We start from the raw sequence: 41,318 nt of genomic DNA on the forward strand, positions 1-41,318 counted from the left end.
CCGTCAGTGAAAGAACGTAAAAAATCAAAATACGCCAGAATACCGTATCAATTGCACGTGACAACGCTTTTTTCGGATCTTTAACTTCTCCAGCAGTTATCCCAAGCATTTCAACTCCCAAATAAGCGAACATAACCATTTGAAAGGACATCAATAAGCCGCTAAATCCATTCGGGAAGAAACCGCCATGTTCAAATAAGTTGCCAAAACCAGTGGCCACTCCGCCATTTCCAATTCCAAAAAGAATGATTCCTAGTCCTAAAATAATCATAAATATAATGGTAACGACTTTTATCAACGCAAACCAAAACTCTAATTCACCATAGGCTTTAACTGCTAAGAAATTCACGGACGCCATAATGATTAATGCCCCCAAGGCCCAAGCCCATTGCGGTGTACCAGGGAACCAGAACTGCATATAGATTCCGGCAGCTGTGATTTCCGCCATACACGTAACAATCCATAAGAACCAATAATTCCACCCAGTAATAAATCCAGCAAGCGGTCCTATGTAATCTCTAGCATAGCGGCTAAATGAGCCAGCCACCGGATTTTTAATCGCCATTTCCCCGAGCGCTCGCATAATAATATAAATGACTAGACCGCCTAAAGCATAAGCTAGTAGAATACTGGGACCTGCAAGCTTAATGGCATCGGCAGATCCAAGAAAAAGACCTACACCAATTGCTGCACCCAGTGACATTAAGGTAATATGTCTTTGTTCTAACCCTCTATGTAATTGTGACTCTTCTACACTGTTTTTCATACCGTTCTCCTTTGCTTTAGTAGTCAATGCCTAATCTGCATGTTGCAAGCACATCAGAAAGCGTTTGCACTAATCTATTATACTAAAAAAAGGATTTTCACAAATAGTTTTTTTACTATTTGTAATATAAATAATATTAGTTAAGCTTTTCATTAGTAAAGTGCCTATAGATCGTTAGACAATTATCGAAGTTCCATGTAAAAGAAGCAGGAAATTTTAAAGATTTCCTGCTTCTTTTTTATATCAAAATGAATTGCACTACATACTGAACATTTCCTATATAGCAATAGATATGGTGTTGGCTATAACATCAATAAAATTTCCATGTCTACCTAAAGAACCTTACTTAAGAACGCTTTAGTGCGTTCATGTTGTGGGTTACCGAATAATTGATTCGGTTCATTCTCTTCAACAATATATCCCCCATCCATAAAAATAACACGATCACCAACCTCTCGAGCGAAGCCCATTTCATGGGTAACGACGACCATCGTCATCCCTTCTTTAGCAAGCTGCTTCATTACTTCTAAAACATCCCCAACCATTTCAGGGTCTAGAGCCGATGTCGGCTCATCAAATAGCATAATTTTAGGATTCATTGCCAGTGCTCTTGCTATGGCAACCCGCTGCTTTTGGCCTCCAGATAGTTCTCCGGGATAGCTATTAGCTTTTGATTGTAGTCCTACTTTATCAAGTAGTTCTAACGCTAACCTTTCCGCTTCTGCTTTCCCAGTAGCGTGAATCTTGATGGGTCCTAAAGTGATGTTTTCTAAAACCGTTTTATGAGGGAATAGATTAAATTGTTGAAAAACCATTCCAACTTCTTGCCTCACTTTATTTATATCAACTTTTGGGGCAGTTATATCGTGTCCATTAACGATGACCTTACCACCTGAAATTTCCTCTAGTCGATTTAAGCAACGCAGGAAAGTGCTTTTTCCTGAACCAGAGGGTCCAATTACACAGACTACCTCTTTTTCCTGCACTTCTGCATTAATGTCTTTTAAAACTTCTACATTCCCAAATGATTTTTTTAAGTTTTTTACAGTTATGATGCTCATCTGAGTTGGAACCTCCTTTCGACAAAGTTAGCAAGAATAGTTAATAAATAAATAATAATAAAGTATATAACACCGACAATTAACCAAATTTTAAAGGCTTCGAAAGTTGCAGAGGCTTGAATTTGCCCTTGCTGTGTTAGATCTGCTATCCCAATAACGGATAAAAGCGATGTATCTTTTAAGCTTATAATCGATTGGTTCGTAATCGTCGGAAGCATTCTTCTAAACGCCTGTGGTAGCACTACAAAACGCATGGATTGAACACTAGTCAATCCGATTGATCTTGCCGCTTCTGTTTGTCCTTTATCAATAGATTGAATCCCAGCTCTTATAATCTCAGAAAAATAAGCTCCAGCATTGATAGCAACAGTAATAATACCCGCAGTTGTATTATTAAGAGAAATTATTTGCAAAGAATTGATCCCGAAGTAAATAAAGAATAATTGCACAATAAAAGGCGTTCCTCGAATAGCATCAACATAAATCTTGGCAATCCAGTTCAAAATCTTGAGTGGTGCCAATCTTAGTAAGGCCACCGCTAGACCGATAATAAAACCTAGTATAATCGCTATTATAAATATATATAGCGTTACTTTTAATCCTTCAAGTAATATAGGAAAAGCTGAAGTAATTACATCCACCCTGTTCATCCCCCTTTAAGTAAAACTCACCGATTGCCCAGGCTCAGTCATCTAAAAGCACAGCTTTCGATACAATATTTATACTAAGAGATCCCGCTTGTGTAATGATAACTAACGCTCGGCTTACTCGCCTGTTGTATTCGATTGAAAAGGTTGTATTTCCTTATTCCCAAAGAGAAAGCGCGCTTTATGCGCGCTTTCCATCATGAAGCACTTACTCAGCAAGATAAGTTTTTAGTATTTTATCATATGTTCCATCTTCTTTAAGCTCAGCAAGACCCTTATTGATTTTTTCTAATAAATCCTGATTTTTCCCTTTTAATACAGCGATTCCATATTGATCTCCATTCAAACGATCACCTACGATTTTCAAACCAAGGTCTTTCTGAGCAATTGCATAAGAAATAACAGGATAATCTTCTAATAGCGCGTCTGCATTGCCGTTAGCTACTTCCTGGAACATGGCAGGACTGTCGTTAAATTGAACGATTTTAAAACCGTATTTATCAACATTATCTTGTGCATATTTAGCGCCTGTTGTTCCTTTCTTAACTGCAACCGTTTTCCCTTTCAAATCATCAACGGATTTAATAGTTGTATTATCCTTTCCTACAACCACTGTTACTCCTGCATCAAAGTATGGTTCTGAGAAATCTACGATTTTTTTTCTGTCATCGGTAATGCTCATACCTGCAATAGCTACATCAAGCTGATTAGCTTGCATCGCTGGAATAATCCCACCAAAGTCCATTGGCGAAAGTTCAATCTTAAAGCCTTGATTTTCCGCAATAGCATTAATTAAGTCAATATCGATACCCTTATACTCATTTCCTTCTTTAAATTCAAATGGAGGGTAAGTTGTATCTACACCAACTTTATATACCTTTTCACTTTTTTCTGCCTCACCTTTCTCTTTATCACTTGCCGTATCATTGGATCCACAAGCAGCGACAAAGAGAGAAAGGACCAAGAACAAACATAATAAACCAAACTTCTTCATTCAAAACACCCCTATTTTAGTTTTTAAAACTACCAAAACAATTTATTACAATATTACCATAAATATGGTATATTGTTAAAATATTAAATTACTTTAATAGAAAACCAAATAGAAATTCTAATTATATTTTCGTCACAATAACATTAAGGTAATCGTTTTTTGTTCCCTCCTCTATATCAGAGTGACTGTTCTCTATTGCTTTTCATACAACTCACCTTTTCTTTAATAGTTAGCTACATAAAGTCCAGGTTAGCAATCGCCCGATTAAAAAGCGCTTACAAAATAAATTATACTTAAAAACATTTTTTGAAATACTCTTAATAAAATAATATTGGTTAATTATTACCAATTTAGCAATAGCATTATTATTTGTTTATAAAAAATCTGTAACCATTTTCTCTCTAGAAAATTTTTTATTCAGCCAAAACTATTTATCCACCAATAATTAAGTCATCGTTGCGCTAAATCCATTTTTTGTTAAGAAATATTTTTAAAAAAACTAACCCCATTATGAGCAATTATTCACAAAGCAACAGCACCGTAAAATAGTGAATATACAAAAAGGGTCTTAATATTAGAGCAAAGAAGGATGCTTACTCATCCTGACCTAGGCTCTCCAATAGTTCTTTCAAATTGAAAAAAACTATTGAGAAAAGGTTTGACAATGAGCTAAGCATCCTTTTATTTGCATCATAGAGACATTATTAATCTTATTAAATCATCGGTCATTTCGTTTATAATTTTTACTTTCAACCCTTTCACACCATACTCAATATAAGAAAAGAAAAAATATACACAAATCACTCTCGGTAAGGTTTTTAATTTATCTGAAAGGAATTATCCACAAATGATTATATCACTGTGACACAAGTTCCAGCTTCGCGACACATTCCACACGTGCAGAGTGTATGTGGCAACATATGACGTGCTGGTCATTTTTTTGACCTATACAACAAAGTAATTACTAATTATCTATTAGATCTAAACATACAAAAAAGCTTATGGGTTAATTCAGCACATTGTTTCTATCATTTGCTCCTAAACAGTCATTTTCCAGTTTGTTAAAGCCAACCAGTTTTCTTTTTCCTTATAGTCAGGCATTATTTTTCCAACAAGACGCCAGAAGGAGCGGTCGTGATTCAGATGGACCATGTGACACATTTCATGAACGACTACATAGTCAATTACCTCACGCGGCGCCATTGCCAGCCTCCAATTAAATGTTAGTTGTCGCTTTGAATCACAGGTTCCCCACGTACTTTTACTATCCGAAATACGTATAGAACGCGGTTTTGTTTTGAAGTTACTTTGATAAGAAGAGATACTCTTCTCCACTAATACCTTACACTGCTGGTAATAAAATCGTTTTAATGCTTGTTTATTCTTTTCATCATCAAGCTGCTTCACATATACATACAGCTTTTCTCCTTCAAACACGACATGGTCTTGCAGTATATGTATATCTTGGATGATCTTTATGGGATAAGTGTCTCCTAAATAAAGAAAGCTCTCATCATTCTCATAGACCTTTTCCTGTGGTCCATTCATCCTATCTTTCATTTCTTTTAATTTTTGCTGAATGAGATTCCATTTATCCTCTAATGCCTGAATCACTCTCTCATCAGGTGTCCTTTTCGGAGCCTGCACTTCAATTTTCCCATAGCTATCTATCGAAATTCCTATGGAAGTTCGATTTTTGTACTTTATCTCAAATTGTATTGTCTTACCTGAGTAGGTATGTATCATGTCATCACCTGTATCAACCTTTAATACCATTATCCCCTGTATTTAATAGCTAGTTCTTTTAAGAAGTTTCTGGCGAATTTATCTCCGCACTCCTTATAATTCTGATGTCCTTCTTTTCGTAATAAGGCTCTAAGTTCTTCTTTTGTTAATGTTATTCCCTATTTCCAAATATATCTATTATGTCCTTAGCAGTTAATACCTTTGCTATTTTTACCCTCTTTAAAAGCAGATTAATGAATCTAACATACTGTTATTACATTTTATCTAATTGTCATTCTCATCTTCATAAATTAGGTGCCTGTCACTTCAAGCAACAGGCACCTAATTCAGTCTATCTCAATTCAATCTTCGCAACTGCCTCCACATGCGTCGTCATTGGGAACATATCTACTGGTTGTAAATCCGTTGTTTTATAACCGCCATCTTCAAGGATTCTTAAGTCTCTTGCCAGCGTTCCTGGATTACATGAAACATAAACGACTTTCTTCGGTTTCATGTCTATAATTGTGTTTAATAAAGATTCGTCACAGCCTTTACGCGGTGGATCGACGACTAACACATCGGCCGCATTTCCTTCTTTATACCAATCGGTAATCACCGTTTCCGCTGCACCGACAGCAAATTCTGCGTTTGTGATTTCATTCAATTGCGCATTACGGCGTGCATCTTCAATTGCTTCTGGAACAATTTCAACACCGAACACCTTTTTCGCTTTTTGAGCTAAAAACAGTGAAATCGTGCCGATTCCGCAATATGCATCAATAACCGTCTCTTCACCTGTCAGCCCTGCGTATTCTAATGCTTTTTCATAAAGCACCTTCGTTTGGTCTGGGTTCACTTGATAAAATGATTTAGCGGAGATTGCAAACTTTACATCGCCAATAAAGTCATAAATCACTTCACTTCCCCAGAGAATATTCATTTTTTCTCCTAAAATAACATTCGTTTTCTTCGAATTTACATTATGAACAATAGACTTCACATGCGGCAGACGTGCAATTATTTCCTTCACTACTGTTTCTACAAATGGGATACTGTCTGTTCTTGTAACAAGAACAACCATTAATTCACCTGTTTGTTTTCCATAGCGAGCCATAATATGTCGAAGTACACCTTTATGTGTTTTTTCATTATAGGCAGGAATATGGAGATCGCTAAAGATTTCCTTCACTGCTTGTACGGACTCATTAATCACCTGATGCTGAATAATACTTTCTTTTGTTTCCACAATATCGTGACTGCGCGGCTTAAAGAAACCGGCGATCAGCTTTCCATCCTTTTCACCGACAGGCACTTGAGCTTTGTTACGATAGTGGGTAGGTTCTTCCATCCCGATAATCGGGTGAATCGTCACATCTTCTAATTTACCGATTCTAGTCATTACTTCACGTACTTGCTTCTCTTTGAATGTAAGTTGCCCTTTATAGCTTAAATGCTGAATTTGACATCCACCATATCGATTCTGATCTTCCATTGATAGATCGACGCGCTCTGGACTTTTCTCAAGAAGTTCGGTTAGGCGACCAAACGCGTAGCCATTATTTGTTTTTGTTACTTTAATTACCGCTCGCTCCCCTGGCAAAGCATTAGCAACAAAAATCGGATAGCCTTCAACTTTAGCTACCCCCGCTCCATCATGGGTTAAATCTTCAAATGTTACTTCTATGTATTCATTTTTCTTTACCGGAATAGTTTTCTTCATGATTTACCTTCTCTTTTCCTTTTAACTAGCAGTATTTTATCACATCTAGCACTATTCACCAAACAGTTCCTTTTTTCATAAAATAATATAGAAAGAAAAACTCTCGTACATGATGCATAAAAAAATCGCTTCTTAAGAAAAATAAGGTAAAAAGAGGTGAGTATAATGGGATTGTTTAGTGGAATTTCAGCATGGAACGCAAATCGAATTGAAAAACATCGCGCTAAAATGGAGGAGAAAGGGTTTTGCCCAGATTGTTACGGACGCGGTTACAGCTCCTTTGTGCCGACGGAGTATCATTTTTCTGATATTCATGACTGTCCCGGCTGCAACGGTAGCGGCACTTATGCAGATTGGGCAGCAATGAATGGACAAAATGAACAGCAATTGTAGATAGTCCATTCTACTGTCTATCATTTATCTATCGATTACTATAAATAAAAACAATAAAAAAATACGGTTTCAAACCGTATTTTTTTATTGCAATGTTTTTACCCGATATTGATATTGATGATGATGGATTGTAATCCGATCAGCAATCTTATAACCTATTTTTGTATAGAGCTGTTGTGCTTTTTTATTATCTTCTTCAACAGCTAAAGAAATACGCTTGTACCCTTTTGCTTTGGCGTATTGTTCCGCAACCTGAAGGAGTTTCGTTCCGATTCCCTTTCCACGGAAAGCAGAATCCACACATAATGTGTCAATATAGAAATCCCCTTCTTTTGCTTCCTTCTCTAGCTTAAAGGTTGGGTTGTTTTTCAGCACTCGTAAGCGAGCAGCTAATGGTTCATCCAATTTCTCTGCATCTCCGCCATCATAGCCTAACATTACCCCAGCAACTGAACCATCTATTTCACATACGGTACAATTCTCATAACTAAGTCTATTTCCTTTTTGTGTAAAGAAATCAGCTAGTACAGCCAAAACTCTTTCTTCCTCTTTTTCGCCTGTTAATGCTTCCGCAATATCTTTAATCGCATCACGAAATAACCTGACAGCCTTTTTAGCATCCGCTTGAACAGCTTGTCTAATTAACATAGCGCATCCCCTTTATTGATTTTCTGGATCATCTGCTAACGTATTGCGAGGAATAAATACTTCAAAATGGCGATATTGATTAACAAATTCTGCCGGAGTCACTCCGCCAAATTCACCGTCTAGATTCAACATCATTTTTTCTTTTGTTGTTACTTTAATTCGATTAGCCTTAACATAAATTACATTTTTATCATGAACATGCTCACCGCGTATCGCCAGCGTAACGATTCGAACAAAATCAGCAAGATTAGCTTTTTTCAAAATGAGCAGTGTAAACATGCCATCATTCAAAGAAGCATCAGGTGCTAACTTTTCAAAACCGCCAACTGAGTTTGTATTCGCTACCAAAAATAGCATAATTTCGCCTTCAAAAAGCTTTCCATCATATTCAATCGTTACTTCACTCGCTTTAAATGAAGGCAGCATTTCAATTCCTTTTATATAATAAGCAAGTTGTCCAAGCATCGTTTTAAGCTTGCTTGGTACTTCATATGTTAGCTCAGTTAGACGACCTCCGCCAGCAATATTAATGAAGTATTTATCATTCATTTTACCAATATCAATTGGCATCGTATGTCCATCTGCAATGATATCAGCTGCACCTTCAATCGACTTCGGTAAATGCAAGGCCCGTGCAAAGTCATTCGTTGTGCCGGTCGGAATAATACCAAGTTTCGGACGTTTCTCCGCTCGAGCTAATCCATTGACAACCTCATAAATCGTTCCGTCACCACCCGCTGCAATTACCACATCATAACCCCGCTCAATCGCAATTTCAGCCGCTCGTGTTGCGTCACCTTCACCTGTCGTCATATGACAGGAAGCTTCATATCCAGCTGCCTCAAGTCTCGCTAGCACTTCAGGTAAACTTTTCTTCATCGCTTCCCGTCCTGATGTCGGGTTATAGATTAATCTTGCTCTTTTCATTTCCCATCATCCTTCAAATAGATTCCACAAATTACATGTTAACGTTCCTTTTTGAAAAAAGCAACGTAGCTTTTTTTCGAAAAAACAAGGACTATTATACCGATTCTCTAGTAATCAACTTCAAGAAGAAATTATATAGCAATTTATTCTAAAACTCTAGTTTTAATAACAGAGTAGACATGATTATCCCAAATATCTCCCATAAAAAGCAAAATATCTTCGACTTTTCCATTTAATCAATCGAACTATCTCATTTATCTTCGAGTTTCTTACTTTAACTAAACAAAAAGAGGATGTTCATAAGCGTTTAACTCATAGGACATCCCCTTTTATACATCAATTAACTATTCTACTATTCTGCTGGATTCAACTAGCAGACTCTTTTTCCTCTAATGTCAGAACACCATCTGTCATCTTATACACTTTATCAAAATAACCAATTAAGCGCGTATCATGAGTGACAACAATGGTTGTTGTATTCTTATTCTTTGTTTCATTCTTTAAAAGCTCCATCACTTCGTACGCGCGATCTGAGTCAAGCGATGCTGTTGGTTCATCTGCCAAAATAATTGATGGGTTACTATACAGCGCTTTCGCTATCGCTACCCGCTGACGTTGGCCTCCAGATAAATCCGCTGGGTATTTATTACGAAGACCTTCAATGCCTAGGTCATGATAAAGCTGCTCTAATTCAGTTTTTGTCATGTTTCCCTTTTTTACTTTATCCAGCAACTTCATCTGTTTATCTACCGTCAGAAAAGGAATTAAATTAGAAGCTTGCAAAATAAAGCCAATCTCTTGCAGTCGAATCTTTGAGCGCTTCTTCTCATTTAATGACGTAAGCTTTTGGTTATTAATAATAACATCACCTGTAGAAGGAGTGAGTAATCCACCCACAATCGTTAAAAAGGTACTTTTGCCTGAACCGGATGGACCGATAATCGCGATAAGCTCTCCTCTGTCAGCCTGAAAGTTTGTTTCCTTCAGTGCATTAACTTTTGTATGCCCTGTACCGAAAGACTTCGTTACATGACTCAATTCTAAAGCCGTCATTCCTTACCCTCCTATCGCTTTTAAAGGATCAATTTTTACAATGGTACGTACGGAAAATAAAGCGCCTAATACAGCAACAACAATTAATAGTATGCCATATACAATCATGGTTACTATATCAAAAGACACTGGCACTGCACTTGGCAAAAAGGCACCGGAAATAAGAGTTAATAGAAAACCTACACATACACCAATAGCTGCTAAAATGAAAGTTTGAGCCACAACTGATCGAGATAAATAGCCATTAGAAATCCCTTGTGCTTTCATGACACCAAACATACTAATCTTTTGAACCGTTAACACGTATAAGAAAATAGCGACAATAACTGCGGAAATAATACATAAAAAGTAAATCATAAAGTTTAACGTTAAATTTTGTTCCGTATAACCCGGTAAATTTTCGATAAACGTCTCAATTTCAATCGCTTCTAATTCATCATCTTTCGTGAGAGTAGATATATCATCTGCGCGTACAACAATCCCATTTATTTGATCTTTATTCATCTCTGCCGCTTCGCCATATTTCACTTTATGGAGCGTCGATAAATCTCCATAGAGAACAGGAGCTGCATTAAATCGTCCTTCATCTGTAAAACCAACAATTGTGACCGTTTCCTCCGTAGAAGATAAATCTAATTCATCTCCTATTTGAAAACCTTCTTCTTTTAATGCATCACTAGCAATCACTTCATTACTTTTTGAAAAAGCTTTCCCTTCCGTCACATTAGGCATAATAAATTCATCTTCACGGATACCAAAGATCGCTACATTTTTCTTTGTATCACCGTTGCTAGCAATCGCATTCATCTGACTGATTACTGCTGTTTCTTCAGCTTCAACATTCTCCGCATCATCGAGAGTCAGCGATGATTGAAGCAAACTTTTATCAGATTCTTCTGTTAAGACAATACCCGTTGCATCCCATTTGTCTACTGATTCTCTATTCAGGTTAGCAAGCCCCGTTGCCAAACCAGATAAAAAGAAAACCAAATAAGAAATAAGCATTAACACACCCATAATTAAAGTAAATCTCAATTTATTCTTCTTGATTTCATTCCAGGCTAAAAACATTCCTTCACATCCTTTTAACAAAATAATACAACACGGTAAAATGTTTGTATATAGTCTATTCACAAACTTTATACAAAGTGTTAATTTTTTATGAATTTTAGAGAGGGATGTATCTAAAACCCATTAACTTAAAAGTTCATATTCCCTCTTTCCCTAATAAAAAACCTCACATCCACATTTAATTCCAATGTCAAAGTATTGTATAATGTTATATCATTAACATTGTACATTGAGGAAATATTCGTTATACCTTAAGTTAGATAATAAAATCTTAGGATTCGAGTAACTTGTTGAAAGGATGAGAAACATGAGTGAACCTGATATCAGCGGGATGTACTATATACAACAAGTCGCGGATCTTACAGGACTATCTAAGCAAGTGATCCGCAAATGGGAAGAGAGATATGAACTTGTTCAACCGAAGAGATTAGAGAATGGATATAGAATATATAGCAAACAAGATGTAAACATCATTTTAGAAGTTAAAGCACTATCAGAGCAAGGATGTCCTATTAAACAAGCTGTTGCCCTGGCAAAAGAGAAAAGTGGGTCGAGAGATGATATCTTTCTTAAACAGGAAACTATCCAACATCATAAAGGGTTGAACAACTATGTCTTTCAACTGCTCGAAAAAGGGAACCATTGTAATGACTTAGAACTAAATCTTATATTACAACAAGCCTACCATCGTGTTGGATTGGATATGTTTTTAACATCCATCGTTATCCCTTTTTTAAAAGAAGTCGGGAGGAAATGGGAGAAAGGAGAATGGAGTGAATATCAAGAGGCCATCTCAAGTCTTGCTGTACGAGACTTCTTAGTACAAATTCGTCGAAGCTACCAATGTAAAGATGACGCTCCTTTAATTATAGGTGCATGTCTCCCATATGAACAGCACGAAGTACCTTTGCATATTCTATTGCTTCAATTTATGGTAAGAGGTTGGAAAACGATATTAATAGGGGCCTCACCCGCTCCCGGCTCAATTGAATCATTAGTGAGCAAACTAAAGCCTGCTAAAGTTCTGCTCTCTGCTACAACGACGCTTCCTTTCAAACAAAATCCTTCTCTGCTGCAAACTCTTGATCAATTCGCTGCAGAAAATAGAAAGATTGATTTTTATCTTGGAGGCAACGGCTCAATCGAGTATACAGCCGCAGATGACATCACGCTACGTGCAATTCATCTTACAAACTCCATTGAAGAAATTATGAATGATAACGATTTAAGTTAATTTCACTGAATCACATGAAAAAAACAGGAAGTCGTTACCTCCCTGTTTTTTCATGTATAACGTCTTCAAACACTACTTCATTTCTACTTCCCAACGATTTAATCAAACGTTTGATTAAATCGTTCCCTCCTACTCATGACGGGATTTTCGAGCAAGTATAATCATACAAACCGTAATCATCAAGAAAGCGACAAAAGCTAGAAAAGGAATCGTAATAAACCCTAACCAATTAATATATTCCCCCGAACAAGGAACACCGCTTGTACATATTTCAAATTGTTGTAGAGACGGCACTTTTTGCAGACTATAGTGATAGCCTGACACGAGTAGACCTAAAATCGATAGAGGAAGAATATAGCGATATACCTTCTGATCTTGATCGTAGAAAGCCCTGCCTAACAAAATCACTAACGGATACATCAAAATTCTCTGATACCAACAAAGCGTGCACGGTACATAATGAAGAACTTCACTAAAGTACAAACTTCCCGTTGTCGCAATAATGGCGATAATCCAAGAAAACAGCAGTGATTTATTCATTGCTTACTTCTCCTTTGCGGCTTCATCTACCATCTTTTCTAAGTCCTCAAGCGTATTTCCTTCAAACTTTTTACCATCTACAAATATCGCCGGAGTTCCTGTTACTCCTAATTCACTTGCAGCGTCCATATCCACCTGCCATGCTTCTTCAGCCGATTTCGCCTTAAAAGTCTTCACTACTTTAGCAGCATCACTTTTGCTCACAATTTCTTTCAATGTATCTTCTAAAAATTTATCAGTATAGACGTCCACTTTTTCATATTTAAGGTCATCAGGCTGTTTAGTAAATAATAGCTCATGGAATTTCCAGAACGTCTCGTTCCCTAACTCCTGATAAACCGCCTCAGCAAATTTAGCCGAACGTTCTGAATCAACGTTAATAAACGAGTAATTCATAAAATAAAATTGAGCCTTTCCGCTATCAATCAATGCTTCTTTCATTAGAGGAAAAAATCCCTTTTCAAAAGCCTTACAAGCTGGGCATTTATAGTCACCAAACTCAACAATTTGAACAGGAGCGGACTCTTCCCCTAAATAAGGCTGTCCTTGATAATCCATTTCAAAAGTGGACTCTTGATCTTTTCCTTGTGCTAAAAATATAAAGCCGATAATAATAACTGCAACTAAGCCAATAATCCAAAAAGTAAATGTTGAAGATTGATTCTTTTTATTTTTCTTATTCGCCATTATGTACCTCCATCCTTTATTTTGCTAATCGTCCTCCATATCATACTATTAATAGTGCAATTACTTAAATAGAAAGTACTACACATTTTAAATGTGTAGTCAATCAGATTTTCTCACCTATAAAAAACCGCATCACTTGTAAAAAGTGATACGGTTTTTGCATTATAGTTTATTTAACTCTTGTACTAATAATTTATTTACAAGCTGTGGATTCGCTTGTCCTTGTGTTGCTTTCATCACTTGACCAACAAGGAAGCCCACTGCTTTTTTCTTACCAGCTTTAAAGTCTTCAACAGATTGAGGACTATTAGCAATCGCCTCTTCAATCGCTTTAAGAAGAGCACCTTCATCCGAAATTTGAACAAGACCTTTTTCTTTAACGATTGTTTCAGCATCTCCGCCATTTTCAACAAGCTCTTTGAAAACCGTTTTGGCGATTTTAGAAGAAATCGTCCCGTTTTCAATAAGCTTAATCATTCCAGCTAATGCCTCAGCTGTTAATGCTGTATCATGTAACTCTTTGTTTTCTGTCTTTAAGTAAGCAGAAAGTTCACCCATAATCCAGTTCGAAGCTTGTTTTGCTTCTGCACCTGCTAATACCGAAGCTTCAAAGAAGTCCGCTGTTTCTTTCGTCACCGTTAAAACGGCAGCATCGTAAGCTGGTAACCCTAGCTCTTCCACATAACGTTTTTGACGTGCATCTGGAAGCTCTGGAATTTCCGCCGCAATGCGTGCTTTCCATTCTTCATCGATATGAATCGTTAACATATCTGGCTCTGGGAAATAACGATAGTCATCAGAACCTTCTTTAACACGCATAAGAAGAGTTTTTCCTGTCGCTTCATCAAAACGACGTGTTTCTTGCTCAATAACGCCGCCTTCGCTCAATACTTCTGCTTGACGAATTTCTTCGTACTCTAAGCCTTTACGAACGAAGTTAAAGGAGTTCAAGTTTTTCAATTCTGCTTTCGTACCGAATTCCTTTTGACCAACTGGACGTAATGAAATGTTCGCATCGCAGCGAAGAGAACCTTCTTCCATTTTACAATCCGAAACACCTGTATATTGGATGATTGATTTTAATTTTTCCAAATATGCATATGCTTCTTCTGGAGATGAAATATCCGGTTCAGAAACGATTTCAACAAGCGGTGTTCCTTGACGGTTGTAATCACAAAGAGAAACACCATAGTTTGTATGTGTTAGTTTACCCGCATCTTCTTCCATATGAATACGCGTAATACCAATTCGTTTCGTTTTTCCATTTACTTCAATATCAATCCAGCCATGTTCACCAATCGGTTGGTCGAATTGAGAGATTTGATACGCTTTCGGATTATCCGGATAAAAGTAGTTTTTACGATCGAATTTTGTAATCGGCGCAATTTGACAGTTTAACGCCATTGCCGCTTTCATTGCATAATCAACCGCTTTTTTGTTCACAACAGGCAGCACACCAGGATATCCAAGGTCAATAACTGTTGTGTTGCTATTTGGAGCGGCACCGAAGTGGTTCGGACTGCTTGAGAAAATTTTTGAATCTGTTTTTAATTCTACGTGCACTTCAAGACCAATAACCGTTTCAAATTCCATTGTTTTTCACCCCTTACAGTTTAGGAAATTGTTTATGAAAATCTGTTGCTTGCTCAAATGCATGAGCTGTGCGATAAACTGTGCTTTCATCAAAATGCTTACCGATAATTTGTAAGCCTAGTGGTAATCCCTCTTTAGAGAAACCACATGGAATCGAAATGCCTGGTACCCCTGCAAGGTTTACTGGAATCGTTAAAATATCATTCGCATACATCGTTAATGGGTCCTTTACCTGCTCACCAATTTTGAACGCTGGTGTTGGCGCAGTCGGTCCAATAATAACATCGTATTTTTGGAAAACGTCTTCGAAATCTTTTTTAATTAATGTACGTACCTTTTGTGCTTTTTTGTAATATGCATCGTAATAACCAGAGCTTAAAGAGAATGTTCCAAGCATAATACGGCGTTTTACCTCGGCTCCAAAACCTTCTGCACGTGTTTGCTTGTACATATCAATTAAGTTTTCTGCATTATCTGTACGATAACCGTAACGAACACCGTCAAAGCGAGCCAGGTTTGCCGAAGCTTCCGAAGAAGATAATAAATAGTAAGCAGCTAGGGCATATTTAGAATGTGGAAGAGATACTTCCTCCCACTCTGCACCTAAGCTTTCTAATACTTTTAATGCCGCTAATACAGAATTGCGCGCTTCTTCTCCAACACCTTCACCAAGATATTCTTTTGGAACGGCAATCTTCAAGCCTTTTACATCACCTGTTAATGCGTTCACAAAACTTGGTACGTCAACATTCGCTGATGTTGAATCCATTGGATCAAGTCCAGAGATAGCTTCAAGTAAGTATGCATTGTCTTCTACTGTTCTTGTAATCGGACCAATTTGGTCAAGAGATGACGCAAACGCAACTAAGCCAAAGCGAGAGACACGGCCATATGTAGGTTTTAAACCAACTACGCCACAGTAGGCAGCCGGTTGACGAATGGAACCACCTGTATCAGAACCAAGCGAGAATAATACTTCTCCTGCAGCTACAGATGCAGCTGAACCACCTGAAGATCCACCTGGTACATGGTCTGTATTCCATGGATTCTTTGTTGCTTGGAATGCTGAGTTTTCATTAGAAGAACCCATTGCGAATTCATCCATATTTAATTTCCCAATTGTAACCGTTTCTACTTGTTGCAACTTCTGTACAACGGTTGCATCGTAAATTGGGTCAAAGTTCTCCAAAATTTTGCTTGCACAAGTTGTACGTAAATTTTTTGTAACGATATTATCTTTCACACCAATTGGTAACCCAAATAAAGGATTTGTTGTTTCACCTTTCGCTAACTTTTCATCCAATTGTTTCGCTTGTGTACGCGCATTTTCTTCGTCTAATGTTAAAAATGCTTGTACTTGACCTTCCACCTGTCCAATTCGTTTATACGATTCGTCAACGAGGTCTGTGACGCTAATTTCTTTATTATGTAAACGTTGATGAAGCTCTGAAACCTTTTGTTCGAACAACGACATCATATTCCCTCCTTATTCAATAATAGATGGCACACGAATATACCCATCTTCATGATCCGGGGCATTCTTCACGACCTCTTCAATTGGTAAACCTGGTTTAGCTACATCTTCTCGCATAACATTTTTCATATCTAATACATGAGAAGTCGCAACTACTTGATCTGTATCTAATTCATTTAATTGCTCTGCAAATGAAATCATTTTATCTAGTTGATCTTGGAATTGCTTTGCTTCCTCTTCCGTAATCGCAAGACGAGCCAAATGAGCAACATGTTTAACTTGTTCCATAGAAATACGTGACATTCTCTTCACCTCCGCTAATTTTAAAAAAGCGCAAACGACTGAATCAGCTCGTTGGGAAATAGACATTGACTCAACAGGTACTTTCGACCTTTAAGGATCACCATCTTTTTCATACCGAGCTAGCCGCTAGACACTAAAATATCTTGAAAATTTTTAGACTTTTTTATTTTGTAACACCGCTAAAATCATCCTTTAAATCATATCAAACTATTGCAGAATAAAGCAACATCGGAAACGTTGTCGAAATTCAAAACATCTACAAATATTTTCTGGGAAATAACAGAAGCATGGCGAAATTTCCGAGAAAAAAGGATGAAGCTATAATCAGCTTCATCACTTTCCTACTCATAAATATGGACCGTTGGTTCATCCTGATTCGTTTCGCGAACAATTAACGCTTCTGGTCCGTTCACAGAAGTAATCGATACTTGAATGGAAATATATTTCGGGAATCGCTCCATAATCAAACCAGCTACATATTGTGTAAATCCAATCGCTTCAGAATTCCCATAAAACTGAATCGGAATGTCGATATTTAAACTTTGTAGTTGCTTATCTATATAAAAAGCTCGTCCAATGACACCATTAAAGTTAGGGAAATATTGCTCTACATCTTCTTTAAAATTCGTAAAGGTATTCACATCATCACGATATTTCTTTTCAGCAGTTGAAGAAGGAAATAAGTAATATTCTTCATCCACATCGACCCATTTACTAATTTCACTCGATTTATGATTAATATTTGTATAGGAAATAAAATTCCCCGGCACAACGGATGATTTTTCTTTTTGCTCAAATAAAGCAATTGTAATCGGAATATCTTTCATCTCGTCCATTGCGCGTAGTCGCTTCAATACTTGCGCAGCAATTTTCTTTCCTTCCTTTTCTACTTCGGCACTGCTAATATCTGTCTCGTACGTAGCACCATATGCTTCTTTCTGATAATAATGAACCGAATTCAGTGCCAAACCAATTACGACACCACCAAGACTTACTTTATTGTTATCCGATTTAACCAGATAGTTATGCTCTAAAATATGTGCTAAATAAATTGGATTTTCTTCATTTCGTTTAGCAATATCGCCTTTTCCTGGATCAATCGGATTTAATCCTAGATTCTCAGATTCTTTTCGATCTTTTTCTTTTAGCTGTGCTTTCGTATATTTACGTTCTAACCACCTAGAAGTCGTTTTATTGTCCAATAGTTGTCCTTCTTGGAACAAGTAGTCATCCGGGTCAAATTGAGTTTGAGCAATCCGCATTAAGCCATTTTCAAATTCCTCAATGTCGTATCTAGTATTCAAATTAGAGACGACAAGACCGCGAGCTTTCGATGGCTCAAATGGTAGAATCGTTTGATAGTACTCATCTGAAATTTTATATTTCGGGATGATTGCTGTTTCCTTTTTATCTTCTGAATCTTGGACCACCTCTTGTTCTTTATCAAAACTTGGGGCACACCCAGCAAGCAGCAAAACAAGAACCATTCCGAGAATGGAGTGTTTCTTCATCATGTACACCTCTTATTTATTTAGTTCTTCAATGAGTTGCTCCTCATCCCATACGGTAATTCCTAAGCTTTCCGCTTTCGCAAGCTTAGAGCCCGCATCTTCACCAGCAATCACTAAATCTGTTTTTTTACTTACACTGCCCGCTACGTTTGCGCCTAGTGCTTCTAACTTCTCTTTTGCTTCATTCCTCGTTAATTGTACTAGTTTCCCCGTTAAAACAACCGTTTTACCAGCAAAAATAGAATCTACTTCATCTGCCGCTACTGGTTTAGCCCCTTTATAAGCAAGGTTCACACCCACTGCCTCTAATTCATCGATTAATGCAGAAACTTCGTCTAATTCGAAGTAAGTCACAATCGAATCTGCCATCTTTTCGCCAATTTCATTAATAGCAGTTAGTTCTTCAACAGTTGCCTGACGCAGGGCATGCAGTGTCCCAAATTGCTGAGCTAATGTTTTCGCTGCTTTTGCACCAACATGACGAATACCAAGACCAAACAGTAATTTTTCAAGTGAATTATCCTTCGACGCTTCAATTGCTTGAAGTAAATTATTAACGGATTTTTCTCCCATTCTTTCTAAGCCAATCAGTTGCTCATACGTTAGCTTATAAATATCCGCTACATCCTGAATGAGTTGCTCCTTGAACAATTGACTAATGACTTTTTCTCCAAGACCATCGATATTCATAGCCGTCCGTGAAACAAAGTGAATAAGTCCTTCTCGAATTTGAGCCGGACATTTTGGGTTGATGCATCGTAATGCCACTTCCCCTTCAAGTCTAACTAGCTCGCTATCACATTCTGGACATTCTGTTGGCATACGAAATTCTACTTCGTCTCCTGTTCGACGGTCTACTAAAACATTCACCACTTCTGGAATAATATCTCCCGCTTTTTTTACAACGACTGAATCACCTATTCGAATATCCTTTTCACGAATTAGGTCTTCATTATGAAGCGAAGCACGTTGAACCGTTGTTCCAGCTACGCGTACAGGATCAAGAATCGCTGTAGGAGTTAACACGCCGGTACGACCAATTGATAATTCGATATCACGAAGAATTGTTACCACTTCTTCTGCGGGAAATTTATAAGCAATCGCCCAACGTGGACTTTTCGCTGTATAGCCTAATTGCTCTTGCTGCTCCAAAGAATCCACCTTAATAACAATTCCATCAATCTCATACGCTAAATGTGGCCGTTTTTCGGTCCAGCCTTCAATAAAAGCCAGTACATCTTCAATCGTCTCACAGCGTTTTCGTTCCTGATTCGTTTTAAAGCCAAGTTGATCGAGCAAGTCTAATCCTTCACTATGTGACTGGACACCTGTTTCTCCTATATCCGCAATGGCATAAAGAAAAATCGCTAAATTTCGCTTCGCTGCAATTTTAGGGTCAAGTTGTCGCAATGAACCAGCAGCCGCATTTCTCGGGTTAGCAAAAGGCTCTTCTCCATTTTCTTCTTTTAATGTATTCAACGCTTCAAATGATTTTTTTGGCATGAACGCTTCACCGCGAACTTCGATAGTAAGGAGCTCGTTCAATTTTAACGGAATGGACTTAATCGTTTTTAAATTAGCGGTTATATCCTCTCCTATTGTACCATCTCCACGTGTCGCACCTTTAACGAAATAACCATTTTCATACTGAAGTGTTACAGCTAGTCCATCAATTTTCAGTTCACACACATAAGAAAAATCATCGCCTACCGCTTGTCGCACTTTTCGATCAAAGTCCCGTAAGTCTCCTTCATTAAAGGCATTCCCCAGACTAAGCATCGGCGAAGTATGTTCTACTTTCTGAAACATGCTCAACACTTCACCACCTACGCGCTGCGTTGGTGAATCAGATGTTTTTAGTTCTGGAAATTTTTCTTCATATTCAATCAGTTCTCGTAAAAGTCGATCATATTCTGCATCTGGAACAGATGGCTTATCGAGGACATGGTATTCATAGTTGTATTGGTTTAATAAAGCTTGTAATTCACGAACTATCTTTTCAGTTGGTACAGCCATAAATTCAGTCCTTCCTTTAATAAGAAGGTAACAGCGTAATTTACATACTGTTCCTTCACCTTATACTTTTTCAACTGGAGCAAATTTAGCAAGCAGACGCTTAATACCTGTTGGACTTGGAAAGGCAATATCCAGCTCTTTTCCTTCTCCTTCACCCTTCACACTAACAACCGTGCCAATTCCCCACTTTTTATGAGACGCTTTATCACCGACTGCCCAATCGATTCCATCGCCTCCTGTCGCAGATGGAGTTGAAACTGCACGACCAAATGAAGCTGGTGCTTTTCGCGGTGCCGTCGCTGACGTTCGTGCTGTTAAACTAAAGGACGTTTTATTTTTAGGAGCTGGTTTTAAATCTTCCAATAGCTCTGCTGGAATTTCACTAACAAAACGAGAAACAGGATTCATATTCGTCCGACCAAATAATGTCCGCATTTGAGCATTTGTAATAAATAATTGCTCCTCAGCACGAGTGACACCAACATACGCCAAGCGCCGCTCTTCTTCCATTTCTTGCTCATCTGCCAATGAACGGCTATGCGGGAAGACACCTTCTTCTAGGCCTAGTAAAAAGACAATAGGGAATTCAAGACCTTTTGCAGAGTGAAGTGTCATAAGCGTTACTTGATCTTGTTCTTCAACTTTTTGTTCATCTAGTTGATCGATATCTGCTACTAACGCTAAGTCTGTTAAAAAGCCGATAAGCGACTTGTCTTCATTATTATCTTCAAATGCTTTTGTTACTGACAAAAATTCATCAATATTTTCTAAACGACTTTGCGCTTCGATTGTATTTTCTGTTTGAAGCATATCACGATAACCCGTTTTATCAAGCACTTCTTCTACAAGCTCTGTAACAGACAAGTATTCTTGCTGATTCGTATAATTTCTAATTAAATTAGCAAATTCACGTGCCGATTTTGTTGCTTTGGCACTTATACCAATCATCTCTACAGACTCAAGAGCTTGATAGATGGAAAGATCATACTGCCGCGCATAATCCGCAACCTTATCCATCGAAGTAGCCCCAATCCCGCGCTTCGGCACATTAATGATGCGGCGTAAACTAATATCATCGTCCGGGTTTGAAATCAGACGTAAATAGGCCAGTAAATCCTTAATCTCTTTACGATCATAGAATTTTGTCCCGCCAACAATGGTATAGTTCAGATTCGATTTTAGTAAAACTTCCTCCATTACCCGCGACTGGGCATTGGTACGATATAAAATCGCAATATCAGATAATGTTTTTCCATTCCTTGTGAGCTCATTAATTTTTCCAGCTACAAACTGTGCTTCTCCTTGTTCACTATCTGCACGATAATAGAAAATTTTCTCGCCTTCTAGATTTTCTGTCCAAAGATTTTTTGGTTTACGGTTACGATTATTCTCAATCACCTTATTGGCAGCTTCCAAAATCCGTTTCGTTGAACGATAGTTTTGCTCCAAGAAAATCATCGTTGCATTCGGATAATCTTTTTCGAAAGATAAAATGTTCGCGATATCCGCACCACGCCAGCGGTAGATAGATTGATCTGAATCTCCCACTACACATAAATTACGAAAACGTGAAGCTAATAGCTTTACAAGCATGTATTGTGCGCGATTCGTGTCCTGATACTCATCAACGTGAATATATTGAAATTTCCGCTGATAATATTCAAGCACTTCTGGAACACGTTGAAATAATTGAATCGTCATCATAATCAAATCGTCGAAGTCGAGGGCTTGATTTTTACGAAGTCGTTTTTGATATTCGGTATACACATCAGATACAGATTGCGTATAAAAATCAGCCGCTGTTTTCGCATATTCCTCCGGCGTAACCAGCTCATTTTTTGCGGAACTGATGCTTCCTAAAATCGAGCGATAATCATTTTTCTTTGGATCCATATTGCGATCTTTTAAAATTTGTTTAATCACAGATTGTTGATCCGTTGTATCTAATATTGAAAAATTGCGGCTAAAGCCCATGCGATCGATATCCCGGCGTAAAATTCGAACACACATCGAGTGAAACGTTGAAATCCAAATATCATCAGACGTTCCCCCTAAAATGCTGCGAATTCGTTCTTTCATTTCACGCGCGGCTTTATTTGTAAACGTAATGGCTAAAATATTCCACGGCGCCACTTGCTTCTCTACCATTAAATAAGCAATTCGATGAGTCAGCACACGTGTCTTTCCGCTTCCTGCTCCTGCCATAATTAATAGAGGACCTTCTGTTGCTTTAACTGCTTGTTGCTGCTGTTGATTCAACCCGTTTAATAATTTCTCTACTAAAAATTGCATCATTGCACCACCTAACGAACATTTGTTCTTAAATTATACTACATCTATAGCTATTTAACAGCCTTAACTGTCTCTAAAGCAGCTTGTAAATCGTCATAGACAATATTACCAACAACGACAACATCAGCAAATTGAGCCATTTCGCTTGCTTGATGAGCTGACGTAATACCTCCACCATAAAAAAGAACCGTATTTTCTAGGTTCTCTTTAGCCGCTTGAACAACCGACACATCTCCATAGTTCCCACTGTATTCCAAATAGAAAATTGGCAAGTTAAACATCTTTTCAGCCACCATCGCATAGGCAGCCACATCCTCCTCATCAAGCATTGTATTCGCCTCAGTTAATTGTGCAGCTTTGCACTCTGCGTTTAAAATACAGTACCCTTCAACAAATACTTCATCCCAATTCATCAGTAACCCATATTCCTTGACCGCTTTTTGATGCAGCCCCATCATCCAGTCCGGATTCTTACTATTGAGTACACTCGGAATAAAATATAAATCAAATCCCGGTGTAACGGTTTCAATAGACGAAACCTCCAGCACACATGGCACAGTATAGCGGCGAACACGGGCCATTAAATGCAGAACATTTTCTAACGTTACTCCATCTGTCCCACCAACCAATATGGCGTCTGTCCCCGATTCGCACACTTTTTCGAGATCTTCATCTGTTATTTCTTTATTAGGATCGAGCTTAAACACATGTTTCCACTCGCGAAAATCGTACATAGTTATCCTCCATTCTCTTCTGCCATTACACCATTATAGCACTAAGATTTTTTAGAACTCAAAGAAAAGCCGGGAACGATTCCTCGGCTTTTTCTAGTCCTTTTATTATCATTCAGTTGGTTCCTCTTTAATACGGTTAAGCGCCATTGAGTACGCATCATTTCCATAATTTAAACAACGTTTCACACGAGAAATCGTCGCTGTACTAGCTCCCGTTTCTGTTTCGATTTTATGATACGTTTTCCCTTCTTCAAGCATACGAGCTACCTCAAGTCGCTGCGCTAAGGATTGGATTTCATTTACCGTACATAAATCATCGAAAAATCGATAGCATTCATCAAGATCACGTAAGGACTGGATCGCTTTGAATAACTGATCGGTTTCCTTTCCTCTTATCTTATCGATTTGCATAATACTTCCTCCTCAATTTCCAGCAGCATTCAAGGTTACGTTTTGGGTCAACCCTGGTTGGTTCGGTATAATGTTAACCCACGTTTTCCCTGGAATCAAGCCAACATCTACCCCATTTGAAACTGGAACGATTCTTCCGTCTTTATTTATCCATTCTACTTCCTTCACTTTCCCTTTTTGAAGCAGATAGCCTTTTCCTCCACTTTGCAGGTCAATATCGCGGCGGCCAACTTTATCTATTACTCGATGTGCTGTCTCAATAATCAAGACATTATCAACAAGTACAGGAACAGATGTCGTTGCCTCCTTTGTTTGCTCACCGTTTGAATATCTTTTATATTTTCCTTGTTGTACATCATACTCAAACTGCGTATTATAGGCCGGAAATCCATAGTTAATACTAACTTTTGTTACGGAATCTCCTTCTAACCTTTTTATCTCTTCTTTATTTAAAAAAACGAAAGAGGCTGGAGCACCAGTCAAATTATACCCCTTTTCCATTGCTCCCTTTTCAATATTTTCAAAGCTAATATAAGAATTATGCGGAGCTTTTCGTTCACTCGAACGCTTAAATAGCGTACCATCATAATACAAACCATTCAAATGATCGATATATCCTTGTTTAAGCATACTCTCAGCATCTGGACTATTTCCATGACAAACATAAATACAATCTAATCCTTTAGCAAGCTCTATATAATAGTCGCGTGCACTACGAATTGGGCCCACTTGTTCTGGTTTTTCGCTTTGATATACCGCTAATAATCGTGTAACTTCGCCTTCCGCCAGCATTTCATAAACAATATCCGCTTTGGTAAGACCGGACTGTGGACGAGCTTTCGTATGATTATTTACCATCACTGCAACCGCGCGCTGATCGATCGAATCATTTGTACCGACACCAGTTAATGGGTAAGTATGAACGAATTTGGGAGCTTCAGCTTCTTCCTTTGGTACATCCTCTTCTACTGGAACCGGCTCCTGAACTTCTTCCTTTTTTGAACAACCCGTTATCAATACCCCTGCAACCAATAGACACAGCACGATGTTACGTTTCATCATCCCACTCCCCTGGTTTCTTTTATATTTTAACGCATTATAGTAGGAAAGAGTACAGTTTTATTCATAACATCATAAAGCCCTCTTTGCGTAACACGAATATAAGGCAAATGAGTCGTCGAGAAAAATTGCAGCGTATAAATCGGATCTGCAAACCGATAGCCCCTTTCCCTTAATAATTGTTTGATCCAATTTTCCTCTTGAATCAATTCAGGAACAGATTTATCAGACATTACTCCTCTTAATACAAGAGGCAGCTCACCAATGATTTCTCCGTATTCTGCAATAACGATACCACCACCTAGTTCTTTCATACGATTAAAAGCAGCAAGCATATCTTTTTTTCGTTTCCCAATCAAAATAATGTCGCCTGTACTAGTGTATGACGCTGCAAACCCACATAGTCTATTAGCGAACCCTTTTAGAATTGTATTAATTCTCCATTTCCCTTCTCGGTCAATCAGCATAAAAAAGCACTCATCATGATCAAAAGGCAATTCTTCGTTTCCAACATCACAAGCAATTGAATAAGGCTTCGTAATTACATTATTCATCATTTCAATTCCAAATGGCATCGAAAATTCAAAGTCCTCTGCAAGATCTAATTGCCAATCTAATTCAAGTCGGTCAAAACCGAACTCTTGCCAACTAATTGGTCGGTCCAGCTCCATAGAAATACCATCTCGTTTCACCCATTTTCCTTTCGCCAGTACAGACACAGGTGCTGGGTTCATAGCATCCGTTAAAAAGTTAATATTTGCTACTCGCCCCGTTGCAATATTGCCATGCAAATAATCAATATTATAATAGCGAGCAATATTCAAAGTGGCCATATTATAAGCATCGATAATAGGAACGCCATTCTCAATCGCTAGTTTAATTAATACATCCATACACCCCTGCTCATAAAAAGAAGGCGGTGAACCATCTGTTGTTAAAAAAAGATGATCATATTGATCAATACCCAATTCATGAATTTCCTGTAGTAATTTAGGTAAATCCGGTCGAATCGATGAATATCTTAAAGATACAGAATAGCCCTGCATCAGACGATTCATCACTTCTTCCCCCGTCATCGCCTCATGATCACTATCTACCCCAAACAGCATCATTTTCGCTAATGTTTTCTCAGATGCTCCTGGAAAATGCCCTTCAATTTTTTTGCGCATTCGTTTTGCTTCTTGAATCCAGTGAAGCATCATGTCATCCCCCGCTAACAATCGCGGCCACCCTGTTAACTCTCCCCCTTGAAGAACAGCATCATGCTCAAGCCAAGACTTTACAGCGCTATGAGAAATAAAGCTCTCCTCCTCATTTAATTCTGTTTGGGAGTCAAAGCGCATCCACCAATACATTGATGTTGGGATATTTCGAAGTTCCCTCAGAAAAGAAAACGCTTTCTTTTTATTCAATTGAAGGAGCAATAGCAAGTTGTCATTGATAAGTGTTGTCGTTCCAAAAGATGATGTATAGTGGCTAAAAGAATGGGGATTATATAACTGAAATGGATGTGCATGTGGTTCAATATATCCCGGTACTAAAACTTTTCCGGTACAATCTACCACTTCGCAACCATCTGTAATCTCAGGAAGGTTATTTCCAACATAGACAATTCGGTCATCGTAAATCCAAATGTTTGCTGTAATCCATTGCCGCATTGTTTGATTTAAATACGTAGCATTTGTTAATAAAAGATGTGGTGCACGCTGACCATCCAGTACTTCAATATGCTCCCGCAGATGTTTATTTTTCCACCTATAGCGTTGTTCTAACATGAACATCCCCCCATAAAGTATCTGAAACAAAGTGTGGTAACATCCGATTAATTGTATGTTTATAGTATCACATTTATTTAGCTAAACACAGTAAACTTATCTTCTATTACTGTTAAATTTTTATGAAGGGAAGATGGCAAAATGAAGTTTCAACGGAATATCAGTATCCTTAACTCTTTATTACGTATTACTTGCGGTTTTACAGTATTAGCTTGGGCAATCGCTAAAATGGTAAAAAAACCATGGAAAGAATCATATTTATTCGTTGCCATGATGGCTGGCATGAAAATTGGGGAAGGGATTCTTCGCTATTGTCCAATCGTCGACTTAATGCAGCAAAGAGACTCTGTTGACTCATCTGAGCCAAAAGACTCTCAAGTAGCAGATGCTATAAAAAACTTTCTTCCAGAGGATATTACTGAAAAAGATGAGCAATCGAATCATCACAATGAAGCCTCACATTAAATCATGCAAAAAACGAGCATCATCATTCGATGCTCGTTTTTCTGTTTATATGGATTATGCTTTGATACCAATCGCACGATATCCGATATCGTTGCGCCAAAATAGGCCATCTTTTGAGATGTTCTCAACTTGTTGATATACTTCTTGTTGAGCAGATAATAAGTCCTTACCTTTTGCTGCTACAAGCAATACACGACCACCATTCGAAACAAATTGGCCATCGCTATTTTTCGCTGTTCCAGCATGATACACATGGGCGTTATTACTAATTTTGTCCAGACCGGTAATAACTGATCCTTTCTTTACATCACCAGGATAGCCTTCTGCTGCAACAACAACTCCAAGGACTGCTTCCTCATGCCATTCAATCGCAATATCTTCACCAGCTAATACAGCTTGTAATACTTCTACGAAATCCGTTTTCAAACGCGGAAGCACCACTTGTGTTTCTGGATCTCCGAAACGCGCATTGAATTCAATAACCTTTGTACCTTTTGCCGTATGAATAAGTCCTGCATACAAAATACCTGTAAAGCTGCGTCCTTCAGCTACCATCGCATTCACTGTTGGCTGAAGAATCGTTTCAACTGCTTTTGCTACTACTTCATCAGAAATTTGCGGCACAGGAGAATACGCACCCATCCCACCTGTGTTTGGACCTTTATCTCCATCAAACACACGTTTATGGTCTTGAGCGATTACCATTGGGTACACTTTTGTATCATTTACAAAAGCCATTAATGAGAATTCTTCACCGTCCAAAAATTCCTCCACTACAACTTTTGCACTTGCTTCACCAAATTTTGCATCAACAAGCATATCATGAACTGCTTCTAATGCTTCCTCAAGAGTCATCGCTACGACAACACCTTTACCAGCTGCTAAGCCGTCCGCTTTAATTACGATTGGTGCACCGACTTTTTCAATATATGCTTTCGCACTTTCATAATCGGTAAACGTTTCGTAAAATGCTGTTGGAATGTCATATTTTTTCATTAAATCTTTGGCAAATGATTTACTACCTTCAATGACCGCCGCTTTGCTGTTCGGACCATATACAGTTAAACCTGCTTCTGTAAAATCATCTGCTAATCCATTTAATAATGGAATCTCAGGACCAATAAATGTTAGTCCGATGTTTTGCTCTTTTGCAAATGCAACAAGTTCTGCATGATTTGTTTCGTCAATCGCAACAAGCTCTGCTACGTCTGTCATACCTGGGTTACCTGGTGCAACAAACACTGTTTCTACAGACTTACTTTCAGAAAGTTTGCGAGCAATCGCATGTTCACGACCGCCTCGACCAATAACTAATACATTCATAAACAAACCTCCTTATTTATTAATGTTTAAAGTGACGAACTCCTGTGAATACCATCGCAATGCCATACTCATCTGCTTTTTTAATAGAATCTTCATCTCTGATTGATCCGCCTGTTTGGATAATAGCTGTTACACCAGCTTGTGCTGCTGCTTCTACTGTATCATCCATTGGGAAGAATGCATCTGAAGCAAGTGCGCTTCCTTTTGCTTTTTCTCCTGCTTGCTCTAAAGCAATTTTTGCTGCACCAACACGGTTCATTTGACCAGCACCAACACCAAGAGTCATTTGATCGTCTGTTACAACGATAGCATTTGATTTCACATGTTTTACAACTTTCCAACCAAGTTCAAGTGCTTTCCACTCTTCAGCTGTTGGTTCGCGTTTTGTGACAACTTTCACATCTGCATCCTTCAAGCTGTACGCATCACGGTCTTGAACTAGCACGCCGCCTTCGATAGAAGTAAGTTTACGTTCTGGTTTTTTCGCTGCTTCAAAATCCACCGTTAACAAACGAATATTTTTCTTGCTTGTTAATACTTCAATCGCCTCATCAGAGAAGCTTGGCGCAATAATAATTTCTAAGAAGATTTCATGAAGTTTTTCTGCTGTTGCTTTATCTACTTCACGGTTTAACGCGATAATGCCGCCAAAAATAGAAGTTGAGTCAGCTTCATATGCTTTTTCATATGCTTCAAGAATAGTTTCACCAGTTCCTACACCACATGGGTTCATATGTTTCACCGCTACTGCCGCTGGCTCCGTGAATTCTTGAACAATTTGCAATGCAGCATCTGCATCATTAATGTTGTTATAAGAAAGTTCTTTACCGTGCAATTGTTTTGCCTCCGCAATAGAGAAAACAGAACCAAGTGGCTTTTTATAAAAAGCTGCTTTTTGGTGTGGGTTTTCACCATAACGTAAAGATTGCTTTAACTCATAAGTAACCGTTAACGATTCTGGATTTTCTTCTCCAGCAAGCTCTGTCATATATTCAGAAATAACTGCATCATATGCTGCTGTATGACGGAACACTTTTGCTGCCAAACGACGATTCGTTGCTTTTGATACTGCACCATTCTCTTTTAATTCTGCTAAAACGGTATCGTAATCTGCTGAATCTACAACAACTGTTACATACTCATGGTTTTTAGCAGAAGAACGAAGCATTGTCGGTCCACCGATATCGATGTTTTCAATCGCATCTTCTACTGTTACGTCTGGTTTAGCAATTGTTGCTTGGAAAGGATATAAGTTTACACATACTAATTGAATAGGCTCAATATTATGCTCTTTTAATTGAGCTGCATGATCGGCATCACCGTGCTTCGCTAATACTGCTCCGTGAACATTCGGATGTAGAGTTTTAACACGACCATCTAAAATTTCTGGGAATCCCGTTACTTCACTAATTCCGATTACTTCAATTCCGTTTTCTTGAAGTGTTTTACTTGTACCACCTGTTGAGATAATGTCAAAACCAGCTTCTTTTAACCCTTTTGCGAACTCTACAACCCCTGTTTTATCCGATACACTAATTAAAGCACGCTTTGTCATTTGTGTTTGTCCCTCCATATGTAGCATTATTTTTGAAATAGTTCCGCTAAAACAGCAGGATACATCTCATGTTCCGTTTCTTGTATCCGTGTTTGCAACGTTTCTCTTGTGTCATCAGCAAGTACTGGTACAGCTCTTTGGGCAATGATTGGCCCTGTGTCCATTCCTTCATCGACATAATGAATGGTCACTCCGGTTAATTTCACGCGAGCTTGAAATGCTTGTCCAATCGCATCCTTACCTGGAAAAGCAGGCAAAAGAGATGGATGAATATTAACCATTCGATGTGAATATGCCTGTAGAAGAGTTGGACCAATTAAACGCATATAGCCTGCTAGAACAATAAAGTCAATATCCCGCTCACGCAATTTCTCTAAAATTTTCATTTCAAAGGCCTCTTTGCTCGGATAATTTTTCGGTGAAAAGCTAAATGCTTCTACCTTTTCCGCCTTTGCGCGCTTAAGCACAAAAGCTTCCTCTTTATCACAGACAACGAGGCCAATTTCAGCTGCAAGTTTCCCTGCTTTAATGGCGTCTATAACGGATTGAAAGTTCGATCCATTCCCTGATGCAAAAACCGCAATTTTTTTCATCAGCTGAAGGACACTCCTTCACCAGCAACAACTGTCCCAATAATAGAAGCTGTTTCTCCACATTGTTCAAAATGAGCAAGTACTTGTTCTGCTTCTTCTTTTTTCACGACAGCAACCATACCGATTCCCATGTTAAAAATATTAAACATTTCTTGTTGTTGTAATTGCCCTTTTTCTTCAAGGTAATTGAACACAGTTGGAATAGTCCAGCTTCCTAGTTGAATGTCAACGCCTGTTCCTTCTGGAAGCATACGTGGAATATTCTCGATAAAACCGCCGCCAGTAATATGAGCAAGTCCTTTTAATTCGTATTTTTCCAATGTTGATAAGATGGAACGAACATAAATTTTTGTTGGTGTTAATAATTCTTCACCTAATGTACGACCAAACTCTGGAACAAAATCTTGTAACTTCATTCCGGCATCTTCAAGAAGAACTTTACGTACAAGAGAATAGCCATTACTATGAATACCGCTTGAAGCAAGTCCGATTAACACATCGCCCTCTGCAATATTTTCTCCTGTTATTAAACGTGATTTTTCACAAGCACCTACTGTAAAGCCTGCTACATCATACTCTTCAATCTCATACATACCTGGCATTTCTGCTGTTTCGCCGCCAATTAATGCACAACCAGCTTGCTCGCAACCTTCTGCTACACCTTTAACAATCATTTCAATACGAGCAGGATCTGCTTTTCCACAAGCGATATAGTCAAGGAAGTAAAGAGGAGCAGCACCTTGTACCACTACATCATTGACACACATCGCTACAGCATCAATTCCGATTGTATCGTGCTTGTCCATCATGAAAGCAAGTAATAATTTCGTGCCGACTCCATCCGTACCTGAAACAAGAACAGGCTCTTTTAATCCTAAAGAAGATAAATCAAACATGCCCCCAAAACCGCCCAGACCGTTCATTACTTCAGGGCGCATCGTGCGTGCTACATGTTTTTTCATCCGATTTACTGCCTCATAGCCAGCTTCGATATCCACACCAGCTTGCTTATATGCGTTAGCCATCAAGAAACCTCCTAATTATTAGAAAAGCGTAAGACGCCTGGCTATCAGCTTATGACCTCAAGCCGAAGGCGCCTAGAGCTAAATGTTGGTACTAGTTAAAAATTATCTAAAGTAAAGCTTTACTTATTAGGCCCCTCTAACCGGGACCTAATAGATGTTAGCATTTAACTGTTTCAAGCTCGTAATCATAAACCTCTGTTGGATAGTTCCCTGTGAAACAGGCAAGACAAGAACCACGTGTCTCTCCAGCGAATGGACGACCAATTGCTTCGACCATTCCTTCCACGCTTAAAAACGTTAAAGAATCCGCACCAATTAGCTCACGAATTTCTTCAATTGATTTAGAACTAGCAATCAATTCTGACGTTGTCGATGTATCAATTCCATAGAAGCAAGGATTCTTAATCGGTGGTGAACTAATAACTACATGCACTTCTTTCGCACCTGCATCCTTCAACATGTTTACAATACGACGACTTGTTGTCCCACGTACAATTGAGTCATCAACCATAACAACACGTTTCCCTTCTACTACTCCACGAACAGGAGAAAGTTTCATCTTTACCCCTTGTTCACGAAGAGACTGAGAAGGTTGAATAAATGTTCGACCGACATAGCGGTTTTTAATTAAGCCCATTTCGTATGGAATGCCCGTTTCCTCAGCATATCCAATCGCTGCTGAAATACTTGAATCCGGTACACCAGTCACAACATCCGCCTCGATTTTTGCTTCTTTTGCTAACTGTTTACCAAGATTTTTTCGAGCTGTATGAACATTAATTCCATCAATATTACTATCAGGACGAGAGAAATATACATACTCCATTGCACACATCGCACGTTGACTAGACTTGGAGAAAAATTCTGATGTAATTCCTTCATCATTAATCACAACAAGCTCTCCAGGCTCAATATCGCGAACAAATTCAGCTCCGACAATATCAAGCGCACATGTTTCAGAAGCTGCAATATACGCATCGCCAATTTTTCCAAGTGAAAGCGGACGAAGACCGTGCGGATCCAAAGCTAAAATCATTTCTGTTTCCGTTAAAATAATGAATGCATAGGCACCTTTTATTAAACTTAAGCTATTTTTTACTGATTCCTTCAAAGTCGGAAAACCTGAGCGCTTAATTAAATGTGCTAATACTTCTGTATCGGAAGTTGTTTGAAAGATACTGCCTTGACCCTCTAACTGGGCTTTCAATTGGGTTGCATTAACTAAGTTTCCGTTATGAGCAAGTGCTAATCCGCCTGTAATCGACTGGAACAAAAACGGTTGGACATTCTGATAACCGCCGCCGCCTGCTGTTGCATACCGCACATGACCAATTGCCGCTTTACCAGAGCCAGATAGTTCTTTCATTTTCTCCGCTGTAAAAATTTCTGTAACAAGTCCCTCGCCTTTTGAAATCGAAAGCGTAGAACCGTCTGTTGTGACGATTCCTGCTCCCTCTTGACCACGATGCTGCAAGCTATGAAGCCCGTAATAAGCTAATTGAGCTGCATCTGGATGTCCCCAAATCCCGACAACACCACACTCTTCGTTTAAGCCTTTTATTTCAGCAAGCATGGGATAGCTCCTTTCCAAGCTGTTTGTAATTCTTGTACATTCGCTTCTACTAGCGTTGTTTCTTTTGCAGAAATACGTAATGTTGCATCATTTGTTACCGTACCGATTTGTACTGCATCTTTCACAGCTGCTTCAAATGCAGCTTGGTTTTCAGGACTTACAGATATTAAGAAACGTGATTGTGTTTCACTGAAAAGAGCTGCTACTGCTTCACCAGTCACAGTAACTGATGCACCAAGCTCTTTTTCACCAAATAATGATTCAGAAAGAGCTACAGCCAAACCACCTTCAGCAACATCATGAGCTGACTTGATTAGTCCTGCTTGAATAGCTGCTAAAATTTGTTGCTGGCGTGCTTGTTCTACGTCTAAATCGATTTCTGGTGCGCGACCGAAAATTTCACCTTCAGTCAATTTTTGAAGCTCACTTCCTCCAAATTCAGGCTTCGCTTCGCCTACTACATAGATGAAGTCACCTTCATTTTTGAAAGACTGTGTAGTAATATGTTTTACATCTTTCACAAGACCAACCATCCCAACAACTGGAGTTGGGTACACAGCTTCACCGTTTGTTTCGTTATATAATGAAACGTTTCCGCCGATAACAGGCGTGCTTAATGTACGGCAAGCATCGCTCATGCCGTCTGCTGCTTTTTCTAATTGCCAGAAAATTTCTGGTTTCTCTGGATTACCAAAGTTTAAGCAGTCTGTAATTGCAAGTGGCTCAGCACCAGAACAAATAATGTTACGCGCTGCTTCCGCTACCGCAATTTTCCCACCTGTTTCCGGATCTAAGTATAAATAGCGAGAGTTACAATCTGTTGTCATCGCTAATGCTTTATTTGTGCCGCGTACACGTACAACTGCTGCGTCAGAACCTGGTGCAATAACTGTATTTGTACGAACCATATAATCATATTGATCATATACCCACTCTTTGCTTGCAATCGTTGGTTGTTGTAAAAGAGCAAGTAACGTTTCTTTATAATCCGTAACAGCTGGTACTTTTGGTTCCATCGCTTGGAAGTCACGGAATCGTTGCGGTTCGCTTGATGGTTTATGATAAACTGGTGCATCTTCGGCTAATGCATCAACTGGTACTTGTGCAACAATTTGGCCTTGGTGATATAGCGTTAAGTTTTTATCATCTGTTACTTCCCCAACAGATACCGCTTCTAAATCATATTTCGTAAATAGATCGACGATTTCTTGTTCGCGACCTTTTTTCACAACAATTAACATACGTTCTTGTGATTCAGAAAGCATCATTTCGTATGCTGTCATGCCTGTTTCACGTTGTGGAACAAGATCAAGATTCATCGTAATCCCAGAACCTGCTTTACTTGCCATTTCAGCAGATGAACTTGTTAAGCCCGCTGCACCCATATCTTGAATTCCAACTAAGGCATCTGATTGAATCAATTCAAGACATGCTTCAAGAAGTAGTTTCTCCATGAATGGGTCCCCAACCTGAACCGCTGGACGCTTCTCATCTGAATCCTCTGAAAGTTCTTCAGAAGCAAATGTAGCACCGTGAATACCGTCACGACCTGTTTTCGCTCCTACATACATAACCGTATTACCAACGCCGTGTGCTTGACCTTTTTTAATATCTTCATGGTTAATTAAGCCCACACACATTGCATTAACAAGCGGATTTCCTTCATATGATGGATCAAATTGAACTTCACCGCCGACTGTCGGAATTCCGATACAGTTTCCATAGCCTGCAATTCCAGCTACTACTTCTTTGAATAAATATTTTACACGGTCATTATCTAATTCACCGAAACGTAATGAGTTTAGCATCGCAATTGGACGTGCACCCATTGAGAAAACGTCACGAATGATTCCGCCAACTCCTGTTGCAGCTCCTTGATATGGTTCAATAGCTGATGGGTGATTGTGGCTTTCAATTTTGAAAACAACTGCTTGGTTATCGCCGATATCAACGATTCCTGCACCTTCACCAGGTCCTTGAAGCACTTTTTCCCCTGTAATTGGGAACTTCTTTAAAATAGGCTTGGAGTTTTTATAAGAACAATGCTCTGACCACATAACTGAAAACAATCCTGTTTCCGTGTAGTTTGGCAGTCTGCCTAAGATTTTCTCCACCATGGCAAATTCCGAATCGGAAAGTCCCATTTCTGCGTAGATGCGTTCGGATTTAATCATCTCCGGATTTGGTTCAAGCTGTAACAACATGTGTTTCCCTCCAGTTTTTTACGATGGATTGAAAAATCTTTAAGCCGTCTGTGCTGCCAAGCAACTCATCAACGGCACGTTCAGGGTGTGGCATCATGCCAAGTACATTCCCTTGTTTATTCGTAATACCTGCAATATCTTCAAGACTTCCGTTCGGGTTTGTACCCGCATACGTAAAGACGATTTGTTTGTTTTCTTTTAATTCAGCAAGTGTTGCTTCGTCACAGTAGTAATTTCCCTCACCATGTGCAATTGGCACAGTAATAGTTTCATTCGCCTCGTAGCTTGTTGTGAACATTGTTTCATTGTTCGCTACTTGAAGTTCTACATTACGGCAAATGAATTTCAAACCGTCATTGCGACGCATCGCACCTGGAAGCAATCCTGCCTCAAGTAAGATTTGGAATCCGTTACAAACGCCAAGAACTGGTTTGCCAGCCTCTGCTGCCTTTACTACTTCCGCCATGACGTTAGAGAAACGAGCAATCGCTCCACAACGCAAGTAATCCCCATACGAGAAACCACCTGGTAGAAGAATGCCGTCGTATTCATCAAGATTGTCGGCTGAATGCCAAACATATTCTACTTCTTCTCCAAGAGCATCTTTAATTGCATGGAACATATCAACATCACAATTTGAGCCTGGGAAAACAATTACGGCAAACTTCATTGAGCGACAACCTCCTCAACTTCATAACGATAGTCTTCAATAACCGTATTCGCTAATAACTTTTCACACATTTCTTTAACCAATTGATCTAAATCACGTTCTGTTTTATCAATTGTTAGCTCGATGTATTTCCCGATACGTACATCGCTTACTTCATTGTACGTTAATGTATGAAGCGATTGTTGAACAGCCGCTCCTTGAGGATCTAGTACGCTTTCTCTTAGTGTGATATATACTTTAACCTTATACATGTTGAATACCCTCCAGCTTAGCTAAAATTTTCTTATATGCGTCTGTTAAATTCCCTAAATCTCGACGGAATACGTCTTTATCCATTTTCTCGTTTGTTTTAGCATCCCAAAAGCGGCAATTATCTGGAGAAATTTCGTCCGCCAATAAAATCGCGCCATCTGATGTTTTCCCAAACTCTAATTTAAAGTCAATTAATTTTATTCCCAATTCTTCGAAAAATACGGATAGAACTCGATCTACTTCTAATCCTTTTTCTTTTAAAATCGCAATTTCTTCACGACTTGCAATCTCTAGCTCTTCAATATGGTCTTCAGTTAACAGAGGATCACCAAGTGAATCGTCTTTATAATAAAACTCCACTAACGGTTTTTTTAATGGTGTACCTTCTTCAACACCTAAGCGTTTGGAAAAACTACCAGCAGCTGTATTACGGATGACTACTTCAAGCGGAATAATCTCAACCTTTTTTACAAGCTGTTCTCTTTCAGAAATCTTTTCAATAAAGTGAGAAGGAATATTTTCTTCCTTTAGCTTCGCAAATAATAAACTTGTAATTTGATTATTTAAAGCCCCTTTACCTTCGATTTCTGATTTCTTTTCTCCATTAAAAGCTGTTGCCGAGTCTTTAAACTCCACCCATACAACCTCATTATTATCCGTTGCATAAATTCGTTTGGCTTTTCCTTCATAAAGCAATTCTCGTTTCTCCATCTGTCTGTCCTCCATATTGAATATTGGGAATAATACAATTAAGTATTTTCGTGATAACAAGCGTTTAATTCAATTTCGATTAAACGCTTGTTTGTTTCTTACAATCCTAAACGATCAAAAATTACATCGACATTTTTCAGATGATATGTTGGATCGAAACAATCATCTAGTTCTTCTTTTGTCAATAAGCTCGTAATTTTATCATCTTTTTCGATTAAGCTTCGGAACGGAACTTGTAATTCCCACGCTTGCATCGCTTTTGGTTGTACAGTATCGTAAGCTTCTTCACGAACAAGTCCTTTATCAATTAAAGCAAGCAGTACTCGCTGAGAGAAAATGAGACCTAGTGTACGGTCCATATTGCGTTTCATATTTTCCGGATAAACTGTTAAGTTTTTAACAATGTTGCTAAAACGATTTAACATGTAGTTCAAAGCAATCGTTGCATCTGGTAAAATAACGCGCTCTGCAGATGAATGAGAGATGTCACGTTCATGCCATAATGACACATTTTCATAAGCTGTCATCATGTATCCACGAATAACACGTGCCATACCTGTCATATTTTCAGAACCGATTGGATTACGTTTATGCGGCATAGCAGAAGATCCTTTTTGACCTTTTGCGAAGAATTCTTCTACTTCACGTGTTTCACTTTTTTGTAATCCGCGAACTTCTGTTGCAAATTTTTCGATTGATGTTGCAATAAGGGCTAATGTACTCATATAGTGCGCATGACGATCACGTTGTAGCGTTTGTGTAGAAATTGGTGCTGCTTGTAAGCCTAATTTCTCACATACATACTGCTCAACAAATGGATCGATATTTGCGTATGTTCCAACAGCTCCAGACATTTTCCCGAACTCAATTGTCTTTCTAGCTGCTTCAAAACGTTCTACATTACGTTTCATTTCTTCATACCAAAGACCAAGCTTTAAGCCAAATGTAGTTGGTTCAGCATGCACACCGTGCGTGCGCCCCATCATAACAGTATATTTATGTTCTTTTGCTTTATTTTTTAAGATTTCAACAAAATTATTTAAGTCTTTTGATAAAATATCATTCGCTTGTCTAATTAAATAAGAAAGAGCTGTATCGACAACATCTGTTGACGTTAAGCCATAATGAACCCATTTACGCTCTTCTCCAACTGTTTCCGATACTGCACGTGTAAATGCCACCACGTCATGGCGAGTTTCTTTTTCAATTTCATTAATGCGATCAATATCAAATGTTGCATTTTCACGAAGAAGTTTCACATCTTCTTTTGGAATAACGCCAAGTTCAGACCAAGCTTCACACGCCAAAATTTCTACTTCTAACCACGCCTTAAAGCGGTTTTCTTCCGTCCAAATTGCTCCCATTTCTGGGCGAGTATAACGTTCAATCATTATTTCATCCTCCGTTTCAACTAATTACTGCCATATCCCACTCTGATTACTTTCGTGCAAAGCTTCCTCAACCGTTGGGCGCAAAATATTCACATGCCCCATTTTTCGCTTGGTCTTAGCTTCCGCTTTACCATACAAATGAACTTTCCAATCCTTACGCGTTGGAATTTCCTGCAAGAGTGGATTGAGGTGTTCACCTAAAATATTAACCATCACTACCGGCTTTAATAATTCTGTATTGCCTAATGGCCAGTTGCAAACCGCACGAACATGTTGTTCAAACTGCGACGTTTCACAAGCCTCCATTGTATAATGCCCAGAATTATGTGGTCGCGGTGCTAATTCATTAACAATAATATTATCATCTTCTGTCAAAAACATTTCCACTGCTAGCGTACCTACTAATTCAAATGCTTCAGCAAGCTTAGATGCTTGCTCAATCGCACGTTGCTCAGCCATTTCACTAATGCGCGCTGGAACAATACTTTTATGTAAAATATTGTCCACATGAATATTTTCAGCAGCGGGGAACTGTTGACAATCACCAGATGCATTTCGCGTCACAATGACAGAAATCTCTTTCGTAAAAGGAATCCAAGCTTCTAGCACGCACACACCACTTTTTAATAATGGTTCAGCTTGAGGAATATCAGCTTCTTCTCTAATAACAAGCTGTCCTTTTCCGTCATATCCTCCGCGTGTCGTTTTTAATACACTTGGATAGCCTAATTCTTCTATATATTGATGAATATCTGATATCGTTTGAATTTCATGATAAGGAGCAACCATTGCTCCTGCATCGGCAATGGCTTTCTTTTCCGTTAACCGATCTTGCGTTAACTTCAACAATTGTGAACCTTGTGGAAGATACGTATGATCCTTCAACCAATCTAATGCTTCAAAGCTAATATTTTCAAATTCATACGTAATCACATCACTAACATCCGCCAGCTTCTTCAAAGAGGCAATATCATCGTACGCCCCATTTATTTCAATATCAGCGACTTGAGCACATGGACCATCTGCAGCTGGTTCAAGCACAGCAATTTTAAATCCTGATGCTTTAGCCGACAACGCCATCATTCTGCCAAGTTGCCCGCCGCCAATAATTCCGATTGTCTGCCCTGGTAAAATTACTCGATTATTTAAGCTGTTCACTGCTCGCTAACACCTTTTCCTTTGATTCGTTTCGCAAACCTTCTAATCTATCAGCAATAGTTGCATCCGTCGTACCAAGAATTTGAGCCGCAAGTAAACCAGCATTGGTCGCTCCAGCCTTTCCGATCGCTACTGTAGCTACTGGCACACCGCCTGGCATCTGAACAATCGATAACAAAGAATCCATGCCATTTAGCGCTTTCGATTGAACAGGCACACCAATAACCGGCACAATCGTCTTCGCTGCTGTCATCCCTGGAAGATGAGCTGCTCCACCTGCACCTGCAATAATAACCTTCAAGCCTTTTTCTTTAGCACCTTCGGCATATTCAAATAGCAAATCCGGTGTCCGATGTGCAGAAACGACTTGTTTTTCGTAAGGAATCTCAAGTTGCTCTAATATATCACATGCGTGTTTCATCGTTTCCCAATCTGAAGTACTTCCCATTATGACACCGACTACTGGCTTCATAAATTCCCCTCCAAAATCTTTAGAAAATAAAAAACGGACAGACTTTCTCCAAAGAGAAAGCAGTCTGTCCGAGTACAATCAATATTCTGAAACAGACAAAAAGACTGAGCTGTCTCAGCTGTGGTCAGCTACTTTACTCATAGTCCAATGATTTACGGTCATTGGGTAGAAACTTTTGGGCCTTATTCCCTTGATTATATGAGATACCTAAATATTATTTAACTATCATCATCTTACCGTCACAGCATTTTGATGTCAAGCTAATATCGAATAATATTTTATTACCATTCCACTAATGTTCGTGTTTTACTGGATTAATTTTGCTTCAAAAACAATTTTCCTTTTAATTGGCTCATAATGAACCTTACCGTCCTTTATTTGCTCTTCAAATATCGGCTCCTCACAACGCCGTACTGGATAATATCCAGCTGCCTTCATACGATCCAAACAGGCATCAATTGTCTCGTCCTCTTGTACCTCAAACTTCTCCTTGCTTTTCTGACTCATAAAACACATTCCTTTCCTGTCCCCATTTTACTCTATCCTATATGTAAATTGTATTTAGTATATGTAAAGTGCTTATAATTATCAAATGAATATCACTAATTGCTATAATCAAACAATTAAGGGGGAATATAATTGAAAGAAATTATTCAAATGTTAGTGGATATTGTAAATAATCTTCATGATTTCATCCAAATATTCGTCAATCATACATTAAATCTCGACTTGACGGATAAAGATTTACACTTTTGGGTTATGGGGATAATCGGAATCATGATTTTTCTTTTTGTACTTGTATTATCAAGAATCCTAGCTAAAATGCGTTTTGGTATTACGATTCTCTCTTTTCTTTATACGTTTACGTTTATGGTTGTTCTAGTCTTCGCCATTGAAATCCAACAAGCGTTAACAAATAGGGGACATATGGAGTTTCAAGATGCAATTATAGGGCTTTTAGGGTTCATCCTATTTTTCCTCCTTTTTGTGGCAGTTTCAGCTGTTTTCTTAGCAGGAAAAAGACTATGGAAGCAATTAAATAAAAAAAGGTAGAGGTTATTTAAATGAATATTTATCAGTGGAAATTTCATTTTATCAATCAAAATAAGTCATTTATCAACAACATACAAAAAAGACCAGCGAAAATCGCTGATCTTTTTTGTATGTTTTGCTTGGCGACGTCCTACTCTCACAGGGGGAAACCCCCAACTACCATCGGCGCTGAAGAGCTTAACTTCCGTGTTCGGAATGGGAACGGGTGTGACCTCTTCGCTATCGTCACCAAACAA

At 38.6% G+C, this 41,318-nt stretch carries 39 protein-coding genes, 1 rRNA gene, 1 pseudogene and 1 riboswitch (1 of these 42 only partly in view); of the genes and pseudogenes, 4 read left to right on the forward strand and 37 right to left on the reverse strand.

Translation table 11 applies throughout. The annotated features are described in order from the left end of the window. The 7 genes and pseudogenes from ACE199_RS16835 to rlmD form a co-directional block, all read right to left on the reverse strand. On the reverse strand, positions 1-766 hold the 5' portion of the coding sequence (locus tag ACE199_RS16835) for an amino acid permease (protein WP_375350859.1). Its footprint begins 608 nt before the window's first position; 766 of the gene's 1,374 nt are visible here — the first part of the coding sequence; it begins with the start codon at positions 764-766; its stop codon lies off the left edge, out of view. A gap of 332 nt (positions 767-1,098) precedes the next feature. Further along, complete coding sequence (locus ACE199_RS16840) at positions 1,099-1,827, reverse strand: amino acid ABC transporter ATP-binding protein (protein WP_375350860.1); 729 nt, start codon at positions 1,825-1,827, stop codon at positions 1,099-1,101. Continuing rightward, the gene (locus tag ACE199_RS16845; RefSeq protein ID WP_375350861.1) at positions 1,824-2,468 is read right to left on the reverse strand and encodes an amino acid ABC transporter permease; all 645 of its coding nucleotides are present in this window, start codon (positions 2,466-2,468) and stop codon (positions 1,824-1,826) included. The genes ACE199_RS16840 and ACE199_RS16845 overlap by 4 nt, the downstream gene beginning before the upstream one ends. 214 nt (positions 2,469-2,682) lie before the next feature. Then, positions 2,683-3,468 carry a transporter substrate-binding domain-containing protein gene (locus ACE199_RS16850; protein ID WP_375350862.1) on the reverse strand — a complete coding sequence of 262 codons (786 nt, stop codon included), beginning with the start codon at positions 3,466-3,468 and terminating at the stop codon, positions 2,683-2,685. A 1,038-nt stretch (positions 3,469-4,506) separates the two neighbouring features. Further along, positions 4,507-5,214, reverse strand: a complete 708-nt coding sequence (locus tag ACE199_RS16855) for a M48 family metallopeptidase (protein WP_375350896.1) — start codon at positions 5,212-5,214, stop codon at positions 4,507-4,509. Between the two features lie 29 nt (positions 5,215-5,243). After that, positions 5,244-5,446 (reverse strand): annotated as a pseudogene (locus tag ACE199_RS16860) (DUF1456 family protein); the annotation flags it as partial. A gap of 99 nt (positions 5,447-5,545) precedes the next feature. Beyond that, complete coding sequence (rlmD, locus tag ACE199_RS16865) at positions 5,546-6,916, reverse strand: 23S rRNA (uracil(1939)-C(5))-methyltransferase RlmD (protein ID WP_375350863.1); 1,371 nt, start codon at positions 6,914-6,916, stop codon at positions 5,546-5,548. A 165-nt stretch (positions 6,917-7,081) separates the two neighbouring features. On the opposite strand from rlmD, the gene ACE199_RS16870 reads away from it, so the two are divergent. Next, a complete protein-coding gene (locus ACE199_RS16870) occupies positions 7,082-7,309 on the forward strand; it encodes a methionine aminopeptidase (protein ID WP_375350865.1) in 228 nt (75 codons plus the stop codon). Positions 7,310-7,393: 84 nt separating this feature from the next. Here ACE199_RS16870 and ACE199_RS16875 read toward each other — a convergent pair whose 3' ends face one another. The 4 genes from ACE199_RS16875 to ACE199_RS16890 all read right to left on the reverse strand — a co-directional run bounded on the left by ACE199_RS16875 (position 7,394) and on the right by ACE199_RS16890 (position 11,008). Next, positions 7,394-7,957 (reverse strand): GNAT family N-acetyltransferase, encoded by a 564-nt coding sequence (locus ACE199_RS16875; protein ID WP_375350866.1) that lies wholly within the window; start codon positions 7,955-7,957, stop codon positions 7,394-7,396. 12 nt (positions 7,958-7,969) lie between these two features. Next, positions 7,970-8,884 carry a diacylglycerol kinase gene (locus ACE199_RS16880; RefSeq protein ID WP_375350868.1) on the reverse strand — a complete coding sequence of 305 codons (915 nt, stop codon included), beginning with the start codon at positions 8,882-8,884 and terminating at the stop codon, positions 7,970-7,972. Between the two features lie 366 nt (positions 8,885-9,250). Continuing rightward, positions 9,251-9,937: an ABC transporter ATP-binding protein gene (locus ACE199_RS16885; RefSeq protein WP_252282918.1), complete on the reverse strand. Its 687-nt coding sequence runs from the start codon at positions 9,935-9,937 to the stop codon at positions 9,251-9,253. Between the two features lie 3 nt (positions 9,938-9,940). Further along, on the reverse strand, positions 9,941-11,008 hold the full coding sequence (locus ACE199_RS16890; protein WP_375350869.1) for an ABC transporter permease: 1,068 nt from the start codon (positions 11,006-11,008) through the stop codon (positions 9,941-9,943). A 307-nt stretch (positions 11,009-11,315) separates the two neighbouring features. On the opposite strand from ACE199_RS16890, the gene ACE199_RS16895 reads away from it, so the two are divergent. Continuing rightward, positions 11,316-12,242: a MerR family transcriptional regulator gene (locus ACE199_RS16895; RefSeq protein ID WP_375350871.1), complete on the forward strand. Its 927-nt coding sequence runs from the start codon at positions 11,316-11,318 to the stop codon at positions 12,240-12,242. 129 nt (positions 12,243-12,371) lie between these two features. On the opposite strand, the gene ACE199_RS16900 is transcribed toward ACE199_RS16895, so the two are convergent. From ACE199_RS16900 to ACE199_RS16955, 12 genes are all read right to left on the reverse strand, one after another. Continuing rightward, entirely contained in the window at positions 12,372-12,782 is a 411-nt protein-coding gene (locus ACE199_RS16900; RefSeq protein ID WP_252292780.1) for a disulfide oxidoreductase, read from the reverse strand. Between the two features lie 3 nt (positions 12,783-12,785). Next, positions 12,786-13,469: a DsbA family protein gene (locus tag ACE199_RS16905; RefSeq protein ID WP_127758861.1), complete on the reverse strand. Its 684-nt coding sequence runs from the start codon at positions 13,467-13,469 to the stop codon at positions 12,786-12,788. A gap of 162 nt (positions 13,470-13,631) precedes the next feature. Next, positions 13,632-15,062, reverse strand: a complete 1,431-nt coding sequence (gene gatB, locus ACE199_RS16910; RefSeq protein WP_127758860.1) for an Asp-tRNA(Asn)/Glu-tRNA(Gln) amidotransferase subunit GatB — start codon at positions 15,060-15,062, stop codon at positions 13,632-13,634. A 13-nt stretch (positions 15,063-15,075) separates the two neighbouring features. After that, positions 15,076-16,536: an Asp-tRNA(Asn)/Glu-tRNA(Gln) amidotransferase subunit GatA gene (gatA, locus tag ACE199_RS16915; RefSeq protein WP_127762412.1), complete on the reverse strand. Its 1,461-nt coding sequence runs from the start codon at positions 16,534-16,536 to the stop codon at positions 15,076-15,078. A 12-nt stretch (positions 16,537-16,548) separates the two neighbouring features. Beyond that, positions 16,549-16,839 carry an Asp-tRNA(Asn)/Glu-tRNA(Gln) amidotransferase subunit GatC gene (gatC, locus tag ACE199_RS16920; RefSeq protein WP_127758859.1) on the reverse strand — a complete coding sequence of 97 codons (291 nt, stop codon included), beginning with the start codon at positions 16,837-16,839 and terminating at the stop codon, positions 16,549-16,551. A 341-nt stretch (positions 16,840-17,180) separates the two neighbouring features. Beyond that, on the reverse strand, positions 17,181-18,350 hold the full coding sequence (locus tag ACE199_RS16925; RefSeq protein WP_375350897.1) for a CamS family sex pheromone protein: 1,170 nt from the start codon (positions 18,348-18,350) through the stop codon (positions 17,181-17,183). Between the two features lie 12 nt (positions 18,351-18,362). Further along, positions 18,363-20,366: an NAD-dependent DNA ligase LigA gene (ligA, locus tag ACE199_RS16930; protein ID WP_375350874.1), complete on the reverse strand. Its 2,004-nt coding sequence runs from the start codon at positions 20,364-20,366 to the stop codon at positions 18,363-18,365. Positions 20,367-20,426: 60 nt separating this feature from the next. Next, positions 20,427-22,658 (reverse strand): DNA helicase PcrA, encoded by a 2,232-nt coding sequence (pcrA, locus tag ACE199_RS16935; protein ID WP_375350898.1) that lies wholly within the window; start codon positions 22,656-22,658, stop codon positions 20,427-20,429. 50 nt (positions 22,659-22,708) lie between these two features. After that, positions 22,709-23,392: a heptaprenylglyceryl phosphate synthase gene (gene pcrB / locus ACE199_RS16940; RefSeq protein ID WP_127758857.1), complete on the reverse strand. Its 684-nt coding sequence runs from the start codon at positions 23,390-23,392 to the stop codon at positions 22,709-22,711. 108 nt (positions 23,393-23,500) lie between these two features. Then, positions 23,501-23,803 carry a YerC/YecD family TrpR-related protein gene (locus ACE199_RS16945; RefSeq protein WP_119118632.1) on the reverse strand — a complete coding sequence of 101 codons (303 nt, stop codon included), beginning with the start codon at positions 23,801-23,803 and terminating at the stop codon, positions 23,501-23,503. Between the two features lie 12 nt (positions 23,804-23,815). Then, positions 23,816-24,865 (reverse strand): DUF3048 domain-containing protein, encoded by a 1,050-nt coding sequence (locus ACE199_RS16950; protein ID WP_375350876.1) that lies wholly within the window; start codon positions 24,863-24,865, stop codon positions 23,816-23,818. Between the two features lie 26 nt (positions 24,866-24,891). Then, the gene (locus ACE199_RS16955) at positions 24,892-26,637 is read right to left on the reverse strand and encodes an adenine deaminase C-terminal domain-containing protein (RefSeq protein ID WP_375350878.1); all 1,746 of its coding nucleotides are present in this window, start codon (positions 26,635-26,637) and stop codon (positions 24,892-24,894) included. Between the two features lie 141 nt (positions 26,638-26,778). Here ACE199_RS16955 and ACE199_RS16960 point away from each other — a divergent pair, with 141 nt between their 5' ends. Continuing rightward, positions 26,779-27,102, forward strand: a complete 324-nt coding sequence (locus tag ACE199_RS16960) for a YgaP family membrane protein (RefSeq protein WP_252292775.1) — start codon at positions 26,779-26,781, stop codon at positions 27,100-27,102. Between the two features lie 54 nt (positions 27,103-27,156). Here ACE199_RS16960 and purD read toward each other — a convergent pair whose 3' ends face one another. From purD to ACE199_RS17025, 13 genes are all read right to left on the reverse strand, one after another. Beyond that, positions 27,157-28,425, reverse strand: a complete 1,269-nt coding sequence (purD, locus tag ACE199_RS16965; RefSeq protein ID WP_375350881.1) for a phosphoribosylamine--glycine ligase — start codon at positions 28,423-28,425, stop codon at positions 27,157-27,159. A 19-nt stretch (positions 28,426-28,444) separates the two neighbouring features. Beyond that, a complete protein-coding gene (gene purH, locus ACE199_RS16970; RefSeq protein ID WP_127758852.1) occupies positions 28,445-29,980 on the reverse strand; it encodes a bifunctional phosphoribosylaminoimidazolecarboxamide formyltransferase/IMP cyclohydrolase in 1,536 nt (511 codons plus the stop codon). A gap of 26 nt (positions 29,981-30,006) precedes the next feature. Further along, positions 30,007-30,573: a phosphoribosylglycinamide formyltransferase gene (purN, locus tag ACE199_RS16975; RefSeq protein WP_375350883.1), complete on the reverse strand. Its 567-nt coding sequence runs from the start codon at positions 30,571-30,573 to the stop codon at positions 30,007-30,009. Next, a complete protein-coding gene (gene purM, locus ACE199_RS16980; protein WP_375350885.1) occupies positions 30,573-31,598 on the reverse strand; it encodes a phosphoribosylformylglycinamidine cyclo-ligase in 1,026 nt (341 codons plus the stop codon). The genes purN and purM overlap by 1 nt, the downstream gene beginning before the upstream one ends. 157 nt (positions 31,599-31,755) lie before the next feature. After that, a complete protein-coding gene (purF, locus tag ACE199_RS16985) occupies positions 31,756-33,171 on the reverse strand; it encodes an amidophosphoribosyltransferase (protein WP_375350887.1) in 1,416 nt (471 codons plus the stop codon). Then, positions 33,156-35,375, reverse strand: a complete 2,220-nt coding sequence (gene purL / locus ACE199_RS16990; RefSeq protein WP_375350888.1) for a phosphoribosylformylglycinamidine synthase subunit PurL — start codon at positions 35,373-35,375, stop codon at positions 33,156-33,158. The genes purF and purL overlap by 16 nt, the downstream gene beginning before the upstream one ends. Continuing rightward, complete coding sequence (gene purQ, locus ACE199_RS16995) at positions 35,359-36,045, reverse strand: phosphoribosylformylglycinamidine synthase subunit PurQ (protein WP_119118622.1); 687 nt, start codon at positions 36,043-36,045, stop codon at positions 35,359-35,361. Before purQ ends, purL begins: the two co-directional genes overlap by 17 nt. After that, on the reverse strand, positions 36,042-36,296 hold the full coding sequence (purS, locus tag ACE199_RS17000; protein WP_119118621.1) for a phosphoribosylformylglycinamidine synthase subunit PurS: 255 nt from the start codon (positions 36,294-36,296) through the stop codon (positions 36,042-36,044). The genes purQ and purS overlap by 4 nt, the downstream gene beginning before the upstream one ends. Next, positions 36,289-37,008, reverse strand: coding sequence for a phosphoribosylaminoimidazolesuccinocarboxamide synthase (purC, locus tag ACE199_RS17005; protein ID WP_375350889.1), 720 nt, complete (start codon positions 37,006-37,008; stop codon positions 36,289-36,291). The genes purS and purC overlap by 8 nt, the downstream gene beginning before the upstream one ends. A gap of 98 nt (positions 37,009-37,106) precedes the next feature. Further along, positions 37,107-38,399 (reverse strand): adenylosuccinate lyase, encoded by a 1,293-nt coding sequence (purB, locus tag ACE199_RS17010; protein ID WP_375350890.1) that lies wholly within the window; start codon positions 38,397-38,399, stop codon positions 37,107-37,109. Positions 38,400-38,423: 24 nt separating this feature from the next. Further along, entirely contained in the window at positions 38,424-39,557 is a 1,134-nt protein-coding gene (gene purK / locus ACE199_RS17015) for a 5-(carboxyamino)imidazole ribonucleotide synthase (protein ID WP_375350891.1), read from the reverse strand. Continuing rightward, positions 39,541-40,029: a 5-(carboxyamino)imidazole ribonucleotide mutase gene (gene purE / locus ACE199_RS17020; RefSeq protein ID WP_127758844.1), complete on the reverse strand. Its 489-nt coding sequence runs from the start codon at positions 40,027-40,029 to the stop codon at positions 39,541-39,543. Before purE ends, purK begins: the two co-directional genes overlap by 17 nt. A gap of 120 nt (positions 40,030-40,149) precedes the next feature. Further along, positions 40,150-40,251: riboswitch (purine riboswitch) on the reverse strand. Between the two features lie 84 nt (positions 40,252-40,335). After that, positions 40,336-40,536 (reverse strand): NETI motif-containing protein, encoded by a 201-nt coding sequence (locus ACE199_RS17025; RefSeq protein WP_375350892.1) that lies wholly within the window; start codon positions 40,534-40,536, stop codon positions 40,336-40,338. 132 nt (positions 40,537-40,668) lie between these two features. Here ACE199_RS17025 and ACE199_RS17030 point away from each other — a divergent pair, with 132 nt between their 5' ends. Continuing rightward, entirely contained in the window at positions 40,669-41,082 is a 414-nt protein-coding gene (locus ACE199_RS17030) for a hypothetical protein (protein ID WP_375350893.1), read from the forward strand. Positions 41,083-41,199: 117 nt separating this feature from the next. On the opposite strand, the gene rrf is transcribed toward ACE199_RS17030, so the two are convergent. After that, a 5S ribosomal RNA gene (gene rrf, locus ACE199_RS17035) occupies positions 41,200-41,315 on the reverse strand. Positions 41,316-41,318 lie beyond the last annotated feature (3 nt).

Source organism: Peribacillus sp. Hz7, assembly GCF_042136355.1.
GTDB classification, from domain to species: Bacteria; Bacillota; Bacilli; order Bacillales; family DSM-1321; genus Peribacillus; species Peribacillus asahii_A.

Coding starts and splice junctions, on each gene's coding strand:
- purS (WP_119118621.1), bottom strand. CDS start 36,296: ATGTATAAGGTTAAAGTATATATCACACTAAGAGAAAGCGTACTAGAT.
- ACE199_RS16850 (WP_375350862.1), bottom strand. CDS start 3,468: ATGAAGAAGTTTGGTTTATTATGTTTGTTCTTGGTCCTTTCTCTCTTT.
- purN (WP_375350883.1), bottom strand. CDS start 30,573: ATGAAAAAAATTGCGGTTTTTGCATCAGGGAATGGATCGAACTTTCAA.
- ACE199_RS16840 (WP_375350860.1), bottom strand. CDS start 1,827: ATGAGCATCATAACTGTAAAAAACTTAAAAAAATCATTTGGGAATGTA.
- ACE199_RS16880 (WP_375350868.1), bottom strand. CDS start 8,884: ATGAAAAGAGCAAGATTAATCTATAACCCGACATCAGGACGGGAAGCG.
- ACE199_RS16955 (WP_375350878.1), bottom strand. CDS start 26,637: ATGTTAGAACAACGCTATAGGTGGAAAAATAAACATCTGCGGGAGCAT.
- pcrB (WP_127758857.1), bottom strand. CDS start 23,392: ATGTACGATTTTCGCGAGTGGAAACATGTGTTTAAGCTCGATCCTAAT.
- ACE199_RS16905 (WP_127758861.1), bottom strand. CDS start 13,469: ATGGCGAATAAGAAAAATAAAAAGAATCAATCTTCAACATTTACTTTT.
- purQ (WP_119118622.1), bottom strand. CDS start 36,045: ATGAAGTTTGCCGTAATTGTTTTCCCAGGCTCAAATTGTGATGTTGAT.
- ACE199_RS16885 (WP_252282918.1), bottom strand. CDS start 9,937: ATGACGGCTTTAGAATTGAGTCATGTAACGAAGTCTTTCGGTACAGGG.
- purE (WP_127758844.1), bottom strand. CDS start 40,029: ATGAAGCCAGTAGTCGGTGTCATAATGGGAAGTACTTCAGATTGGGAA.
- pcrA (WP_375350898.1), bottom strand. CDS start 22,658: ATGCAATTTTTAGTAGAGAAATTATTAAACGGGTTGAATCAACAGCAG.
- purF (WP_375350887.1), bottom strand. CDS start 33,171: ATGCTTGCTGAAATAAAAGGCTTAAACGAAGAGTGTGGTGTTGTCGGG.
- gatC (WP_127758859.1), bottom strand. CDS start 16,839: ATGTCACGTATTTCTATGGAACAAGTTAAACATGTTGCTCATTTGGCT.
- purH (WP_127758852.1), bottom strand. CDS start 29,980: ATGACAAAGCGTGCTTTAATTAGTGTATCGGATAAAACAGGGGTTGTA.
- ACE199_RS16855 (WP_375350896.1), bottom strand. CDS start 5,214: ATGATACATACCTACTCAGGTAAGACAATACAATTTGAGATAAAGTAC.
- ACE199_RS16925 (WP_375350897.1), bottom strand. CDS start 18,350: ATGAAGAAACACTCCATTCTCGGAATGGTTCTTGTTTTGCTGCTTGCT.
- ACE199_RS16950 (WP_375350876.1), bottom strand. CDS start 24,865: ATGATGAAACGTAACATCGTGCTGTGTCTATTGGTTGCAGGGGTATTG.
- ACE199_RS16875 (WP_375350866.1), bottom strand. CDS start 7,957: ATGTTAATTAGACAAGCTGTTCAAGCGGATGCTAAAAAGGCTGTCAGG.
- ACE199_RS16870 (WP_375350865.1), top strand. CDS start 7,082: ATGGGATTGTTTAGTGGAATTTCAGCATGGAACGCAAATCGAATTGAA.
- gatB (WP_127758860.1), bottom strand. CDS start 15,062: ATGGAATTTGAAACGGTTATTGGTCTTGAAGTGCACGTAGAATTAAAA.
- ligA (WP_375350874.1), bottom strand. CDS start 20,366: ATGGCTGTACCAACTGAAAAGATAGTTCGTGAATTACAAGCTTTATTA.
- ACE199_RS16960 (WP_252292775.1), top strand. CDS start 26,779: ATGAAGTTTCAACGGAATATCAGTATCCTTAACTCTTTATTACGTATT.
- ACE199_RS16895 (WP_375350871.1), top strand. CDS start 11,316: ATGAGTGAACCTGATATCAGCGGGATGTACTATATACAACAAGTCGCG.
- rlmD (WP_375350863.1), bottom strand. CDS start 6,916: ATGAAGAAAACTATTCCGGTAAAGAAAAATGAATACATAGAAGTAACA.
- ACE199_RS17025 (WP_375350892.1), bottom strand. CDS start 40,536: ATGAGTCAGAAAAGCAAGGAGAAGTTTGAGGTACAAGAGGACGAGACA.
- ACE199_RS16900 (WP_252292780.1), bottom strand. CDS start 12,782: ATGAATAAATCACTGCTGTTTTCTTGGATTATCGCCATTATTGCGACA.
- purB (WP_375350890.1), bottom strand. CDS start 38,399: ATGATTGAACGTTATACTCGCCCAGAAATGGGAGCAATTTGGACGGAA.
- gatA (WP_127762412.1), bottom strand. CDS start 16,536: ATGTCGTTGTTCGAACAAAAGGTTTCAGAGCTTCATCAACGTTTACAT.
- purM (WP_375350885.1), bottom strand. CDS start 31,598: ATGGCTAACGCATATAAGCAAGCTGGTGTGGATATCGAAGCTGGCTAT.
- ACE199_RS16890 (WP_375350869.1), bottom strand. CDS start 11,008: ATGTTTTTAGCCTGGAATGAAATCAAGAAGAATAAATTGAGATTTACT.
- purD (WP_375350881.1), bottom strand. CDS start 28,425: ATGAATGTATTAGTTATTGGTCGAGGCGGTCGTGAACATGCGATTGCT.
- purC (WP_375350889.1), bottom strand. CDS start 37,008: ATGGAGAAACGAGAATTGCTTTATGAAGGAAAAGCCAAACGAATTTAT.
- purL (WP_375350888.1), bottom strand. CDS start 35,375: ATGTTGTTACAGCTTGAACCAAATCCGGAGATGATTAAATCCGAACGC.
- ACE199_RS16945 (WP_119118632.1), bottom strand. CDS start 23,803: ATGCAAATCGATAAGATAAGAGGAAAGGAAACCGATCAGTTATTCAAA.